Source organism: Rhodococcus sp. A14 (assembly GCF_011603105.1).
Taxonomy (GTDB): Bacteria; Actinomycetota; Actinomycetes; order Mycobacteriales; family Mycobacteriaceae; genus Rhodococcus_F; species Rhodococcus_F opacus.
The window spans coordinates 1-57,671 of sequence record NZ_JAAOQS010000031.1 but is presented as its reverse complement, the minus strand read 5'-3'; the positions used below and the strand labels follow the sequence as shown (position 1 = coordinate 57,671).

The following is a 57,671-nucleotide window of genomic DNA, read 5'->3' as shown; positions in this document are numbered from 1 at the left end:
GTCCGTGTCTTGGCACTCCACCAGGTCGATGTCGTCGACACCCATTCCGGCCTGTTCGAGGGCCGTGTCCGCGGCGCGTGCACTGATGCTGGTCATCTCGGACTGCAGCGACGGCGCTGGAACGAACCAGTCGTCGGTCGCCCGGGAGGCGAGGCCGATGCCGCCGATCCGGATGGAGTTGTCGAACCCGCGCTTGGCGGCCTCGTCCTTGTCCATCAGTGCCACGGCGGCCGCACCTTCGTTGGGTGTGCACAGCATGAGAAGCGTCAACGGGTCACAGACGGGGCGACTCGCGAGAACTTCGCCGCGGGTGAATTCCCTGCGATACATCGCGTGGGGGTTGTGGACCGAGTGGCCGTGGTTCTTCACCGCGACGTCGGCCAGGTCCTCGAGGGTGGCGTCGGTGGTGCGCATCAGGTCCTGCGCCTGGAAGGAGAAATACAGTGGGTTGACGCCCAATCCGGATTCGATCTGCCAGTTCTCGAAGCCTGCGCCGGCGATGAACCCGCGGGGCGCCTTCTCCACACCGAGGCAGAGCACCGTCTTTACCGCACCCGACTCGATGAGCGATGCGCCGAGCGACAATGCCGAACCGCCCGAGGCACATGCGGCCTCGACATTGATGATCGGCTTGCCGATGTAGCGCACACGATTGACGATGTTGTGACCTTTGGCCATTTCGGCGCCGACGTTGGCCACGAGGACCATGTCGACATCCTCGGGCTGGAGCTTCGCGTCGGCGAGGCAATCCCGCATGGCGACTTCACCGATCTGCCGGTAGCCGTAGTCGAACCGACCGAATGGGTGAATACCGACACCGACGATTGCGACGTTCTTCATTGAGCCCTCCTTTCCGTGTTCGCGGTTTGTGCATTTTGCGTGGTCACAGTGCGGCCAGGCGGGGGGCATCCGAGCGGCCGACCAGGATGTCGCCGATCTCCTCGATGAGCCGGTCAGAGTCGCCGAAGAGTGCCTCAACGACGGTGATCCGACGCACCAGCTCGTGCAGGCCGAACTCCCAGGTGAACCCCATGGCCCCGCAGAACTGTTGGGCTGCATCGACCGCTTCGCGGGCAGCTCGCCCCGCCCAAGCCTTTGCCGCCAGCGCTGCGAGCAGGTCATCCGAGCCGGGAGTGGATTCGAGGACGGCCTTCGCGGCCGCCAGGGCCGTGTTCGCGTCGACCAGCCGATGCTGGACCACCTGGAAGGTGCCGATCGCTTTGCCGAACTGCTTGCGTTCGGTGACGTGCTCGACTGCCCGGGTCAGGGCACGTTCGGCGAGTCCGATTAGCTCGTAGGCGACAGCGCGCAGGGCACGCACCTCGGCGTCGTCCCACCGCAACCCGTCCACTGGGGTGCAGGATCCCAACGCCACAGTGCCGATCACGGTGTGCAGGCCCAGGTCCGGATCGAGCCCGTTCGCCGGCGTGGTGATCACGCCGTCGGACGGTACGAGCACCGCCCCCTCCGGGGTATACACCAGGTATGGACCGGCCGTGTGTGGGTTGATCGCGAGGCCGTCGACCACGAGGTCGCCCTGCCGCTGTCCGGGCGCGGCGTGGGTACCCAGCAAGGGCAGCACGGCCGTCCAGGAGGGGTCGAACGCGGAACCACTGACGATCAGCGAGAGCAGGGTCGAGGTTGCGCCCACGCGTCCCTGAAGTGTCATCAGCGCCCCGGTGAGCTCGTCGTCGGAGTGCAATTCCTTCTCGAGACCCGCACCCACCAACTCGTCCACGAGCGCGTAGCTGTCGCCCTGCTCGAACAGGCGGTAGGCGGTGCCTGTGATCAGCTCGAGTTCGTCTGGATTCATGACCCTCCCTTGGGCAGGCACAGCACGTGCTGCGCAACGATGTCGCGTTGCACGTCGACGGCGCCACCGAAGATCGAGGTCGCGCGGCTGTAGAACCACTCGTCACGCAACGTCGTCGATTCGAGGTCATCGCTGACGACAAACTCCTCGAACTGTGCCTTTCGGGCCGCTTCGAACGTCGCGCGTTCCGCGGACGACAACAGCATCTTGTCCACGGACACCACCGGGCCCGGATTCCGTCCCTCGGCAAGCGCAGTCACGGTCGTGACGCTGCGGGCACGAAGCGCCGCCAACAGGACGAAGGCCTCCCCGACGGCCCGCGAGAGCCGGGTGTCGCCCGGGCGTACGCGGCCCGCGACCGCGGAGAGTCGGTGGTGCAGGATCGATTGGCGCAACCACGCATACATTCCACGCTCGTACTGCAGCAGGAACATAGCAACGCCCCAACCGCCGTCCTGCGGACCCACCAGGTACTCGGCGGGGACTTCGACGTCTTCGAAGAACACTTCCGCGAACTCTTCGCGGCCGTTCGCCGCGACGATGGGCCGCACCGTGACGCCCGCCGATGCCAGGTTCACCCAGAGCATCGTCAGGCCGCGGTGGCGACTCTCGGTGGTACCCGTCCGGGCGAGCACTAACGCGTAGTCCGCACTGGGGCCGAGGGTCATCCAGATCTTCTGCCCGTTGAGCAGGAAGCCGTCGTCGGTGGCGCGGGCGGAGGTGCGTACCGAGGCGAGGTCGCTGCCGGCCTCGGGTTCGGAGAATCCTTGTCCCCAGACCTCGTCGCCGCGCAGATAGGCCGGGAGGTGATCGGCCGCGAGCTCGGGCGCGTAGTGCGCCAGGACCGGCGCGACCGTCTCGATGATGACGAAGACCTCGGGTATTTCGATTCCGGCGGCGCCCAGCCCGTCGTAGAGTGCTGCCCGGTGTAGCTCGGAACCACCCAGGCCGCCGACTTCCTCGGGCCAACCCCACCGCGACCAACCGGCCTCGTACAGCAGGGTCATCAGTTCGCGATTGTGCTCAATTTCTGCGCGTACCCCACCCGCCACCGTACGACGAAAATTGTCCAAGGTGTCGCTGTTCTCTCCGATCCATTCTGCGAGATCAGCCGTGTGCTCGGCGATGGTCCGAGTTACTGTCGACGTCATTTCTGTGCCCGTTCGTGTACCTTGACCGCCGTCTGTAGTTCCTGCAGCGCACCGATCGCGCCGGGGAAGCCGATGTAGACGACGAGCATCCGCAGCGCGGATTGGAGCTTGTCAGCGGGGATCCCGTTCTGCAGCGCCCCGTGCAGGTAGTTGCGCAGTTGGTTGGTACGTCCCGTCGCGGCCAACGCGGTGATCGCGACGAGCATGCACTCCTCGAACGACATCTCGTCGCCGTCCCAGACGTCACCGAAGATGAACTCGTCGGACCACTGGCCGAGTTTGCCGTCGAGTTCGACGAGGGCCTGCTGCAGCTGCGGGGCCTTACGTCCTTGTGCGCGTTCACGCAGCGCGCGACCGGTTTCGGTGATCATCGTCATTTACCGTGCTTCACGAGAGTGGACGCGTACTTCGTGCGCGCCTGTTCGGTCAGGGTGGGAATGTGCTGGGACGGGAAGACTCCGTCGGTCGGCTTGTACTGCGTCAGGAGTTGCTTCGCGACGCCCAGGGTGTGGATCTCACTCGGGCCGTCGGCGAGACCCACGTGGAGGCCGTTGACGAGCATGCTGACAAATGGCATCTCTTCCGACAGGCCCAATGAGCCGTGGATCTGCAGTGCCTTGGTTGCTACTTCGGACAACACCTTCGAGGCGACGACCTTCACAGCCGAGATATCCATCCGGACCTTGTTGTAGTCGTTGTAGCGGTCGATCTTCCACGCGGTCTGGAGCACGAGCAGGCGGAACTGTTCGATTTCCATCCACGCTTCGGCGATCATCTGTTGCACGAGCTGTTTCTGCGCGAGCTGCTCGCCCTGCGTGGTGCGCGAGAGTGCCCGCTCGCACATCATGTCCAGGGCCAACTTCATGTGGCCGACGCTGCGCATCGCGTGATGGACGCGGCCGCCACCGAGTCGGGTCTGCGCAACACCGAAGCCCTGGCCACGGTCTCCGAGGAGAGCGTCCTTGGGAATCCGGACGTTGTTGTATCGGATGTAGCTGTGATCGCCGCCGCCGTCGCCCTCGACCCAGCCGGCCACCTGGACGTGGCGGATGAATTCGACACCGGGAGTGTGCACCGGTACGACGAACATCGACATCCGCTTTGAAATGTGCGCCTCCGGCTCGGTCACCGCCAGCACAAGGAGGACTTCCGCCCAGCGCGCGTTCGAGGAGAACCACTTCTCGCCGTTGATCACCCACGAGTCGCCGTCCTCGACGGCAGTGGTGGTGAATACCTTCGGGTCGGATCCCCCCTGAGGTTCGGTCATCGAGAAGGCCGAGAACGTCGAGCCGTCGATCAGGGGCCTGAGGTAGCGATCTTTCTGCTCTGGAGTGCCGTAATGCGCCAGGATCTCGGCGTTGCCCGTGTCGGGGGCGGCGGTACCGAAGACGATCGGGCCCACGGTCGGTCCCGGTCCGCTACGACCGAGAATCTCGTTGAGGAGGGCGAGCTTGAGCTGGCCATATCCCGGGCCGCCGAGTTCGGGACCCAGGTGGCACGCCCACAGACCCTGCCGGCGCACTTCTTCCTGGAGCGGAGGAATCAACTCCTGGCGCACGGGATCGCTCAGGTCGAGCGGGTGCTTGATGACGTACTGCAGCGGCTCGACCTCGTTCGTCATGAATTGGTCGGCCCAGTCGAGCTTTTCCTGGAATTCTGGGTCAGTTTCGAAATCCCACATGCGTTTCAAGACTCCTCGGAATAGGAGAGGCGCGGATTCTCATGAAAGTCGTTATCCCGCAAGAGCCGACCGAGCGGCTCGAAGGATGCGCGAGCAAACGCTGTAACAACAGAATAATGCGAATAGTTCGAATAATCAAGTCAGGAAGTGATCCAGATCTCGATTTGGCCAGTGCGCCTCGAAACACGACGGCCACCGCCCACCCTTCCCGCCTTCAGCGGTGGGTCGGTCAAGCGGTGGCCTTATCGCATACACCCGATAGTCGCACTACAGGCCGATCAGGCCCAGCAGACGTTTTTTCTCGGCAATCGCGGCCGCCGTATCGGCCCGCGTGTACCCCTCGGGCATCGGAATCGAGTCAGGGATATCGGGCAGCGGTGACGCCGCATATCCCCTGTTCAGCACCTCCTGCCCCGCACGCGTAAGCAGATAGTTCACGAACAGCTTGGCCGCGTTGGGGTGCGGACCGTCGGCCGATGCCCCGACGTACCCCTCGATACCCACTGTTGGTTCCGGGTAGACGGTCTCGATCGGCGCGCCCTCGTTCTGCAGAGCCAACGAACCCGACACGGCGGCCGGCGCCATCAGCACGGATTCATGGGCCGCAACCTGTTGCGCTGCCGGAACAGCGCTGTCGAGCTTCTTGGGCGACTGCGCCGCAATCGATTCCAGGAACTCGGGGCCGTACTGCTCCTCGAGCATCCGAAGCCAAGCCAGATAGTACGGATTGTTCGTCGGGTCGACCATCGCGAACCGGGTCGACGCGCGCTTGTCGAGCAGCGAATCCCATGACGTCACCTCGGCCGGATCGAACTCGTCGGTATTGACGGTGATCCCGATCGGCTGTGTATTGACCATGACGTAATGATCATCGGGAATGAATTGCTGTGGCCAGTTCGCCAGCGCCGGAACCTCCGATTCGTTGAGGTCGGCGAACCAGCCCTTGTCCTTCGAATCCTCGAAGAATGCCGTCTCCGGGATGTGCATGACGTCGGCGAGTACCTGGCCTGCTTCCCGCTCGGCGCTGTAGCGCTGGATGAGGGTGTTACCGGGGAACCGGACAACCTCGACCTTGATGCCATATGCCTTCTCGAAGCCGACCAGCACGTCGCTGATGCCGAACTCGGGAATAGGTGTGTACCACACCACTTTTCCTTCCTTCTGAGCGGCCTCCACAATGCTGGACGCGGGTAGGTCGGCATCGAGAGTCGGTATAGCGCCGCGTGTTTCCGGCTCGCCACCACTGCACGCCGCCAGCGCCAGTGCGCTCACAGCGCCTATTGCGCACGTTTTCAGGGACAAACGCATGAGGACTTCCTTTTTCGAGGGGATGTCGAGGGTGATCGGAGAAGGAACGACGACTACAGGACCAGCCGAAGTTTGTCTCGCAGCCACATGACGGTCAGAACCACGATGCTGGCAACGACGGTCATCAGCACACCCAGCGCGGCCAACCGCGGATAGGTTCCGCTGGTCCACAGGTCGAGAATGACGAACCCGACCACCGGCGTGTGGGTTCCGGCAAGCATCGACGACGCCGTGATGTCGCCGGTGATCAGCACGAACAACAACGACCACCCTGCAATGAGACCCGGGGCCATCAAAGGCAGGAGAACGCGCCGGAACGTGGTCCACGCCGCCGCGCCCGAAGTCGCGGACGCCTCCGTCAACTGCCGACCCACCTGGTGGTATGCCGCCGACGAGTAGAAGGTGGCCTGCGGGATGTACAGCACGACGTAGGCGAGCATCAAAATCGCGTACGTGCCGACCAGGTAGAACGGCGCACCCGCAAACGCCACCACGAACGCCACCGCGATGATGATGTGGGTGAGTGTGGCGGGGATCTTGACGATGCCGTCGAGCGTTTGCGTCACCTTCGAGCGGCGCGATTCGACTACCATCGTAATCAGCGCGCCGGCAACGATCGCCGCCGTTGCTCCGATCGCCGCCAGCACAACGCTGTTTTGCAAACCGCCCCAGACAAGTTCGTTGTCGAACAACGATTCATAGTTGGATAACGTGAGGGACGAGAACGAGAAGTTCGCCGTCCAGTAACTCTGCAGGGACACAGCAATGAGCCCGAGCAGTGGCAGCACCGCGGTCAGCGCCATGAAGCCCAGCATCGCTATGCGGACGGGCCACCGCCAGCGTCCGAGCTGCAGCGCCGCTGACCGTGCTCCCCGACCGGAAATCGTCGCGTGGCCGCCAGAGCGCACCAACCGTCGTTGGAGCATCCAGCACAGAATGACTACCGCTACCACGACGATGCTCAGGCCGAGCGCACCCGCCTTATTGCTCGGATACTCGTGGGCCACCATGTGGACGATCTCGACCGGAAGGACGTCGATCCCCGCGGGAGTGCCGATCACGAGAGGAATCGAGAACAGCGCGAAACCCATCGTCGCGATCAGCAGCACACTGGCGGCGAGGGACGGCCGCAGGCTTGGCAGGGTCACCCGACGGAAGGTGGTGAACGCGCTGGCACCGGACGAGCGGGACGCCTCCTCGAGAGCCGGGTCGAGCGACTGCAGTCCGCTACTGATGGTCAGATAGGCGTACGGCGTCAAGAACAGGAAGTACGCAAAGATCAGTCCGGGCCACGAGTGAATGTTCAACGGGCCCTCGGTCATCTCGATGCCTACTGTGCCCAGCACATTCCGGATCAGCACATTCAGCAGACCCGCATTGCTCGACGCCAGGAACACCCACCCCACCGCGGCGGCGATAGACGGAATGAACATCGGGATCAAAGGCAGTGACCTCGCGGCGAACCCGAGACGAGCATCCGTCCGCTCGTTGGCCCAGGCGAACAACGCGCCCGCCGCGAGAGCACCGATGCCGGCAATCCCGACCGCGAGCACGGTGTTGACTGTCATCGTCAGCGTGGACCGCTGCCAGAACGTGGCCCACATCTGGCCCAATTGGGCGGCATCCGTGCCTATCCCCAGCATTCCCAGTGCGGTGCGAACCAGCGGGTACAGGATCAGGAAGACGACGATCGCCATCACGATCCAGCACACACCCCGGAAGGTGAGCAGCGGCTTCTTGCGCGGCGTCGATTCCAGCTCGGGTTCGGGGGTGCGGTCGAGAAGCGTTGTGCTCATTTGACGAACACCCGCGCCTTCGATTGATCGAAGCCGACCCGGACCTTGGCTCCCACTTCAGCCCACGGCAGGTCGTCGGCCCACACGTGCACCGAGACACCGTCAACTTCGACGACGTAATCACTGTAGTGCCCGAGGAGTGTTGCGGACGTGATCTCACCGGCCAGCCCATTGGTCGCCGACGGCGAGTCCGGGGCGAGCCACCAGTCGTGCGCACGGACGGACACGATGACGTCATCGTCGAGGTTGCCCACCTCGGTAGGGATGTTGCCGATCGCGGTGGACGCAACCCGTCGCCCCATCGCTTCGTCGTGGTTCTCGACCTCGATGGTCCCGGAAATCAAATTGCTGGTACCGATGAACTCCGCGACGTGTCGTGTGGTCGGGCTGTAGTAGATGTCCCGGGCGTCGCCGACCTGGACGATCTTGCCGTGATCGAGGACGACGATCTTGTCGGCGAGGTCCATCGCTTCCGCCTGATCGTGGGTCACGTAAACTGCCGTGAAGCCGAATTCCTTTTGCATGGATTTCAATTCGGCACGAAGTTGTTCTCGCACCTTCGCGTCGATGTTGGACAACGGCTCGTCGAACAAGACCACCTTGTTTCCCGCCACCACAGCCCTTGCGAGTGCGACCCGCTGCTGCTGCCCACCCGACAGTTCGCCGATCTTCCGGTCACGAAGATGACCGATCTGCATCGCCTCCATGACGGTTACCACGCGGGTTTCCACGTAGGAGCGGTCCGGCCGGCGGGAGCGTGGGCCGACGGTCAACGGGTACGCGATGTTCTGGAACACCGTCATGTGCGGCCACAACGCGTAACTTTGGAAGACCATGCCAACAGGTCGTTCCTGCGCCTCGAGCAGAACGCCGCCATCCTGGACGGCGACCGCGGAATCGATCCTGACGGTCCCCTTGACAGGCTTTTCGAGCCCGGCCAGGCACCGCAGCAGCGTCGTCTTGCCGCAACCGCTGGGACCCAACAACACCCAAAACTCGCCGGACGGAATCCGGAGGTCGACCCCTGCCAGGGCCGTGAAGGTGCCTCCCTTGCTGTCCAGGTAATCCATCTGCAGTCCGGTTACCTCCACCGTCCCACCACTAGGTGTACCGAGTCCGGTTTCGGACGATCTCGAACGCGTGCTGAGAACACTCATCTGGCTCCTCCATGGATGCAATAGAATTCGCGAATCATTTGGCGGCGAGACCCGAGTGAGATCAAAGAAGCAAAGTCCCCCGCATGCCCGCAAATGCACACATTCCAGGGCAAATAAGGGTTCGCGCCGGAGTACCCACGTGCAGCTGGCGAGGAGGCGCTGGCCGACTCCGCATCGCCGATCACACGCCCGAGCATCCGAGCACCTCACTCACACTCGAGGCTCGCATGGACAGAGTCGGCGTCCGCATCAATGCCGACTCGGGTGCGGCGTAGCGCGAAGTCCCCGGTTCATACATTGCGTGCCTTCCTCGGACGGAACAGAAGTGCAATCCGTCAGCCAGCCGCGGGCCTGTTCTAACGTCGACTGCCTGCTGAGCTGCTGTGAACTGACTCACACTTTCGAGGAGAATAGTTCGAATAGTTCGATTGGTCAATGCCCGTCGCAGCGGCCCGGCCCCGGGCGTACCGTCACCAGATGCGTGTGATGTCGGCAGATGTGATGCCGGGAGAGGAGTAGTCGATGCCCCCCACCGCCCTACGGCAGCCGCCGGAAGCCCTTCACGTCGCCGACCGGCAACAATCTCGTTGCCCCGCGTTCTCGATTGCAGCCTCGAACAGCAGCTGTCTCGTACGGTGTGACAGTGACGCAACCCCGAATTGTTGAGACGGGGGCCAGTTCGAAAGTATTGTTCGTATTATTCGCATAGCAGGCTTAGAATCCATATGTGAAGAGCGTGGGGGTGCAATGAACGGCACGAGGCCAGGAACACGTAGGCGCGGCGAACTGCGCTCCGAGAAACTCTCGGAGCTGATAGCGCGGCAGGTCCTGCACGACATCGCCGACAAACAACTCGCCCCTGGAACCCAGCTGCCGGCCGAGACCGCCATGTGCGAGCGATTCAACGTCGGCAAAGCCTCCGTCCGCGAAGCAATGCGCATCCTGGAGATCAACGGTCTCATCTCCATCCGCACCGGCAGCGGCGGCGGACCCATCGTCGGATCCACCAACGGACGCGGCTACGGAAGCATGTCCACCCTGCACTTCCAGTCCATAGGCGCCACATTGAGAGACCTCATCAATGCCCGCGCCGCACTCGAACCGACCCTGGCCGCGCAAGCTGCGGCTCGGCCAGGCCCCGAAGCCGGCAAGGCTCTACGTGCCTCACTGGAGAGCTCGCTGCAGATCACGCGAACCGATCCGGACAAGTTTGCGAGCATGAATTCGGACTTCCACGCCGTCCTCTACTCGGTGAGCGGAAATCCCATACTGGCCTTGATCGCTCGCGCGCTCAGAGATATCTGGTCTGTTCGCGTCGAATCCGTCATGCTGCCGGAAGACGAACGACACGAAGTCGAGAACTCCCACAAACGCATCACCGAAGCGGTCGAACAGCACGACGCACCAGAAGCCGAAAGGCTGGTGCGAGAGCATGTCGAGTTCTACAGGGACTTCTGCGAGGACAATTACCCGCACATCCTCAGTGACATTGTCGAGTGGTGGTGACCGCAGCGTCAGCGGTCGGCGTGTGACGTCGGCGCGCAGTCGTGACCGAGGAAGTGACACAGTTCGGGAATCACGACGACCGCCTCCGCGTTCGCCACCGGCCAGGCGGCCGGCATCGCCGCCGCCCAACAAGCCCTCACCGGCAACACCAGCACCACAACCGTGCGAGCAGAACTCCAACGCCAAGGAGCCCGACTACCCGAACCCGTCCCCGCCTGAATACTCCACGACCACCTACGCGGCGGGCACAGACCGACAGGTCCGTGCCCGCCACCTCGACGCGGGCACCACAGCTGAGCCATGTCGGTTCCTTGCCCGGTGGCAGCGCGGGATTGACGGCCGTCTGGATCCTCTCACCGAAGCCGGCGCGGTATGGATCCGCGGCCAGGACCAGACGGTGGTCACCCGCGCCAAACTTGACACCATCGCCGTCGCGCTGACGTTCTCCGAGGGCGGGGAGTACATCTCCCGCCCGGGTCCACGACCGCGAGATCGGACAGGACCAGGCGTGTCCGCTGCTGTGCGGTGGTCGTGCCGAGGGCGTTGGTCTCCTCGAGGGCGTGGGGGTCGGGGACGTAGGTGAACCGCTCGGCATGTTGTGGGCGCCAGGCTGGTGTCGGTGTTGTCGATCTGAGCCAGTGCGGCCGCCGGGTCGTGCATCACGGCTCCGCCTTCGTCGCGACTCCGCTTCTCCATTGTCTTGCAACGCGACGTAGTTATGTTTCAGCCGAAGAGGGAACCGCCCACGTGTCGACTGCGCGTCCCGGACGTGGTTGCCAAGCGCGTGGCACACGGGCGAGCTCTTCCCCGCTATGCACCCAACCCGTATGCGGCAGGTCCCGACGGTGCATGATTCGCCGACGCCGATGAACACATCCGTCCTTACAAAACGCCTCCGACCAGGAAATGACGACACGTCCCTTCCGACGACAGTGCCCCGCAACGGCATCGATGCGGGGCACGCGCCCCACCGGAAGCAAGGGGAAGATTTGTCGCCTAGCCAACTGACAGACCGGACTGATCCGGATCCGTCCGGGGCCGTTGAATCCGCAGGCCTTGCCCGGCGACCATCACCGTCGCACGCACCTCACCAGGACACCATTGCGGTCACCGAACTTGCCGTAGGCCACCGTCTCCTTGCTCTGCGAGTCCATATTCACGAGCGGACACGGACCACCGATGGAGCCCTCCAGGGGCGTGCGCAACGGCGTTGCGCACCCGCTTCGCCCTGGGCGCTCGCGTCATATTCCTGGTGACGGTGTCGACCCGCCTCGACATCGGGGCCGCGTTCTGGACTCAGTCGCCGGCCCGCTCGTGTCCCGGCCCATGGAGCGGAACGACTTCCACCCTGACCCGACCGCGGCGCCCCACTTCACCGGGCACCTTGCCCTCACCCATGGCCGACCTAGTCGAAAGTCGGACCAATTGTCCAGTCTGGTCACACCTGGTTGAGATGCATTGAGCCATTGGTATGAAAAAACCGAGGGCATTGGTAATTGAGGCGTAAGAAACGCTACCGTTCGTGACCAGTGACCTGAGTCACTCCCCAAACTTCCGTGATCGGCACAGCCCCGCCGGCACGGCGCAGGAGGCGAACGTGAAAATCAAGGATGCTGTGCCCGGCACGGAGGCGACGGAGTCGACCCGAAATGGGTCGTCCCGCGCCCAGATCTTGTCCATGCCCTGGCCGTGGTACCTCGTACTCGTCGCGGTCGGCCTGGGTGCCGTCTACACCGGCACGCTCCCGGAGAACATCTTCGGCGGCCTGGCCATCGCGATGATCATCGGCTGCGGCCTGTTCTGGATCGGGGACCGCACCCCGGCGTTGTCCGCGATCGGCGGCGGGCCGCTGTTGTGTGTGTTCGTGCCGGCCCTGGCGGTGTACTTCGGAGTGGTTCCGGACAGCTTCTCGGACATCGTCAAGAACTGGTTCACCGGGTACGGATTCGTCGAGATCCTGGTGGCGTCGATCATCGCCGGCAGCATCCTCGGGATGGACCGCCGGTTCCTGATCAAGGCAGGCGGTCGCTTCTGCGCGGTCATCGTGGTGGCGTTCGCGGTGGTGGTCACCATCATCGGGACGATCGCCGCGGCAACCGGTTTCGGCTTCAAGACCGCAATCCTCGACGTCACGATCCCGATCATGGCCGGCGGCATCTCCGGGGGTGCGATCCCGCTGTCGCAGATGTACGCCGACACCATCGGCGGTGACGCCCAGCAGTACATGTCCAGCATCGTGCCGCCGATCATCTGCGCGAACCTGCTGTGCATCCTGCTGGCATCGGTGTACGCCAACCTGACCCGGCGGCGCACCAAACTGTTCGTCGGCTTCAACGGCCACGGTGAGATGCTGCGGATCAAGGCCACCCCGGAGCAGGTCGCCGCGCTGACCGACAAGCGTCCGCTGACGATCAGCGGCCTCGGCACCGGCCTGCTGATGACCGGCGCGATTTACCTCGTCGGCGCGATGCTGCAGGCCGCGGTTCCGCCGGTGCACCTCTACGCCTGGGTCATCCTGCTCACCGCGGCGATCAAGCTGTCGGGTGTGCTGCCGCAGGAGGTCGAGGAGTCGACGACCGAGTGGTACCAATTCGTGGTCAAGCTGTGGGTGCCGGCAGCGTTGGTCGGCATCGGGGTATCCCTGATCGACATCGAGCAGATCGCCGAACTCGCCTCCCGACCCGCGTATCTCGCATTCACCATCGCGACGGTGCTGATCACCGCGTTGACCGCCGGGTTCGTGGGGTGGTTGCTGAAGTTGTACTTCGTGGAGTCCTCGATCACGGCCGGCCTGTGCATGACCGACCTCGGCGGGTCCGGCGACATCGCCACCCTCGGCACCACCCGGCGGATGCACCTGTTGCCGTTCGCGCAGATCACCTCGCGGCTCGGCGGCGGACTGGTGCTGCTGTCGGCCTCGGGATTCCTGGCCTACTTTTACGGCTGATTTTCCAGCGCGTTCCCGCGGGCGACAACAATTTCGGGAACGCAGCGGTCGCCCAACGATTCGGCGCGATCGCATTCGATGAGGAGAAAGAAAACACATGGGTAAGACGCTGGCCGAGAAGGTGTGGGACACACACATAGTCCATCGAGCGGAGGGTGAACCCGACCTGCTCTACATCGACATGCACCTGCTCCACGAGGTGAACACCCCACAGGCGTTCGACGGTCTCCGGGCGAGCGGTCGCACGGTGCGGCGCCCGGACCTGACGCTGGGCACCGAGGACCACAACACCCCGACCGTCGCCGTGGACAAGGAGATCGTCGACCCCGCGGCCCGCGAACAGGTGTCGCTGATGCGCAAGAACTGCGCCGAGTTCGGGATCGAGTTGTTCCGCCTCGGCGACGAGCATCAGGGCATCGTGCACGTCATCGGCCCCGAACTCGGCCTGTCCCATCCGGGTTCGACGATCGTGTGCTGCGATTCGCACACCGCCACCCAGGGTGCGTTCGGGGCCTTGGCGTTCGGGATAGGCACCAGCCAGGTCGAGCACGTGCTGGCGACGCAGACCCTGCCGATGGGTCGACTGAAGAACATGGCCGTGACCGTGAACGGATCGCTGCCCGAAGGAGTGACGGCCAAGGATCTGATCCTGGCGATCATCGCTCGCGTCGGCACGGCCGGCGGGCAGGGCCACATCATCGAATACCGGGGTCAGGCCATCGAGGAGCTGTCGATGGAGGGCCGGATGACGGTGTGCAACATGTCCGTCGAGGCCGGATCGAGGGCAGGGATGATTGCCCCGGACGAGAAGACCTTCGAATATCTGCACGGTCGTCCGGGCGTCCCGACCGGGGACGCGTGGGATGCCGAGGTGGCCCACTGGCGCACCCTGTTCAGCGACGACGACGCCGTCTTCGACAAGGAAGTCGTCATCGACGCCTCCACCCTGAGCCCGCACGTGTCCTGGGGCACCACCCCCGCGCAGGCCGCCCCACTCGGTGACCCGGTCCCGCATCCCGACCAATTCCCCGACCCGGTGGAGCGGGCCGCCGTGCAGCGCGCCCAGACCTACATGGACATCACCCCCGGACGGCCGGTCCGCGGGCTTCCGGTCGATGTCGTGTTCATCGGATCGTGCACCAACAGCCGCATCGAGGACCTGCGGGAAGTCGCACGCGTTCTCGACGGAAGGAAGGTCGCGCCCGGCGTCGAGTTGATGATCGTGCCCGGGTCGATGAAAGTGCGCCAGCAAGCGATCGACGAAGGCCTGAACGAGGTGTTCGAGGCCGCCGGGGCGGGACTGCGATTCGCGGGGTGCTCGATGTGCGCGGCGCTGAACGAGGACCGCCTCACACCCGGTCAACGGGCCGCGTCGACGAACAACCGCAACTTCGAGGGCCGCCAGGGCAAGGGCTCTCGCACCCACATCGTCTCCCCCGCCGTGGCGGCCGCGACCGCGGTGGCCGGGCACTTGGCCGCACCCGCCGACCTGAACTGACTCCCCCACCGTTTCCGAATCGAGGACCATCGTGCAACCGTTCACCGTGCACACCGGAATCGCCGCACCACTGCGGCGCACCGACGTCGACACCGACCAGATCATCCCCGTCCGCTTCCTCACCCACAGCTCCCGAACCGGGTTCTCCGACAAACTCTTCCACGACTGGCGCGAAGAACCCGACTTCGTCCTCAACGACCCCGCCTACGCCGGATCGACCATCCTGATCGCCGGCCGGGACTTCGGCACCGGATCCTCCCGCGAGTACGCGGTATGGGCGTTGCAGAACTACGGATTCCGGGCCGTGATCGCACCCCGGTTCGGGGACATCTTCCGCGGCAACGCCCTCACCAACGGACTACTCACCGTGGCGTTACCGACCGAGATCATCGAACAACTCTGGGCGGTGCTCGAGGCCGACCCCGGTAGCGAGGTCACCATCGACCTCGTCGAACGGCGGGTCCGTGCGGGACAGATCATCGCCGCGTTCCAACTCGACGACAACACCCGCTGGCGGCTGCTCGAGGGACTCGACCACATCGACCTGACCCTCACCCACGCCGCCACCATCAGCGACTTCGAGCATCAGCGGCGCCCCGCACTGCCGGCGACCACCCTGCTTCGCTGATCACAGCGATTCGTTGACCACAGTGTTGGACGGGCCGAGACCCTCAGGGCGTCTCGGTCCGCTTCTTTTCCAGCAACGGCACGATCCGCGGGGCGATACGGCGGCTGAGCACCAGTTCCGACTGGGTACGCAACACCCCTTCGGTGGCGATCATCTCCTGCAGCACCCGCTCGAAGTCCTCGTGATCCTTGGCCACCACCCGGCACAGCAGATCGCCCCTTCCGGCAACGGAATTGACCTCGAGCACCTCGGGGATGGTGGCCAGATGCTGGCAGGTGGCGTCCATCATCGACTGCGCGATGTCTAGATGCACGAACGCCAGAATCGTGTACCCGAGCGCGGTCGGCTGCATCTGCGGGCGGTAGCTGGTGATCACCCCGTCGCGGGAGAACTTGTCGAGCCGCGACTGCACAGTGCCGCGCGCGACGTTGAGGCGGCGGGCGTACTCACGCACCCCGGCCTTCGGCTCCTCCACGATCAGCTTCAACAGATCGAGATCCAACTTGTCCAAGGGAGTGGTCAACTGCATCGCCCCATTGTGCCCGCTACAACGCTCAGGCAGAACCGGACCGGACCGATTGCTCAGAATTTGATTCCAGTCCACTACCACTAGCTCACCAGGGGCAGGTTCCTACACCGACCCCCTATTTTGACGAATGGAGAACTCGATGTCCCAGCAAGCCTCTCCGGTCTCGCCGGTCACGGCCGCCCAGCGCGACCGTGCCGCGCTGGTGACGTCCCTGTCACAGGTTTCCGATGTCTCCTGCGCGGTCGCCGACGCCCTCGACCAGTTGGGTGTCGGTGCCGCGATCGGTGCCGGCCTCCTCACACCGCTGCGCGGAGGACACCGGATCTGCGGACCCGCGGTGACGTTGCGGTACCGGCGGCTGACCGGGGAGGTCGCCGACAACAGGGCGGACGGACTCGGTGCCCGGCTCGGCGACCGGGACCTCTACAGCAGCGCCCGCCCCGGTGATGTGGCGGTGTTCGACTGCCCCGCCCCCGCCGATACCGCTGTGGTGGGTGCGCTGTCGGCGCAGTGGGCGCTGCTGGCCGGGCTCGCCGGGTGCGTTGTCGGTGGCGCGGTGCGTGATTCGGTATCCATCGGCGACAGCGGCCTGCCCGTCTGGTCGATGGCCCGGGCTCCGCAGGCCGCCCGGTTCCGCTACGCCACTGAATCGATCGGCGAACCGGTCCGGCTGGCCGGGCGCCTGGTACACCCAGGCGACATCATCGTCGCCGATGACGACGGCGTCGCCGTCATCCCGGCCGACCGCTTGTTCGACGTGGTGAAGATCTGCGTGGAAGCCGACCGGATCGAGCACGAACTGCTCGCCCAGTTGCGGTCGAGCGACTCGATCGCCGACCTGATGGGCAAGCTGCGACAACGACCGGTCAGCGTGTTCGACCGCTGACCCTTGATCTGGTGGCCGACGGGCACCAGGCATATCAATCTCGGTCCGCGACACGGCAGCGGTCGGCCGCGTGACTCATCGGCCGTAGACGCCATGAATGACACCACATAACGGAGGCAGAGCGAGGAAGGGTGGGGCACCCGGGTCATCGCCCGGCTCGCCTACGACCTCCGCACCGAGTTCCCCGGCACGGGAGGACTGTCCCAACGCAACCTCGTCTACATGCGCACCCTCGCCACCGAATACCCCGACCCCATTGCGCAGCACCCTGCTGCGCAATTGCCGTCGGGACAAACTGTGGGCGCTTCCACCAACCCGTGGTGCCGCCCGCGGCACCGAAACAGGCTTCCTGGCCGCATGAACACACAGCCCGCTGCGGACAATAAGCGGGCCGGAGGCTCGAAACCATAATTTCTCGCCAGCAAGGGTCACGCGATGCCGCGCTACTGCACCGTCGATCGCCGGGGTACCCCGCACCAGGGACAGACCCTCGGGCTCACCCGATTCGACGATGTCGCCCCCTCACACCTGCAACAGCACCTCGACGTGTTGTTTGCCGATGGTGTTGCAGACCACGGTGAAAACAACTTCGTCAACGCAGACGTCCGTTTTCAGGTCACCGATCACTCCATCGAGTTGATGTGGGAAGATGTGCGCCGCGCGCACTTCCCGACCGCACCCTCCCGGTTCCAATCCGTCTTCGCCGTCGACACCCTCAAACAGGCCACGCCTTCCGCACCGCCTTCGACCCGACCGGAACCGCGAAAATCTGGCAGGTCGAGACCGCTCACACCGGATTCCGAGCAAACGTGGAGCTGCTCCGCACGCACGGCACCGCCCTGGTGACCTCGTATCACGCCCACTGCCTTTGGTCGCAGCGCAGCCCGGAGCACGAGGTACCGGTGACGTGGGAGATCCTGCTCCCCCCATCGGTCCACGTCCTCGAGCCGGCCGAGCCCCCGGTCGCCGTCCCCTCGAACCGGAATACTCGTAGCCGAAGCAACCGCCTGGTGCCTGCTGGCTGTCGCCGCGAGGAGGCGCTTACATATGCTTGGTGGTGCGCACGCCGTTCTCCGCAACATGGGTGAATGACGTGCGTCTCATCCCGCCCGGCGTCCGACCCACGAGCACGCCAATGAGCCAGAAAGCCAGAGGAACGCAGTGAGCACAGCGGAACTGACGCAGTGGAACTCCGAGGAAGCTCTCGCGGAAGCGATGATCCCGATTATCGGCGGTCTGCACCGCAGGCATTCGGTGACCATTCTGCTGCACAGTCGCTCGCTGGTGAACAAATCGGTCATCAAGATCCTGCGGACCCATCGCTTCGCCCGACAGATCCGTGGCGACGAGCTCTCCGTCGAGGAGACGTTCCCCTTTCTCGAGGCGCTGACCGGACTCGATCTGCGGCCGTCGAAGATCGACCTCGGCCTGTTGGTGACCGCCTACCACGCCCACGGTGGCGGAGCGCCGATCCCCGAGTTCGTTGCGGAGAGCCTCGCCGACCTGGTCGGTGGTGCCCAGACGAGCCCCGCGCAGCCCCAGGATGTCGTCCTCTACGGATTCGGGCGTATCGGTCGACTCGTCGCGCGGCTGCTCATCGAGAAGGCCGGTTCGGGTAACGGCCTGAACCTGCGTGCCGTGGTCGTCAGGAAGGGCGGCAAGGACGACCTGGTCAAGCGTGCGTCACTGCTGCGCCGCGACTCCGTCCACGGTCAGTTCAACGGCACGATCAAGGTCGACGACGAGAACAACGCGCTCATCGCCAACGGCAACGTCATCAAGTTCATTCACAGCAACGACCCGACGAGTGTCGATTACACCGAGTACGGCATCGACAATGCGATCCTGATCGACAACACCGGCATCTGGCGTGACCGCCACGGGCTGTCGCAGCACCTCCGCCCTGGTGTGGCGAAGGTGGTGTTGACCGCGCCCGGCAAGGGTGACGTCCCCAACATCGTGCACGGCGTCAATCACCGCGACGTCGATCCGAACGAACGCATCGTGTCGTGCGCGTCCTGCACCACGAACGCCATCGTCCCGCCGCTGAAGACCATGGACGACGAGTTCGGCGTCGTGCGGGGCCACGTCGAGACTGTGCACTCGTTCACCAACGACCAGAACCTGCTGGACAACTACCACAAGGCCGACCGGCGCGGCCGATCGGCGCCGTTCAACCTCGTCCTCACCGAGACGGGTGCGGCCTCCGCGATTGCGAAGGCCCTTCCCGACCTGAAGGCCAAGATCACCGGCAATTCGATCCGCGTGCCAACGCCGGACGTGTCCGTCGCGATCCTCAACCTTCAGCTCAGTCGCGAGGCCACCAAAGATGAAGTATTGGAGCACCTTCGCCAGGAATCACTCACCGGATCGTTGAGCCGGAACCTCGACTACACCGCGGCAACCGACGCCGTGTCGAGTGACTTCATCGGCTCGCGTGCGGCATGCATCGTCGACGCGAACGCCGCGATCGTCGACGGCGACACCGCCATCCTGTACGTCTGGTACGACAACGAGTTCGGCTACTCCTGCCAGGTGGTTCGCACCGTCCAGTACCTCTCGGGCGTGGAGTACCCCATCTACCCGGCGGTCGACGCGGCCGCTGCCGCTGAAGCGATCGCCTAAAGGCGTGAGCGCGCTCGGCAGCTTCAGAAGCACAGGCGCTCGCCCGGTAAGCGTGGACGGAAATCAGCTCGGATCCCACGGCGATCGTTGAGACGGTTGAGCTCATCGAGAACCTGATCAACGGCAGTGGTCGGGATACGGAAATCGTCGCCCTCCGACCCAGGGGGTCACGTACGGAGGCCAGCATGGCGAGTTCACGCTCGAGGTCGGCTGCGCTTCGGTCACTCACTGCCTCATCCTGCCCGTCGCGGGTGGTGATCAGGGTGGTGTCGAGACGAGCGCCGCGGTGCTCGCGGTGACGAGGACCGCGTCCTCGACACAACGCCGGGTCCCGGGTCGCAGCCGACCGTCAGAGGGTCCCTTCGACGTACGACGCCAGGTTCGCCAGCGAGGAGGCGATCCCGGCCTCGTGTACCGCTTGGTCGATGCCGGCTGGCACGTCGGTAGCGGTGACGGTCACCTCGGTCCCGTCCTCGGCGGCCGCGAGGTGCCAGGTCATCGTCATGGTGCCCGCGTACAACGGGTCGTCAGATTCGAATACCGCCCGCTGCACCACGCGCTCCGGTGGCACCAGGTCGGCGAATCCGACATCGACGACATCCGTCGCATCCGATGTCTTTCCGGGGCTGCCGGCGGGGTTCAGGTAGGTCAGGACCATCCGGAACCCGCCACCAGGCCGGGGATCCCACCGCTCGACCCGCCCGCGCATGCCCTCCGGCGGCAACCAGGCCTCGAGGGACTCCCGGTCGAGGAGGGCGCCGTAGACAGTCGCCGGTGGTGCCGCGATCACCCTGCTGGCGCGGTCGGTCCTGTCCATCGCCCGATTGTAGAGCCGAGGAGATTCATGGGTGGGCCCACAATCTCAACGGTGTCACCTATCGAGGGACGGGTGATGCCCCGCCCCTCACCGCGAGGGTGCTCACCTGTTCTCGACCGGCCGCGCACCGTTCCTGCGCCCGGTTTGAGGGTCGTGTACCGCCGCTGCATCCTCGCGTTCCGCAAGGGGCTTCCTCGCCGTGGCCGGGCCGTCAGATAGCAGCGGTGAACCGGCAGTGCTCTCTTTTGGGGCAGCTTGGTACACCCAGAAAATGCACGGGCCGTGGGCCCTACGACAGATGGCCGTTCACCCGGCGTGGGATACCCCACGGGTTCGCGTCGACGAGTGCGGGAGGGAGATGCGCTTCGTGCACCGATTGGTATGCGACCGGCCGCAGGAACCTCCGAATCGCGGTAGCTCCGACTGACGGGTGAACGGAGTTGGTGGCCGGGTACGGACCACCGTGGTGCTGGGCCCAACTGACGGCGACACCGGTGGGCCATCCGTTCCAGATGACGCGCCCCGCGTAGCGCGCAAGTGCGTCGAGCAGTGCTGCGGCATCGTGGTCATCGTCGGTGCCGTGGACGGTCGCCGTCAGCGTGCCCGGCAGGACAGCCATCGTCGCGTAAAGTTCCGCGACCGATGTGTAAGTCACGATCAATCCGAATGGACCGAAGCACTCTTTGATCAGGGCCTGTGAGTTTCGATGCAACGCCCGAGCGTCGGTCACGCCGATCACCGGGCGGACCGACAGATCGTCCAGATCGCTCTGCTCGGGCGATGACACCGGCCGGACGTCCGGGTGCTCGAGGATCTCCCGGGACACATCGAGGAACGATTGGCGAATTCCTCTGTGCAGCAGACGGAAAGAATCGTCCGCGACCGCGGTTCGGACGAGCCACTCGATCGAACTCTGGTCGGGGACGAACAGAATCCCCGGTTTGGTACAGAACTGACCGGCGCCGAGGAGTAATGATTCGAGGAATTGGCCCGCAATCTTTCCCGACCGTTCCGCAGCCGCAGCAGGTGTCACGAACACCGGGTTGATACTGCCGAGCTCGCCGTAAAACGGGATAGGGTACGGCCGACCGGCTGCCAGATCTGCAAGAGCCCGGCCACCCGATGTCGAACCGGTGAATCCGACGGCCGTGATGCGCGGATCCTGAACGAGCAGACGTCCGACGTCCGCGCCCTGCACTACCCCGAACGTGCCGTCCGGGGCGCCGCCCGCACGAAGTCCCTCGTCGATCGCCCGCGCGTAGGCGTCGGTCAATCGCGGCTGAGCGGGATGCGCTTTCGCGACGACGGGACAGCCGGCGGCCAATGCGGACGCGGTATCCCCGCCCCCGAGCCCGAACGCAAACGGAAAGTTACTCGCACCGAACACCGCGGCGGGTCCGGTGGGTACAAGCATCCGCCGCAGATCGGGGCGCGGAGCGGGATGCGCGTCCGGATCGGCTGTGTCGATGATGGCCTCCAGCCAGGAGCCCTCTTCGACGACATCGGCGAACATTCGAAGCTGCATCGTGGTCCGCGAGACTTCGCCGCGAAGGCGCGCCTCGGGGAGCGAACTGTCGGCGGCCGCTAGCGGCACCAATTCCGCGCCGTTTGCGTCGAGTGTGTCGGCCATCGACCGCAGAATCTGTGCCCGCCGGCTCGGGTCCGTTCGGGCGAGTGACGTCGCGGCGGTCTCCGCGGCCGAGAGAATCCGCTCGTAATCCTCTGTGGTGGTGTCTGGAAGGGTCTCTATCGCAGTGGTTTCCATTGCTATTCCTGTCGAGTTCGGAGCGTCCGTGCTGAGGATGTGGGCCTCAGTGTGCGGGAGAACGGGTGTGACGCCATACCTCCACATGGAGATGGTGTGAGTGCAGTCACGACGCCAGGATTGGCATCACACGAGGTACCGAATGACTTTGGAGGACGACGATGACCGCAACGACGGGCCCACTTGCGGGGGTTCGGGTACTGGACATGACACGTCTGGCACCCGGACCGTACGCGAGCATGCTGCTCGCGGATCTCGGTGCAGACGTGATCGCGATCGGTGGTGGTCGTTCCGGGCTTCCGGTGCCGGCCCTGTCTCGAGGCAAGGAATTTATATCGCTGGATCTCAAGACCGAGGACGGCCGCCAGGCCCTGCGAACGCTCGTCTCGGAAGCTGACGTTTTCATGGAGGGATTCCGGCCCGGTGTTGCGGACAGGTTGGGCGCCGGCTACGCGGAACTGTCGGCCCTCAATCCGGGACTCGTCTACTGCAGCGTAACGGGCTACGGCCAGGGCGGACCGATGGCGCAACGCGCCGGTCACGACATCAACTACCTCGCGATCGGAGGCGCCCTCGGGGTCTTCGGCCCATCGGATCAGCCGCCGGTCCCGCCTTTGAACCTGGTCGCCGACTTCGCGGGGGGTGGGTTGCTGTCGGCTTTCGGCATTCTGGGCGCGTTGTACGACAGGACTCGAACAGGTAAGGGCCGGTATATCGATTCCGCCATGGTCGACGGCGTCCTGTCGATGATGGGAATGAACTTCGTCGATTGGCAGACGCCGACGCTGCCCGGCCGTGGACGTGGCGTACTGGTCGGGTCGATGCCGTTCTATCGGTGCTATCGCTGTTCCGACGGTCGATACGTCGCGGTGGGTGCCCTGGAGGTGGCATTTTTCGAGCGGTTGTGGACCACCCTCGACCTCGGAGCCGTACCGAATCATTTCGACGAGTCCACCTGGGACCTCATCGAGAAGTCGCTGACCGCCGAGTTCGAGAAGAAGACGATGGTGGAGTGGACCGCGGTGTTCGCCGACGTGGATGCGTGCGTAACACCGGTGCTCGAACCGCACGAGCTGTCCACGTTCGACCAGATCGTGGCCAGGGATCCGGGATTCGCACTGGATTCGGTCCCGGTGGTCCCCGTGTTCTCCGGCGGACCGAAACGGCGCATCACCGACACCCGCATCAAGACCGAAGAAGTCCTGCGCCGCGCCGGACTTCCCGAAGATGTCGCCGGCCGTGCCGCCGCGGACGGCGTCCCACCCTCCGTGACGGGTCTGAGCTGGCCACCGCTGTGACCGTCGACTCCCGAATCATCACACTCCCCGCAGACACCAGGAGCATTTCATGAGTATCGAACACCGCGAGTTCCGCGCGAGCGTCCGCAAACTCGCGCAGACCAAGATCGCACCGCATGCCGCCGACGTGGATGACAAGGAGCGATTCCCGTCGGAATCGTGGGCGGCCCTGTGCAGCAACGACCTGCCCGGCCTTGCACATCCCGAGAGCCTCGGTGGGAGCGGAGCCGATCTCCTCTCCCAGGTCATCGCAGTGGAGGAAGTCGCAGCATCCTGCGCAAGCTCGGCGCTGGTGATGCTGGTCAACTGGGCGGGCACGTCCACAGTGCTGAGTCAGGGCTCCGACGAGTTGAAGCAACTGGTGGTACCAGGTGTCGCGTCGGGCTCCGCCGGCGCTGCGTGGTGCATGACCGAGCCGCGCGTGGGTTCGGACCTGTCGGCCATCGCGACAACCGCAATACAGGATGGTTCCGACTGGATTCTGAATGGGCAGAAGCGATTTATCAGTAATGCGCCGTGGGCCGACTGGTACGCGGTCCTGGCGAAGACCGGCGACAAATCGCTCGGTGTCTTCATCGTGCACAAGGACGATGACGGCGTCAGCTTCGGTGCGCCCGAGAAGAAGATGGGAATGCGCGGCAGTCCGACGGCCGATGTCGTCCTCGACGGATGTCGGCTCCCCGCTGTTCGTGTCGTCAATGATCCCTATAGGGGGTTCCAGTACATCTCCGCGGAACTGAACGTCAGCCGCGCACTCATCGCGGCGCAGGCCCTCGGAATTGCGCAGGGCGCTTTCGATGCCGCCGTCTCGTACACGATGAACCGCGACCAGTTCGGCCAGCCCATTTCGCGCTTCCAGCTTCTGCGGGGCATGGTCGCCGATATGGCCGTCAAGATCGAGTCGGCTCGTTCGCTGCTTTACGACGCGGTCCATCTCATTCAGGACGGGGATCCGGCGGCGCGTGCGAAGGTGGCCATGGCGAAGCTGCTGTGCAGCGACAATGCCATGTCGGTGACCACCGATGCGCTACAACTGCACGGCGGTTACGGCTATGTGCGTGACTATCCGGTGGAGCGGATGATGCGCGACGCCAAGATCACTCAGATCTATGAGGGCACCAATCAGATTCAGCGACTTCTCATCGCCAAGTTGGTTTACGGAAAGTAGGGCGTCGTGCAACACATTCAACAGCAAGCGCTGAGCGGCATTCGAGTACTCGATCTCGGCGAGATCATGCAGGCCCCCGTTGCGGCGCAGGTTCTCGGCGACCTTGGTGCCGAAGTGATCAAGGTCGAGCGAGGTGTCAATGGAGACATGCTGCGGGGCCTGGATCGCGATTCACTCGAGGCAGGTCGCCCCGGCGCCTACTTCGCCGCAGTCAACCGTAACAAGCGCAGCATCGCTCTCAATCTGAAATCTGCTGAGGGGAAAGATATTCTGCATCGGCTGCTCGCGGAGACGGATGTTCTCATCCACAGCTACCGGACCGCGGCGGTCGAAAGGCTAGGGTTGACATACGACGACCTGCAGGAGCGTTACCCCAGGCTTGTCTACGGTACCGCGACCGGCTTCGGGGAAACCGGACCGTATGCCCACAAGGCCGGCCAGGACATGCTCGCGCAGGCGCTCAGCGGGATGGCGAGGTCGTGCGGCGACCCGTCGATCTCGGCGTACGTGCATCCGGTGCCGACGGTCGATTATGCATCGGGTATGGCTCTGGCGCAGGGGATTTTGGCCGCACTGTTCGAACGCGAGCGTTCCGGCCGTGGCCAGAAGGTCAGCGTCAACCTCTTCGATACGGCACTGTCGCTGCAGACCCTCGAAAGTGCCTCGCTGCTCATGGACCGGCGTGAGACCAACTGGGTGACGGATTGGTACAGCGGCATCTTCGAGACGACGGACGGTCTGCTGCTGGTGCTCGGCCTGTTCCGCGACAACCCCCTGCAGCTGGCGTGCAAAGCACTCGGCATCGACGATCTGTCCGTCCAGCCGTCCTTCGCGTCGCCGCAGCTCCAGGCCGAGAACAAGGAGGCCGCCAACGCGGTCCTGCGTCCACTGATCGCGCGGCTGAGCACCACCGGGGCGGCGGAACTGTTCGACGGGGTCGACCTGCTGTGCGCACCGCTGCTCACCCTGCAGGAGGCGCTCGATCATCCCCAGACGCGCCACAACGGCACGCTCGTCGACGTCGAGGTCGAGGGTGTGCGGACGACCCGCCTGATCGGCAGTCCCGTCACTTTGTCCCGTACGCCCGCACAGGTACGCCGAGGGGTGCCCGCGGTGGGTGAACATTCCGACGAAATCCTTCACGAGCTCGGGGTATCCGAGTCACGTGTCCAGACATTGCGCAGCAAGGAAGTGATCCGATGAGTAGTGCGACGCAGACGGACCCGGCGAGCCCGACCACCGGCTCGGCCACAGCGATGGTGCTCGAAGGGTTCGGGCAGGCCATGGCGCCGAGGACGTTCCCACGAGTGGATCCCGTCGCCGGCGCGGTCGTCGTCGACGTGACGCACGCGGGGATCTGTGGAACGGACATCCACCTGCAGCAGGGTCGCCTGCCCATTCCGGTGCCGGTCATCCTGGGGCACGAGGCGGTCGGTCGAGTGCACGCCCTCGGCGAGGGTGTCACGACGGACGCGCGTGGCGAGGAGCTTCGCGTCGGGGATGCGGTGTCGTGGGCATCCAACATCCCGTGCGGGCACTGCTACTACTGCGAGGATCAGCAGGAACCGTCACTGTGCGAGACCCGCAAGGTGTACGGCATCAATCAGTCTTCGGCTGACTGGCCCCACCTGTCGGGTGGGTGGTCCGAGCAGATCTACCTCCAGCCCGGCTCGACGATCGTCCGCATCCCGTCCTCGGTGACACCGCAGCAGGTGATCGCTCTCGGCTGTGCCGGACCGACTGCCGTCCACGCGGTGAACGGTATCGCCAACCCTGACGCAGGCGATATCGTCGTGGTACAGGGCAGCGGACCGGTCGGACTGGCGTGCGCCATGTACGCCACGCTCGCCGGGGCGGCGAAGGTGATCATCGTCGGCGGACCGGCCAACCGTCTGGAGGTCGCGCGGACGGCCGGCATCGGCGACATCCACATCGACATCTTCGCTGAGACGGATCGAGCGGCCCGCCTGGATCGAATTCTCGCGGAAACGACGGGCGGGCGCGGTGCCGACGTCGTCATCGAGGCCGCCGGTGTACCGACGGCGGTGTCCGAGGGAATCGACATCGCCCGGCGCGGCGGCAAGTACCTCGTCGTCGGCCAGTACACGGACCACGGCACCACTCCGATCAACCCCCACTACATCACGAAGAAGCAGCTGCAGGTGCTGGGAAGCTGGGCGTTCTCCCCGCACAACCACCTCGAATACGTCGAATCGCTACCCCGACTCGCAGCACGGTTCGACCTCGCCTCGATGGTCACCGAGTACCCGCTCGGGAAGGCGGAAGAGGCCATGGGTGACATGCGGGACGGGCGCTCGCTCAAGTCGGTTCTGGTGACCGGAGGTCAGTTGTGACCGGCTCCCGGTACACCGCCGCCATCGACTCGATGCTCGAGCGTATCGACTCGACCGCCAAGCAGACCAGCGGCAAGTTCCCGCACTACGGTGACCCTGAATCCGGCGAGTGGACCACCACTGCCGATGGAAACTGGACGGGCGGATTCTGGGGCGGACTGGCCGCACTCGGCTTCGTGGCGTCCGGTGAGGACCGCCTGTCGCGACTCGCCGACGAGATCACCGAGCAGGTCCTGCCCCGGGAGAGCTCCGATACCGCCTTCCGCGGCTTCCTCTTCTGGTATGGCGCAGCGGTCAACCACCTCGTCACCGGAAGCGCGAGCGCATCGGAGATCGCGCTGGCGGGTGCCCGCGGGCTGCTCGCCAGCTTCAACGATCGAGCGGGCGTGATCCCGCTCGGCGCGGAAGCGGAGGAAGCCGAAGCGGTCGGCGAGGGCGCCGCGAACATCGACGCCGTCCCGGGCACCGTCGCCCTGCTGTCGTGGGCGTCGGCGCAGACCAGCGACCCGCGGTTCCTCGACGCCGCGATCCGCCACGCGGAGCGGCACATCGAGCTCTGTATCCGGGCGGATGGTTCGGTCTGTCAGTCGGCACTGTTCGACACGACCAACGGTGCACTCTTGCGCCGCTACACCCACAAGGGCATGAACGACGACAGCACCTGGGGTCGGGCGCAGGCGTGGGCGATGGTGGCGTACGCCCAGGCCGCGCAGTGGGCGTCGCCGTCCTTCCTGCCGACCGCCGTCCGGCTGGCCGACTGGTGGCTGGACCGCACGCCGACTGCCGGAATCGTGTCATGGGACTTCGACGCCGGCACCGGACCGCACGTCCTGGTCGACACGTCCGCCACTGCCATCGCCGCTGCCGCGCTGCTCAAGCTCGCCCGACTGGTTCCCGACCGGACCGACTTCCGGGACAGGGCCGTCGCCCACGTGAATGCGCTCCTCGACCACCTCACCCCGGCCGGACCGCACGACAGCAGACCGGCAGGGATCCTCATGGACGGTTGCTTCGACAAACGCCGGGACTTCGCTACCCGGAACGAGCTGATCTGGGGCGACTACTTCCTGCTCGAGTGCCTGATCAGCCTGGACGGCCGGTCCGATACTCTGACACTGTGACCCAGCCGACATGAACGGGTTGCCCAACGCCGGGGGGAAGAAAGATCGAGGAAAGCCGGTGTCGGAAAGTACGCATACCGCAGCTCACGAGTTCAAGCACTCGGACGTCAGGACGTCCATCCTCGACGACCTCGCGCTCTCGCGTGCCGAACTGCTCGTCCTGACCGACGAAGCGGCGGCCATGACCACGGCAGGTCAGCGCATCCGGGAGATCGGCGACTTCGACATGTCGCTCGTCGGGCGCATCGAGGTCGACGGCGCGATGGTTCACCGCAGTTGGCAGGGGACAAAGAGCAACGCCCTGCACCGACTGGTGGTGCCGGAAGGCGTCGGACTGGGCGGAAAGAGCATCATGCTGCAGAAACCTGTCTGGGTCCGGGACTACCTGTCCGACGCCGGAATCACTCACGACTTCGACGCGCTCGTGGCGCAGGAGGCACTGCGAGGAATGCTCGCAGTGCCCATGGTGTACGAAGGTCGTGTCCTCGGTGCCGTGTACGTCGGCACCCGCGAATATTCGTCATTCGGTGATCGAGTCATCGCGGAGATCCAATCGACCGCCGCGACTGCCGCCGTCACTCTCGTCAGCGCACAGAGGGCCGCAGCCCAGACGGAGCTCGCGATCGAGGCCGAACGGAATCGGCTTGCCGAATCCCTGCACGATTCCGTGAGCCCGGTCCTCTTCCGGATCGGTGCCGAACTGCAGAGTCTGCGTGCACTGGGCGACGCTCAGGCGATCCACGATCGGCTGCAGGAGATCACTGATCAGGTACACGCCGTCAATGCGTCGATTCGCAGGTCGCTGACCGACCTCAGCGCGCGACCCCCCGAGCGGGAACTCCCAGTCGGCATCGAGGAGGACTGCCAGTCGTTCGCGCTTCGGACCGGTATCCCGGCCCGTTTCGTACCGCTGACCGAATCTCCGGATCTCGACGTGAGCCGCGTCGAGGCCCTCCAGCGACTGGTCCGGGAGGCGCTCGTCAACGTCGAAAAGCACGCCGACGCATCCACAGTGGTGGTCAGCTTGTCGGTTCGGTCGGGCAGAGTGACGGTCGTCATCAGCGACGACGGCCGGGGCGTGGACGGGGCCGACGACCCGGTGCGAGGAAGTCAATTGGGGCTCGGGCTGGCCGCAGGACGGCTCGAGCGGCTCGGTGGCGGCATGTCCGTAGTCAGCGACGACGAAAGCGGCACCACCGTGCGCGGCTGGGTAGACGCAATCGACGGGTCGGGTGCATGACCGAGCCGTCGAAGACGATCCGTATCCTCGTCGTCGACGATCATCCGATCGTGCGCGGGGGGGGGGGGGTGGAACTTCTCGCGCGGGAGGACGTGAACCTCGAAGTCGTAGGAGGTGCACTGACCGGGGCCGCGGCGGTCGAGCTGGCCCGCGCCCTCCCCGTCGACGTCATCCTCCTCGATCTTCGACTTCCCGATATCCCTGCACCCGAACTCATTCCGCGACTACGGCGGGTCGCGCCGCACGCGCGGATACTGCTGTTCACCGCGTTCGCCGATCACGGCGCCATCGATCTGTTGATGGAGGCGGGTGCGGACGGATGCCTCGTCAAGGACATCAGCGGGCAGGACTTCGCCACAGCCATTCACCGCGTGTCCGGCGGAATCCGGGTTGTCGACCCGCGACTGGCCGGATCGCGAAGAGTCGTGACATCCGAAGCTCTGTACCGAGCCGGCCTGACCCGGCGCGAATACGAGGTGCTGCGTTTCGCGGCAATGGGTAACAGCAACCCCGAAATCGCTCAGGAACTGTCCCTTGCGCGGAACACCGTAAAAACCTATTTGCAGAGCGCCATGCAGAAACTGAACGCGCGCAATCGCGTCGAAGCCATTGCGCGTGCCCACGAACTTCGCTTGCTCTGAACGCAATTCGTTCACCAGGCAACACATCCCCACCTCTCCACCTGGAGATGTTGTGTGTGCTGGATCACCCATACATTCGAGCCGCAGGAATCATTCCGCAATCGTGGCAACGGAGGCCATACATGTTCACAATGTCCCAAACCTCGAAAGTCGGATTTGCCAGCGGTGTCGGTACGACAGTCGAATGGTACGACTTCTTCATCTACGGCACCGCGGCCGGACTCGTGTTCAACAAGATCTTCTTCCCCGAGTTCGACTCCCTGATCGGCACTTTGCTCGCCTTCGCCACGTTCTCCGCCGCCTTCGTTGCGCGTCCGATCGGCGGAGTGGTGTTCGGCCACTTCGGTGATCGGATCGGACGGAAGTCGATGCTCGTCATCACCCTGACCATCATGGGCTTCACCACCCTCGGAGTCGGGCTGCTCCCGAGCTACCAGTCCATCGGCGTCGCCGCGCCGATCATTCTCGTGACCCTGCGCTTCGTGCAGGGCCTCGCGCTCGGGGGCGAGATCGGAGGGGCGATTCTCATGGCCGTCGAACACGCGCCTGCCGGCAAACGCGGCTACTACGGCAGCTGGGTACAGATGGGAGTGCCGGCGGGATTGATGTTGGGCAACACAGTCTTCCTGTTGATGGCCGGGCTTTCTCCCGAAGCGTTCGAATCCTGGGGTTGGCGAATTCCCTTCCTGATCGGGGGTGCGTTCGTCGCGATCGGCCTCTTCGTCCGACTGCACGTCGGCGAAAGCCCGAACTTCGATCGCGTCAAGAAGAACGCAAAGTTGGAGAAGCTGCCCATCGGGGTGGTCCTTCGCCACTACCCCAAGCAGGTCCTCCTGACCTGCGGTGCTTACTTCGCCATCGGGGTCACCTTCTACGGCACCACGGTATTCGGTCTCAGCTACGGCGTCGCGCAGGTCGGCTACACGCGCAACCAGATGCTGACACTCGTCCTCGTCGCCATGGCGGTCACGTTCGTCGCGCTGCCGTTCTTCGGCAAACTGTCGGACTCCTACGGCAGGAAGCCGGTGTTCCTGGCCGGAGTCGTCGCCATGCTGCTGTTCACCTTTCCGTGGTTCTGGCTGGTGAACAGCGGATCCTTCCTGCTGGCGATGGTCGGGTTCGTGGCGTTCTGTCTCGCCTTCTCGACCTCCTACGGCCCGCTCGCAGCCTTCTTCGCCGAAGCTTTCGACACCCGCATCCGCTACACCGGAATCTCCTTCGGGTACACGATCGGCACCCTTGCCTCGAGCGCTCCCGCGCCGATCGTCGCCACGTACCTGCTGGATCGCACCGGCTCCTACGTCGCCGTCGCGCTGTTCATGGTCGCAATGTGCGCCATCTCCGTCGTCTGTGTGATCGCCATGCGGGAGACCTACCGGCAAGATCTGTCCGACACCGACGAAGCCGCGGGACAGGAGCGATTGTCACCGACTTCCACGTAGGCGGCTTCGCCGCCCGTGCGCCCCTTTTGGTGACTTCTCCGTGGGTCGGGGCGAGTAACTGTGGTCACCCCCGAGGCTGGGTGTCGCGAGCGTGATAACCGGCCTCGGGGGCGTGGGGCCCGCAGTGTCAGCAGACCCACGAACCCGTACTGGTCTTCGACCTCGGCGGCGGCACCTTCGATGTGAGCCTGCTCGACGTCGGCGAGGGAGTGGTCGAGGTCCGTTCCACGGCCGGCGACTCCCACCTCGGCGGCGACGACTTCGACCGACGCCTGGTGGACTACCTCGCCGACGAATTCCAGCGTGCGGAGAATATCGATCTGCGCAAGGATGCGCAGGCATTGCAGCGCCTCTTCGAGGCCGCGGAGAAAGCCAAGGTCGAGTTGTCCTCGGTCACCCAGGCCCAGGTCAACTTGCCCTTCGTCACCGCAGACGCGAACGGTCCCAAGCACCTCACCACCACGATCATGCGATCGAAGTTCGAGGATCTGACGGCGGATCTGGTGGAACGCTGCCTCGACCCCGTGAAGCAGGCGATGAGTGACGCCAAAGTCACCGCCAACGACCCCGACGAGGTGATCCTGGTCGGTGGTTCGACGCCCCCGTGTTTAGACGCCGCACTCGTAAGGAATCAACACGCACGTGTCTCAAGTAGGTTGACAATTACCGTCGGTACCCACGATTGGCCTATACCGTCGCTGCGCGTGCAACCTCGTGTCGCCAGACTGCGCCGGTGTTGAAGTTGGCGCCCAGGTCGGGAAGATCCTCCCAATCGGCGTCGTCGATGTCGACGAGCGTGCCACCCGCGCTCACGACAGCCAAGGACATGCGCGCCAGCTCTTCCAGGCTGGCGGCCTGCAGAACCGACTGTTGCACCGACGACGCGACGGAGGTGATGCCATGTCCGCGGCAGATGACGACGGGCCGATCGCCCATCGCCGTCACCATTTCCTTGCCGAGTTGGGTGCGATGAATCAACACCGCGCGGCGGTACACCGGCACCCCACCCCGCGCAAGAACTGCACCGGGGATGTCGTACGCCCCGTAGATGGGCCGCAGCGAGATACCCGCTAGGTCGGCTGCAACAATCGACGGGGGGTGCAGGTGCGCTACAGCTCGGATGTCGGGCGAGGCCCGCATCGACTCGACGTGAACGGGCAACTCCTTAGGTACCTGATAGCCGTTGTCGAGTTCACCTGGAGCGCCAGCTGTTCCGTCGAATCGTACGAGTCGAATGTCGGCCGGGCGTGTATAGGCCACGCCGGTGTCGTCTGCACTGCGACACCTGATGAGCAGAAGGTCATGGGAGACTCTGAAGCTGATGTGGCCCAGGATGCCCTCCATCAAACCCCGGGCAGCGGCAACCCTGCACGCCTCGGCTACGACGACCCGTGCACCCTCGATACCCTTCTCGTTCATGTGGTTTCCTTGACCGTGGTGCGGGCTGACACCGTCATTGCCTCGAGACGTTCCGCAAACTCGACATATTCGACCCCGAGTGCGATCGCTTTGCGGGCGGTGACAAGCGCTTTCGGCCAATTGACGACGACGACCCCGGTCAGTCTGCCTTTCTCGTCGGGGTAGCAGACCGCGAACTTAGCCTTGTTCGTCACCTCGCCGATGACAGTGTGCGTCGACGAGCCCGCCAGTCCGACCGTCTGTATCTTCCAGTCGTACTGATCACTCCAGACGTATTCGACCGGTTCGTGGCGCATCTTCTCGTCCGGGCGAGCGATATTCCGGGCGACCACGACAGCTTGCTCCACCGCGTTCGTCCAGTGCTCGAACCGGGTCGAACCGCCGCGTCGGGTGTTGTCGAACCGGCACACGTCGCCGACTGCGTAGATGTTGTCGTGACCGATTGCACGGCAGTACACGTCACACACCACACCATTGCTCACCTCCAGACCGGAGGACTCGAGCCAGTCGTCGTTCGGTATCGCCCCGATTCCGACGACCACCGTGTCGGCGGCGAGCGTCGACCCGTCGGACAAGCCGATCGCGAAGGACCCGTGCTCACCGTGCACGGACTCGACACCGACCCCGAATCTGGTGTCGACGCCGCGACGCCGATGGAGGTCGATGAACAGCTCGCCGATCTCCGCACCCATCACGCGTGCCATGGGCACGGGTTCTGGATCCACCAGCGTCACGCGCATCCCGAGTTCGACCGCGGTTGCCGCGGTCTCCGCGCCGATGAAGCCGCCGCCGATAATGACGAGGTGGTCGGTGGTGCCGAAATGGCGTCGTAGTGCGCGGGCGTCCGCGGCTGTTCGTATCACGTGCAGGCCGTTCGGCGTTCCCCACGGTGACGGCCGGGCGCGAGCGCCGGTGGCGAGCACCAGGTTGTCGAACGCGACCCTCGTACCGTCTGCGAGTTCGACATACCGGTTTGCCGTGCTCAGCCCTACGGCTGGTTGGCCCAACCGAAGCTCGAGATCGAGTTCCCGAGCCTGTTCGGTGGTCAACAACGTAATCTCGGCCATCGTCGAGCCACCTGCCAGGATCGACTTCGACAACGGCGGCTTGTCATAGGGCAGTTCACCTTCGGCACCCAGGAGAACGATGGCGCCCGGATACCCTTCCGACCGCAGTGCCTGCGCAGTTCGGACACCACCGATCGATGCACCGACGATGACCGTGGTCGATTCCGGCATCAGTCTTCGATCCAGAGCGCGGAGACCGGGCAGGACCGGGCAGCACTGTCGACGCGTCCCCGTTCCGATTCGGGGACCTCCACACTCAACAGTTCGACGACACCATCGTCGTCGATGTCGAAGTAGTCGTCGGCAGCGACGACGCAATTGGCATATCCCTGACATGCACCAAGATTCGCTTTGACGACAGCCATCGCGGTTTCCTCTCTTTCCGAACTGGTCGAACTCGTATCAGCGGGTCGAAGGTTTGGGGGCTCCGATTCCGAAGCCGCCGTCGGGATGCGTCGCGCCTGCGGTGATTCCTCGGGATCTGTCGGAAGCGAAGAAGACGAAGCTCCACGCATGGTCCTCACCTGAGAGGGCCACGTTGAGCGGTGTCCGCGCCGCCAACTCGCGTGCACGATTCGGATTGTCGTCGAGTCGATCGGCGTCGCGTCCCAGGCTCGCCAACCCGCGCAGGTCGGTGTTCAACGTGCCGCCTGGGGCGACTCCGTTGACGCGAATATTTGGGGCGAGCTCGTAAGCCAGGGTGGTGACCAGCCCGCGTACGGCAAATTTGGAAGACACGTAGAGCACTCCGCCTCGTCCGGGATAGAACGACGAGGCAGACTCCGCCAGCACGATCGACGATCCGCGGTGCTTGCGCAGCTCCGGTACGGCGGCCTTGACCGAGTGCATGTGGCTGAGCACGTTGGTTCGGAAGATCTCGTCGAACGCCACGTCGAGTGTGTCCGCGGGGATGTCCTCTATGCCCTGGTAGAAGTCGAAGATCCCGACACAGTTGACCAGTGTGTCGAGCCCTCCGAACTCGGCGACCGCAGCCGCGACGGCAGCGTCGTTGTCCGCCGCGCGTGTGGCGTCACCTTCGATGACCGGTACCTGGGGTAGGTGTTCGCGCAGCACCCGACACTTGTTCGGGTCACGCTCGAGTACCGCGACGCACGCGCCTTCGGCGAGGAACGCATCGACGACTGCTCGCCCGATCCCCGAGCCCCCGCCAACGACAAGTGCCCGCTTGCCGTCGAGCCAGCCAGTCATTCGTTGTCTCCCTCTGCGATCAACGGAGCAAACATGTTTCCCACCATCGCGGCGAAGGTGGCCGGGTTCTGCCAGGTCAGCGCCTCGAGTTCCAGCGGGTCCACACAGACCCACTGCCCGGACTTCGGGGCGTGCACCAGCAGCCGTACGCCGTTGCGGGTCGCCACCTTGTGCACGCTGACCTCGGCGAATTCGTTGGCGATGGTCAGCGGATCACCGACGGCACCAGCCAAGAGCTGCGCGAACTCGTCTGTGGCACGGCGCGCGGCGCGTGCGTCCTGCTCCTCGCCTTCCCACTGCAAGCTCATAGGAACACCGCGAGATTCTGCATCCGCATCACGGACTCGTCGACAAAGATGGTGCGTCGTGCGAGCTTCCATTCGTCACCTACGCGCCTCAGCAGATCCTCCCGTCCACACGAGACGAGTGCCGACTCATTGACATCCCCTCTGCTGCGAAACAGCAATTCGGCGCTTTCGACGACGAGGTGGTCCTCGGCGTCGGTGAGGAAGGTCCGGATGTTGGTGATGTAGTGGCGCAGTCGTGACGGGGGATCCTCGGTCCACGCGTGCTCGGTGACGAACCGCGCGACCCGCCGGCTCAGCGAATACTTGTTCTCATCGAAATGTGCCATTCCTGGCGAGGTGTCGAATCCCGAGTTGAGCGCCGCGGTTACCCGAACCGGCATGATGTAGTGGATATCGTCGGTGATGTTGTCAAGCCAGGTTTCGTATTCCTGTGCGTCGAGCAGATATGCCTCGTCGATCAAGAATTGGTGCGCGTCCAGGTGCCGTCGATCGTCGAACCGCAGCGGAGTTCCAGTACGCGTGACGCGCGATGCATGGTCGCCCAGCACGGCTTGCTCCGAATAGGTCGAGCCTTCACCTACGCGGCTGTAACCGGTACTGGTAGCTCGCACAGACGTGGTCATGCCAGCACCGCCCCGTTGACAGTCGCGTCCTTGCTGTGGGTGCCGGCGGCGTGGTCGCAGCTGCCGTTCGTCGGAGTCATCGGCCTGATACCGTCTGGATTGTCGGTTCCCACCGATGTCGGCCCCACCTCCAGTGCCGGCTTTTCGAGGTAGTCCGCCCACATTTCGAGAAGTTTGCGCTGATTGGCCTCGTTGTATCCGACCTGCGCCGTCCCGGGGCCGTGGAACTCGTCGGCGGTGAGCTCCTCGGAGACGCGTGTCCCGTCCTCGAGCAGACCCATGCGACTGTTGAGTAGCAGGCGCCGCGCCATCGATCCTGCGGAGGTGTTCGTCAGCGATACCCAGTTCTCGACATCGTCCTGTTCGAACATGCCGGTGGATCCGAAGCACATCAGGTATGCCTTGTACGACTTCTTCTTGAATTCTTCCGGCGCGCTCCGGTCGACCGCGAAGAAGGACAACACCTCGGTCTCGTTCTCACTGATCGGTTGCCAGAGTCGAATGGAGATGAACGGCAGGACGTCGTCGCCGTCCTCGACCTTCGGCCAGTTGTGGACGAAGCTCAGGTTCGGAAACACCGATGCTGCCGAGATCATGAAGCCGTCCGCGCCGATTACTCGCTGCTGCTCGTCCGACCACACATCCTTGGCCCGGTCGGTCATCTCCGCGGTGTATCCCACGTACTGCATGCGCTCGTCGAAGGTGCCGTCGGGCAACTTGTACGTCGTTCCCCCACCTGGTCCTGCCCAGTAGGTTGCTCCATCCTTGCGCTTCTCCGCTTTGGGTTCGCGGAACAGGCCGATCTCGACGACCGAGGTGTGTGTCTGCGGCGTGTGGTACATGTCGCCCGCGAAATTCTCGGCTCCGATCTTCCAGTTCGCTTTGACCCTCCAACGCTGCGGGCCTCGTACCTCGAGCCCCGACTCGCTCTGCTTGGTGTAGTAGTCGAGGTAGAACTTGAAGTCGCCCAGATAGTCCGACAGCGATTCGGCGTTCGGATCCATATTGATGAAGATCATTCCGTTGTAGCTGTCGAGATTGGGTGCAGGGAGGAGTGTCTGGCCCTTCTTCTTGAAGCCCTCCTCGCCCCCGTACGCCTCCTCGTGGAACGGCAGTCCGATGATGCGGCCGTCGTTTCGGTACGACCAACCGTGATAGGGGCAGCGAAAGTTCGACGCGTTTCCCATTTCCGCGCGACACACCTGCATCCCGCGGTGCAGACACATGTTGAACATCGCCCGAATCCCACCCTTGGAGTCGCGGGAGATGATGAATGAATCCTCGAGCACCCGGCGGACAACGTAGTCCCCCGCCTGCGGTACCTCAGATTCGTGCGCGACGAACAACCACGATCGACTGAAGACGGTCGCCTTCTCACGCTCGAAAATCTCTTTGTCGTTGTAGATGTGCGCCGGGATCATGCCGCGGCGAATGTCTTCCATCGCTTGCACGTGGTGGGTCGTCCGGGGTTCCAAGGTTCATTCCTCTTCGATCGACGATGGCAGTCTCTCTGCTATGCAGAAGTGCCTTCTGTTAGATAGATGTTGCTCTCTTGAGCCCGACGAGTCAACCCCCTGCGCGTACGCGCATTCCACCTGCTGTCAGGTCGACCGCAAACCCGACCTGACACGTATGCTCTCTGCTATGCAGAACCACGGTCCACGGCAACAGGCGCCGGAGGCGATACCACCGCAGTACCCGATCGAATCCGTCGACAACGCACTTCGTCTGCTGTTGCTGCTCGGTGAACAGCCCGAAATTCGGCTGACCGAGGCGAGCCAGTACCTCGGAGTTGCGTCGTCGACGGCTCACCGACTTCTGGCGATGCTCCAGTACCGGGGCTTCATTCGGCAGGATCCGGCCAGCAAGGCCTATCGTCCGGGCCCAGCGCTCACGGGGGTCGCGTTTGCGATTTTTGCCAGGCTCGACATTCCTCAGACGGCGGCACCGATCCTGCGCACCCTCAGCGAGGAACTGCGTGAAACTGTCCATATCGGGGCACTCGACGGTCGAACCGTGCGCTTCATCGCCGCCCTGGAGAGCCCATCTGCAGTCCGGGTTGCGTCCCGGTTGGGCAAGGTCATGCCGGCGCACTGCACGTCCACCGGGAAGGCCATGCTGGCGGAACTTTCCCTCGACGAACTGCATCAGCTGTACCCGACCGAGGAACTGGAACAGGTGACTCCACAGTCCATCAACACGCGGACCGAGCTCGAAGCCCAACTGGAAGAGGTCAGAAGGAACGGGTACGCGGTCAACCGGGAGGAATCAGAGGAAGGTGTTGCTTCCGTGGCTGTCTCGGTTCCGACGAATGCCCCCGGCATGCGCCTGGCAATGAATGTTTCAGCGCCCAAGCACCGCCTGCGCCCGGCACAGGTACGCAGCATCGGCCGCGCCCTGACGGACGCGGCTGATCAGCTAGCGGCAGCGCTCGGGTGAGTGTCCGGTCCACCCGTCGAGGTTCGTTCTCGCGGGCACTGTGCGACCGTCAGTTCTACGACGGAACGCTCTCGAGGTAGGCGCTGGCCTCGTCGAGTCCGACGACGTCACCGTATTTGGCGTCGATATCGAAGAGGCTGGCAGTGTGCGGTAGTGCCGCCCGGTCTCCCACTGCGTCCTCGACCACTATAGTGTGGAACCCGTACGAGCAGGCGTCTACGGCGGTGGCACGAACACATCCGCTCGTGGTGCAGCCCACGATGATCACGGTGTCGATCCGGCGGCTGATCAACCGAGCGGCCAGGTCGGTGCCGAAGAAGCACGATGCGTACTTCTTCACCAATGTCGTCTCACCTGGCTGTTGTTCGAGCCGCTCGTCGATCTCGACCCATTGACTGCCCTCGACCAGATACTTGTTCGAGGGGATCTTGCCGATCCAGGCGCCGGCCTCTTGGAGTTCCGCGTCGTAGGCCACTGTGGAGAAGATGATCGGCACCTGCGCCTTTCGCGCGAGCGCGAGGAGAGTCTTCGTTGCGTCGATTTGGGTATCGAGGTCACCTGCGAGCGGCGAACGGCGATCGGTGAAGCCCGTGATCAAGTCGACCACCACCACTGCCGGCCGCACGCCGAAGCCGATGCGGCCGCCCAGACCTTTCTCCCGGAATTCGGTGCGCAACCGCTGGTATTCCTCTGCTGCGGCAGTCAAGGCGCTCATCAGTGTCCTCCGGAAAATGGGTGTGGGCATGGGCCGGAAAGGCCCACTGCCGATTCGGATAGTTGCGTGCGGCGATCAGTTGACCGCGTCGGTGATCTTCCGTTCGATGGCCCACAGGGCGATGTTGCCCACCAGCGCCATCGAGACCAGCAGCATGATCACTCCGTACATCGTCGGTAGATCCAACTTGCCGTACGCAAGCATCGCCATCTGCCCCAATCCTGCTCTGGTGGCGAAGAACTCGGCGATCAGTACATTGATGAAGGCAATGCTGAAGCCGATTCGGATACCGACCATGAGAGAGGGCGCCATCGCGGGCACCACGATTTTGCTCATTGTCTGAAGCGGACTTGCACCGGTGGCCCGGCCGAGTTTGAGCAGGATGGGGTTGATGGCGCGTACTCCCGCCGCCGTCGAGACGATGATGGGGAACACCGCGGCCAATGCGGCCATTGCCGACTGTGCTCCGAGTCCCAGGCCGAAGATCTGCAGCAGGATCGGAAAGAAGATTACGCGTGGTATGGCGAAGGCACCCGCGATGATCGGATCGAACACATCACCGAGAAACTTGCTTCGCCCGATGATGTATCCGGTCGGGAAGCCCACCGCTGTTGCGACGACGAATCCGAGTCCGACAGCACTCATCGTGGCGTTGAGATTCCTGTAGATGGAACCGTCTGCGAACAGTCCCCATACCGCCGACATCGACGCGCCCGGGGACGGCACAAGTTCGCTGGTCGCTGCAATAAGCGCCCAGACACCGATCAACCCAATGACGATGAGTATTCGCAGGAGGTTGTCGGCCCACCGCTGTGACAGGCGGAACCGCTGTTCCGTATTCTGTTTGCCTGCTTCGCCTTCGGTTCCGGCGCTGAGCGTGGTGGCGTTCACAACATGTCCCTTCGAATGACTCGTTCAGCTAGGCCGAGTGCACTGTTCACTGCGATGCTGAAGACCACGACAATGGCAATGTAGGCCCACATGTCCGCGACGTAGAGTTCGCGGTACATAAAGCCCGCACGAAACCCCAGGCCTTTCGACGCCAGAATGAACTCCATCGCGATGGTGCCGATGACTGCGTAGATGAATCCGAGCTTGATCCCGGGAAAGATGAGCGGCGTGGCGGCCGGGAACAGCACCTTGAAGTATTGCTGCCGGCGCGAGGCATCGACCGATCGCGCCAGTTTGTGCAGCACCGGTTTGACGTCTCCGAGCGCCACCATCGTGGTCAGCGCTATTGGAATGAGGGCCATCGTGCTCGCGATGACGATGATTGGTCCCGCGTTGAGTCCGAGCACCGCGACCAGAATCGGGTAGAACAGCAATGTCGGCATCGCGTACCCGGTGACGATGAATGGTTCGAGGACTCGACCGATGACCCGGACCCTCCAGAGCAATACCCCCAGGGGCACCCCGCCGAGCACGCCCAGTGCGAACGCCGCAAGTATGGTCACGCTCGTCCGCGTCAGATCGGTGACGAAGTGGGTGCTCGGGATGATTGCCGCGACGTGGGCGAGTATCTCGGACGGCGCGACCATCTGATTGCGGTCGATCCAGCCGGTTCGCGTTGCCGCCTCGAGCAACAACACAAGAGCAACCAGCATCGTCCAACGTACGACGCGTGCCCGATGTTTCGCTCGTCGGAATCCAGACCTTGGCGTTTCGTGGAGGGCCGCCTGCGGCGAGGTCACAGTCATGTGGCATCCGTCCCGTGCCCCAGTGTCTTAGCGGCCTCTTCCTTGATGATCGACCACAGGTGATCCTCGAGTTCCTTGAATCTGGCCATGGCGTGTGTGCCGCTCGGGCGTGGACGGGGTAGCCCGACGTCGATCACCTCTCGGACCACCGATGGACGTGCCGACATCACCCAGATCTGATCCGACAGATAGATCGCCTCTTGGATGTCGTGGGTAACGAAGAGTACCCGATTGTGGGTCTGCTCCCAGATCTTCAAGAGCTCGCGCCCGATGAACTGTCGCGTCTGCTGATCCAGAGCGCCGAACGGTTCGTCCATCAGCAGAATTCGAGGATCCGTGGCGAGTGCACGGGCGATCGCCACGCGTTGACGCATACCTCCGGAAAGCTGCCCGGGCCGGTGCTTCTCGAAACCCTTCAAGCCGACCAGTTCGATCATCGCACGCGCTTTTTCCAGGCGCTCGTCCTTGTCGACGTGCTTGATTTCCAACCCGAAAGCCACATTGTCGAGAACACTTCGCCAGTGCAGGGTCGAGTCTTCCTGAAACACCATGGCGGTGTCCTTACGGGGCCCTGTGACAATCTCCCCATCGATGGTCACCCGTCCATGCGAGGGAACAAGTAAGCCACAGGCCATGTCCAGCAAGGTGCTCTTTCCGCATCCACTCGGACCGATGACCGATACGAACTGGCCCTCCGCGATCGATGCCGTGACGTTACGCACGGCCTCGGTCCGCCCGGTGTCGGAATCGAAAGTCATACCGATACCGTCGAAAGAGACGTTCTTCGATTCGACTTGTGTAGTGGTCATGTTCTCTTCCCGCCTTATAGTTCGACTACAACTGCGTCAATATCGACCTTGCCGCCGAGTCGTCCGGCCTCGACGCCCGAGGCCACGACCGCTTCGAGTTGCGGGCGCGCGAAGTCGAGACTGAAGAAACCTCGCGAATTCTCCAACGCCGCCAGGGCGATCTCGGGCTTGTACTTGATTGCGCGGCCATAGATTTCGGCCGCCCGCTCGAGATCCGTATCGATCATCTCGATACCGCGACCCACGGCACGCATCCACCCCGCCAAGACGTCCCGATTCTTTTCGATGAACGGGGTGGTGGCACATAGGCAGGTGTCCGACCAGTCCTGGACGTAGTCCCGGGATCGCCAGATCACCTTCGCGCCGGTTTCGGCGATGATGCGCTCGGACAGCGGGGACGCAGTCCACGCGACATCGACAACGCCCTGGGAGGCGACGGTCCACGAATCGCTCGCGGATCCGACGCTGAGCAACTCGACGTCGACGCCGGGTGTCAAACCCGCCAATCGAAGCGTCTTCTCGGCGAAGTCGGTCGAGTTCGATCCCGGGCTGCTCACACCGATGGTGCGGCCCCGAACATCTTCGATCGTGTTGATCGGGGAGTCAGCGGGGGCGATGAAGTCCACAGATGCCGCGGTGTAGACGTTCCCGAACGCCTTGACGTCGAGTCCGCGCTCCACGGCGATGAACACCGGAATCGTCGCCGAAGTGCCGAATCCGATCCCGGAGCCGATTCCCCGCACGGTGTCCAGCCCACCCGGGAACTGAACGTTCTCCAGCGCCAGCATCTCTTCTTCGTAGTAGCCCTCGGACGCTGCGATCAGAAACGGGGCCGAATGGATCAGGCTCGCCAACCCCGTGATGGCGACGTCACCTCGGTAGACGCCGTCCCTACCTCGGGACTGGGTAGCACACCCTGCGCCGGCTCCCACAGCAAGGAGACCCCCCAGAGCCGCCGTCACTCTCATGAAATCCCGCCGACTCAGCGAACTACTGCCCATATCGACCCGATTCCTTCTGTAGTCCCGTCACACCTGGCCCCGAAAGTGAAGCACATCACGTGACTGTTGTACAGAAGCTAACTCTGGTCTGCAGAGAGACGGTGTGCGGGTGTCCCCAAATGCCACACTGCACCGTGGGTGCGCAGAACCTCGCGCTTTCACGATGATTGAGCGGAAGTCCACCCCTGCGACACAACCCCGTTCCCAGCCAGACCCAACGGGTCACGGCTCCATCCCCGAGGTCTGGTGGCGGAAAGGCTGACCTTGGTGTTCCTGATGGCGTCGGCCGACTCGATGTACCTGATCGGCAAGTCCCGCGAACATCCGAAGCACGTGGGGTCCTGGCGCTGCTCGGTCTCCCGGTTCCGATCACCGTCGATCATCGCACTCGGCTCCGTCGTGTCGCCTCCGTACCCGCACAGGTCCTGAAAGGCTCGGCCCTCCTGTGCGCGCTCATGGCCGCGTCGCTATTGCCCGCGTCGGTTTCGCCGCCCTCATGACCTCATCGGCCACGACAGACAATGACTCCAGCACAACCGGAAGTCACCTCCCGCAGGGGAGCCCCGCATGCGTCGACACAGACACGCTGGGAGCGTCGCACGCTTCTCCGTAACGCGGGGGGTGTGAGTTGCAGTCTGGGTGGGATCTCACAGAAGCCGGCCGAGTCTTGCTGCGTATTTGTTCAGTACGGGCACGGCTGCCTCACGGATGTCGTGCAGGGTGGTTCTGGCTGTGGACGTACTGACACTCATTGCCGCCACGGTTTCGCCCCGGGCAGTCCGGACCGGTACGGCTATCGACAGCATGCCGAGTTCGATTTCTTCGTCGGTGCAGGCCACGCCGCTCTCCCTCGCCGTCAGGATTCGCTCGCTGATGGCATCGACATCGGTCAGCGTCTTGGGTGTGCGGGGCTGCGGGTGGCATTCTCGGAGGTAGTCGTCGAGTTGCGTATCGGGGAGTCCGGCCAGCAGTACTCGACCGGTCGCGGAGCTGTGGGCGGGCAGTTTGGCGCCGACCCGGACTCCGGTCGCGACGATCCGTGCGGCCTCGGCGCGGGCGACGAACAGGGACCACCCGTCTTCGAGAACCGCGAGCGACACCGACTCGCCCAGCGCATCGCGGGCCTCGGCCAACTGCGGCTGGGCAAGTTGCGGCAGTGGCGCGGTGTCCAGATAGGCGCCGCCGAGCCGAAGCATCCTGGGTGTCGGTCGGAAGTTTCCGTTGTCGTGGGTCAGGTAACCGAGCTCGACGAGAGTGAGCAGGCAGCGGCGCGCCGCGGCGCGGGAGGTGTTCGTCCGCTGAGCGGCGTCGGTGACGGTCAGTTGCGGGTGGCGGATGCCGAAGGCCTCGATGACCGCCAGGCCCTTCGCCAGTCCGGCCATTCCCTCGGGAGCGCGGGCAGCACCCTTGACACTTCCCTTATCGTCCGGCTTAATTGTTCGAGAATTGCTCATTTGTTCGTTATACGAACAGCCACGGGGCTTGTCAAGTCCCGGCGAGCGAGTTCTCTGATGTCCCGACTGGTTGTCCAGACTGAGGAGAAATTATGGAAAGCAGCGTTGTCCACACGGTCCGCGAGACCACGGCGGATTGGACTGACGACCTCACCCGGGTGCCGTATCGGGTGTTCCAGGGCGAGGACATCTACGCAGCCGAGCAGACCAAGTTGTTCCATGGCCCGTATTGGAGCTACCTGTGCCTGGAGGCGGAGGTAGCCGGCCCGGGAGACTACTGCTCCACCTTCGTCGGCGAGACGCCGGTGATCGTGGCGCGTGATCGCGACGGTGAGCTCTACGGCTTCGAGAACCGGTGCGCCCATCGCGGCGCCCTGCTGGCGCTGGACGACCGCGGAAACACGAAGGACTTTACGTGCGTCTACCACGCGTGGAGCTACAACCTGCAGGGCGATCTGACCGGCGTTGCGTTCAAAGATGGGGTCAAGGGCGAAGGGGGAATGCCTGATTCGTTCTGTATGGAGGACCACGGACCGCGCAAGATGCGCATCGCCGTCCTCTACGGTCTGGTCTTCGGGAGTTTTTCCGATGACGTGCCCGACATCGAAGACTATCTCGGCGAAGAGATCACGAGTCGGATCGCCCGTGTCCTCGGTGGACGCACCCCCGAGATCATCGGACGCTTCACACAGATCCTTCCCAATAACTGGAAGCTGTACGTAGAGAACGTCAAGGACTCCTACCACGCCAGCATCCTGCACCTGTTCTTCACGACCTTCGAGCTCAACCGACTGTCGCAGCGCGGTGGGATCATCGTCGACGAGAGCGGCGGCCACCACGTCAGTTACTCGGCGATCGACCGAGACGCCGAGAAGGACGTCGCGTACTCGGATCAGAACATCCGGTCCGAAAGCGCCTACAAACTGGCCGATCCAACGTTGCTCGAGGGGTTCAGCGAGGTCGGTGACGATACGACGCTGCAGATCCTCTCCGTCTTCCCGGGCTTCGTGCTGCAGCAGATCCAGAACTCCGTGGCTGTGCGCCAGATCCTGCCGACCGGGGTCGAACGAACACGGCTGAACTGGACGTACCTCGGCTTCGAAGAAGACACTCCCGAGCAGCGGGAAGTACGACTCAAGCAGGCCAACCTCGTGGGCCCCGCAGGCTACATCTCGATGGAGGACGGCTGCGTCGGAGGCTTCGTGCAACGCGGAATCACAGGTGCGGCACGCCAGTCCGCCGTGCTCGAAATGGGAGGCTGTCTCGCCGAATCCAGCGAAAGCCGTGTCACCGAAGCATCGGTCCGCGGCTTCTGGAAGGCATACCGGGCCGCGATGAACCGACAGGAAGAGGCATGAGCGTGAACGACTTCCAGCGAATCGGCCGTGTGCAGGCCGACTACTCCCGCTGCATCGACGAGGGGCCGCTCGAGCAGTGGCCGGACTTCTTCGTCGAAAACTGCATGTACCGGATCACCACCGCACAGAACTACAGCGAAGGCCTGCCCGCCGGACTGGTGTGGGCCAACACTCGCCGGATGCTGGTCGACCGCGTATCGGCGCTGCGTGAAGCCAACATCTACGAGCAACACACCTACCGTCACATCCTGGGCCAGCCCTCAGTCCTGGAAGAGAACGGTGACGGTATCCATGCCGAGACCAGCTTCCTGGTGGTACGGGTGATGCGTGACGGCCAATCCGACATCTTCGCCAGCGGGCGGTATGTCGACCGCTACGTCGACGTGGACGATCAGTTGAAGATTGCCGAACGAGTCGTGGTGTGCGACAGCACCAACATCGATACCCTGTTGGCGCTCCCGCTATGAGTGGGTCCCCTCCGCGGGTCTTGCTCACGATCGGCGATCCGAATGGAATCGGCCCCGAGCTCGCGGTGAAGGCCGTCATGGCAGCGCAGGAGCATCCCGCATTCAATCCGGTCCTGGTGGGCGATCGATGTGTCGTCGAGCCGCTCGCCCGCTGGGCAGGCATGACGGTCCGCGAGACAGCCGACGGCTTGGCCACGCCCGTGACCGATGTCGTCGACCTGCTTCCGGTGCACTCGCTGCCCGCTGGGGCTTTCGCACCGGGCCGGGTGACAGCAGAGGCTGGGAAGGCGACGGTGGCGTATCTGGAACGGGCGGTGCGATGTCTGCAGGGCGGCGGAGCCTGCGGCATCGTCGCATGCCCGCACTCGGAAACCGCGGTCAACGCCGCCGGCATCTCCTTCGACGGATATCCGAGCTTGCTGGCCGAACTCGTCGGCGCGCGGCCCGATCAGGTGTTCTTGATGTTGATCGGTGCCGGTTTGCGCATCGTGCACGCAACGTTGCACGAATCGCTGCGGGATGCGCTTCGGCGCCTCACGCCCGAGCTGGTGCACGGGGCGGCACGTGCCGCGGTGGAGACGTTACAGGCGCAGGGCATCCCGTCCCCGCGCATCGGCGTCTTCGGCATCAATCCACACGCCGGCGAGGGCGGTTTGTTCGGTGACGAGGACCTGCGGGTGACAGCGCCAGCGGTGGAGCGGCTGCGCGCCGCAGGGATTGACGCCTCGGGACCGGTCGGGGCCGACCTCATGCTGGCAGACCCAGGCTTCGACGCGTTCGTCGCCATGTACCACGATCAGGGCCATATTCCCGTCAAACTCCTCGCTGGGCGCAGCGCAGCCGCGATGACGATCGGCGCCGGAGTGCGGTTCTCCAGTGTCGGCCACGGCGCGGGGTTCGACATTGCCGGCAAGGGCACAGCCGACCCGGATGCGGTAGTCGGGGCGCTGCGACTCGTCGGCGCCGCCGAAACCCACATGTCGGCACCCGGCACCTTTGGAGCTACCTCATGACCTACACAGTAACTGTCACCGGAACGGACATTAGCTTTCCGTGCGAGCCCGATGAGAGCGTGCTCGACGCGGCGGAACGTTCCGGATACGCGATCCCGTACTCGTGCCGCAAAGGCGTGTGCTCGAGTTGCGAAGGCGCACTCGATGCCGGCTGCCTCGATGTGCGCGGCTGGGGGATGTCGCAAGGCCCTCAGAGCGGAGTGCTGTTCTGCCAGGCCCGGCCGAGCACCGACACCTCGATCACGCCCAAGCGGATCACCAAGCAGGACAGGGTGATACGCAAGACCCTGACCGCTAAGGTCCATCGGATCACCCGTCCGTCGCCCGATGTCACGGTGGTGCAGCTGCGTCTCCCCACCGGGGTGCGTGCGAAGTTCGCTGCCGGGCAGTACCTGAAAGTCTTTCTCGACGACGGTGACAGCCGGAATTATTCGATGGCGAATCCGCCGCATGAGAACGACGGAGTGCAGCTTCACATTCGTCGGGTGCAGGGTGGACGCTTCTCCGATGAGGTGCTCGGCGGGCTCGAAAAGGGAACCAGACTGAGGATCGAGCTGCCCTACGGCGAGTTCTCACTGAACCCCGACTCGGACAGGCCGGTCATCTTCGTCGCCAGTGGCACCGGCTTCGCCCCGGTCAAATCGATCATCGAGGACCACCTCAAACGTGGTGGAGAACGGTCCGTGCACCTCTACTGGGGCGCACGAGGACAGGGCGACATCTACCTACCCGAGTTGCCCGAGAAGTGGGCCTCGGATCCGGGTCGTGTCTCATTCACTCCCGTCCTGTCACATCCCGCGGAGGACTGGACCGGACGCACCGGGCTCGTTCATCGAGCGGTGCTCGAGGACTACGCGAACCTCAGCGACCACGAGGTCTATGCATGCGGAAGCCCCGCAATGACCTCGGCGGCACGCGAGGATTTTGTCCACGAGGCCGGTTTGGCGCCAGACAATTTCTATTGCGACGCCTTCGTACCGTCGGGCGAGCCCGTTGTCACCGCGTGATCCGCTACCACGACCACATCATCCGGGAAACCGGGCATCAGATAATGTGAGGCAATCATGTCCTTAGCACCATCGCGCGTGAAAATGCCGGATTTCATCGATTCGCGGCCAGTGAGTCGATACCAGTACATCGTGATCGCTTTGTGTGGGGTGGTCATGTTCATCGACGGCTTCGACACTCAGAGCATCAGCTACATGGCGCCCCACATCGCCGAGGAGTGGGGCCTGTCGAAACAGGTGCTCGGGCCCATCTTCTCCGCCGCTCTCGCCGGTCTCATGGTCGGCTATCTGGCGCTCTCGCCGCTGTCCGAGCGGTTCGGCCACCGCCGGATGATCCTCACGAGCACGGTCATCTTCGCCCTCGGCACGTTGGCGGCGGCCTGGTCACAGAACGTCACCGAACTGATGGCGTTGCGCTTCATCACCGGAATGGGGCTCGGTGCCGCCGCGCCGAGTGCCATCGCACTGACGGGCGAATTCAGCCCCAAGCGTCTTCGGGCAACCTTCGTCCTGGTGATCTATTGCGGCTTCTCCCTCGGATTCGTCGCGGCAGGGCTGGTCTCCGGTTGGCTGATCCCGATCCTCGGCTGGCGGTCGGTACTCGTCGTCGGCGCAGTAGCACCGCTGCTCCTGCTCCCGGCGTTGCTGCGCTACCTGCCGGACTCACTCACCTCAATGATCAACAGAGGCGCGGAGCCCAACAGAATCCAGGCGATCTTCCGCAAAATTGATCCCGCCCTCGCCGTCGGCCCCGACATCACCTACGAGGCCGAGAAGCGGACCGACGGACAACGCACTGCACTGAGGAGCCTGTTCACCCGTGACCGGGTCTTGGGAACCCTGCTGCTGTGGCTGGTCTTCGTCATCAACCTCGGCGAGTTCTACGCGCTGCAGAGCTGGCTACCGTCGATCATGACGAGCCTGGACTACGACATGGGTACGGTGGTCACCGCCACCACCCTCACGACTGTCGGCGGCATCGCCGCTGCATTTGTCACCGGGCCCTGTATGGACCGACTCGGCGCGTACGTCACCCTCGGAACCGTTTATGTCGTCGGATTCGCATTCGTTGCGCTGACCGGTGTCGCCTTTACGGCGCCGTTGTGGGTCCTATTGACGGCCAATTTTTTTGCGGGGGTCTGCATCAGCGGTGGGCAGAAGAGCCTCATCGCGCTGTCCGCGGTGTTCTATCCGACATCGATGCGGTCCACCGGGGTTGGATGGGCGTTGGGTGTTGGCCGCCTCGGCGGCATCGTCGGGCCGATCGCTGTCGGAGCGGCACTCGGCATGGGCTGGTCTGCCAGTGCAGTCTTCTACGCAATGTCAGTCCCAATGCTCGTCGCCGGAGCTGCGGTCTTCCTCCTCGGCCGCTGGGTCCGAAGCGACAATCACCCCGATCGCAAGTCGGCAGAAAGTCATTCGCTCGCCCGCAAGTAGTGTGGATCGGCAACACCGGCCGGGTGATCTCAAGGCCTGCGATCTCCAGCTGGGTCGGCTACCACGACCGCGGTGCACAGGCAACGCGCTGCCACCCCGCCTGGGCGATGTCACCCCCTTCGTGATCTCGCGGCCGTCCAGTTCGAGACCGAGCTCGCCGAACCGTGGGACGGTGGTACCGTGGATACCGAGGTCATTCTGGGCCGAAAACCAAGGCCCGGCCTCGGCGTCGAACCTCGGATTTCGCGTTCCCCGCCACACCCCAAGGGCGAAGATCTGCAAACTGTTCGGCCGCCCGGCCTGGACGGCACCCGGCGCTGTTCCAGGCCCTCGACGGCCCGAGTTCTGGTGGGTCATCGGAAAAGTGCACGACGTCAACCTTTTAAGAACGTGGAGTCGGCGGACGAACTCCATGGAACCCGCAATTCGTCAAGTCAAATGAGCACCCAGTTCCGTTCCCGGGACGCCTCGCAGGCCTGAAAATGGGGTCGGGTCGCCTGCCGACGCCGACGTATTCTTGGGAGTGTAAGCCCGTAAATAAGCCTGGGGCCGGGGCCCGACCTTGGAAAGGTCATGCACTGTTGCTTCGAGCACGCCGGTCAGAATTTCGGATTCCCTCGACCGAGGCCCCAGGCGGCCCGCCCGTGGAGAGTGCCGACGCGACTGGAGGACAAACAAAGTGAAGCCGGAACCGGAAGAGATTCCCGACGACGATCACGAGTTGGTGATCGATCGGGTTGCTGCGATCGATGTGGCCAAGGCGGCGGGCACGGTGTGTGCCCGAGTGCCGCGGCCGGGCCGGGCAGGCCGGCGGGTCAGCCGGGTGTGGGACGTGACTGCCACCACCGCCGCGGTCACCGAACTGGCCGACAACCTGGTCGGCGACGAGATTCAGAGATAGAGCCCCGGGGAGTGGTGTAAATCCTTGAGCGCGTTGCTCTGCGAGTGCGGTGATCAAACTGTAAGGGCGGTCGCCCCGTCACTCGAACAATTCGGGTATGCGCGTCATTGTCTCGAAATACGGATCCGCACCGGTGAACGTGGCTATCTCGATAGCCGACAGGATCTCCTCCACGCTGGCACCTGCATCCAGCGCGGCCCGCGTATGGATCTGCACGCCTGGGACGTATAGGTGTGTGACCACGCAAGAATTGGCAATGTAGATCAATTCACGCAACTTCACTGGCAGCGAACCGAATTGGGCCCCGACGGTGGAGAAGTTCATGTAGGCCTCGAACATGTCCGGGTCGAGCGCCAAGACATCGTCCCATCTCTTGTGCCAGTACCCGCGCTTCTGTTCGAAATCCGCACGCAGGTTCCGCTGTCGGTCGCTCAGCCCGAATGGAGGACGAATCCCCCGTTCGGACAGAACTTCTGCAACGGCCGGCGCCCCGATCGACAGCGCATGGATACTCATGATGCTGACCAGCTGCAATACGTCACGGACTTCGGCTCGACTCGCGCCGAGGTCGAGAGCCGCCCGCACATATGCACGCAGTCGCGGCCAATTCGTGCTGGCAGCGTTGCCTACGACAGCGACCCCAATCAGCGCTTGTTCGATAGGGGTGAGCGCCCCACGTGATCGGGGGACGTCGACCATAGCGCCAAATCTGTCGAAGAACTCTGGGGAATCGTGGTACTCGGCGTCGAGCGTGTCGTTCCAATCATCGAGGTGACCGGATAGAGCCTGCACGGGGGCCAAATTCTCCTTGGAAATTGTCATCGGCAAGCCTGCTCAGAGCAGCTACGATCGTCCTCGGCCTTCTCGCGCAATCCCGTGCCGCGGTGTACCTCAGTGCCGTTTGGGGGCTGGCCTTCGGCGGGGCTGCCAGCCTGCTGCAGCCCGCTACGCCTTCCCGCCTTGCACACCCATGACGGATGCTGACCACAAGGCTCACTGGACGCCGGGTTGTACGCTTCGCGGGCCGCGATCATCGCGCCTCGTTCGACGGTTGTCACGTCTCCTCGATGCGTTGCCGCTGCCGGACCCCGTACGCCGCCTCCTTGACGGCGGCGTCGTCCTCGAGACCCGACCCGAGGGCCCCACCGATGGTTGCGATGGACGCCAGCAGCCAGGTGAGCGTGAGGTAGTCGGAGAAGTTCACCGCGCGCCCGAGAACGGGGGACAGCAGTTCCGGGGGAAGAGCGAGGCACGTGGTGAACAGGAGCAGGCAGAACAGGGCCACGTGGAGGATGACGACGCCGATGACCAGGGTGGCCACGGTCGCGGTGTTGTACAGCACCGATCGATCGCGTTCCGTCGGCGACTTCGGCCGCTCCCACAGTTCGTGATCGAGGATCAGCCAGAGAATCATCGCTACGATCGACAGGATCGTCGCCGCACTCATACGCCATGGACCCATCGTGTCGGCGAACAACCAGATCGTGTCGGTGGCCAGTGCGATCGCACCCGTGGCGAACGCGCCGACGAGGACCTTCGACAGTCCGGTGACCAGTCGCCACGGCCGGTTGGCCCGCACCATTCCCGACAGCAGCCGCAGCCGCCGCAGCCCCGAGGGCGCGAAGTACCGGATACCGTCCTTGATCTGCGCGGACCGGAACCGTCGCGCCGCGCCGGGGGGCATGAGTTCCGGTTCACCGAGGACGCAGGCGATCGCGAGTTCGGTGACGGTGCGGACGCGGCGCTCGATGTAGACGCCGCCCACCCCGGGGACGGAGATGAGCGCGAAGAGGTAGTCGGCGCTGACGTCGGCCACCACCGGCAGGGTGTCCTCGCGGCGTGGTAGATCGGTGAGGTATACGACGATGTCCTCCGCTTCGGAGGACGGATCGACTGTGTCGATGACATCTGCGAAGTCTGCTTGCTCGTCGGGGAGGTACGGTTTTCGGCGCACGCACGTCGTCCACCGACGCTCGGGGCGATCACGGCTCTGCAGGCGTTGCGGCAGGTACTCCGCGATACGTTCCGCGAGAGCCGCAGGCGTGCCCGGATCCGCGATGAACAGCACCGAGACCTGCTCACCGGCCGCACTGGATTGCACTCCCTGCAGGTGCTCGTTCACCGCCTTCGCGTACCCGCTCGGTCTGCCCCCAAACTCCAGCCAGTGCGTGCGAGTCCACTACAGCGCCGCCGCGGATCTCCGCCGCCTCTGTCCCGTAGACACCATGAGCGGCCGAGGATGCACCGTCGACACGACTACAATCGGCTAGCCAACGCAACGTGCCGGGCCGCAGCACCGATTCCGTCCACGCGCGTTTCGGTCGCTCTTGGAATCGTCGTTCAGCCGGCGGGGCGGTCTGTCACGGTAACCGAGATCTGCTGGGTCTCGCCGCCGCGGAGCACGGTCAGTTCGACTCGATCGCCTGGGTCGACGGCACGGATCGCCGCGATGAAGTCCTCCGCCGACTCGGTGTCGTGGCCGTTGACCGCGGTGATGACATCGCCCGGCCGGATACCCGCGGTCGCTGCCGGACCGAGCGGGACGACCTCGAGGACGACGACACCGCTGGTGCGGTCGACCGCCAGTTGTTCGGCGATCTGCGGGGTCAGTGTGCCGGGCTGAATGCCGACGTACGCATGCTGGGCGGTTCCCGAGGCTAGCAGCTGGTCCGCGATGTCGACGACATTCGCCGCGGGGATGGCGAAGCCCAGAGCCACCGCACCCGCCGACGGGGGAATGTAGGCCTGGCTCATCCCCACGACCCGCCCTTGTCCGTCGATCAGCGCACCCCCGGAGTTACCCGGCGAGATCGCGGCGTCGGTCTGAATCAGGTCGACCAGCGGCGCCTCGGTGGAGGCCGACCCAGGGATCTGACGGTGCAATCCTGAGATGATGCCCGAGGTGACCGTGGCCTCGAACCCCAGCGGACTACCCACGACTACGGCGAGCGCGCCAACCTCTGGCAGCGCTGTCTCGAACGTCGCCGCAGTCAGATCCGTGCGGTCCGCTTGAAGGACCGCGACGTCGGTCACGCGATCGACGGCCCGCACGTTCGCGGACACCTGTTGCCCGTCCGCGAAGGCCACACTCACCTGCCGGGCACCCTCGACCACGTGGGCGTTGGTGACGATGGTGCCGTCGGTCTTGTAGACGATGCCGCTGCCCACGCCGGACTCGGTGAGCACGGTGACGACCGAGGCCTCCACCTGCCGGACCAGTGCCGGCAGGTCTACGGCAGACCCCGCTGAGGGCGTCGAGGTGGTGGGAGCCGAGGCGCCGCATCCTGCGAGGAGGAGGACCACGATCGCGACCAGCGGCACCCAGATCGAGGAACGTACGGTCGACGGCGCGCGCATCAGCGACCGGTCCCGTACGACATCGGTCTCCTGCATGCACCTACTGCGAGTGGGCCCACCCGATCAACATACTCCTGCTTGCTCCCGTGGTCGGCGACTCCCGACCCGCGTCACATACCCATGGAGAATCTACATCGACGATCACAGTGCGCGTGTCTCAACTGCTACGGCGACGAGTCGTATACTGTTGTACTACTTTCACTTTCAAACCAGCTCCCCGGTTTCCGCCCGATTCGGTTGCCGTACAGTGAAATCAGCGTTTAGTGGACTCCACCGGATGGGCTGATCCAACAGCTGGAAAGTAGATTTCGTCACTGGTTCGATTCTGCACCAGGGGATTAGGGTCCACCACCGAGGGCCGGCCTGATCCTCTACATGAGGATGAAGTAGCTGTTATTCCCAGCGCTCCCGCGACTGTACTGTCAGGGTGGAATCGACTTCCTGCTTTCGACCTGCGGGGCCCTAGGCACCCACCTCCTTCGGCTGCGAAGATTTCCTATCGGGAGTTCAACTCATGGAATTCCCGGAGTAGTGGCTGATGCCCGGAGTGCGCGTACCGGCCGCCTCGAGCGGGTTCCGGCGGACATCTATGCCCTGGGCGAGGTGTGGACGCCACTGTTTCCCGTTGTGTGGACGCCCGTAGGGCGAATCTTGATGACGCCCAGTGGCGGATGAGGAACTAACTCTCAGGCGGTTGAGCTTCCGTGAGCTCAAACGGTTGACCGATCGACCGAACGCCGAACTGGTACGCGCGGGCTCGGCGAATCCAAGTCATCGACGCCTAGGGGGCGTGATGTCAGAGTCCAGTGGCGGAACCTCCGCCGTAAGTCCACACCCACCTGCACGCCAGGTGATTGCGACATTCAACACCTATGCCGACGCCGAGAGCGCCGTCGACTACCTCTCCGACCAACATTTCGCGGTAGACAAACTCGCCATCGTCGGTCGCGATATCGAGCTGGTCGAACAGGTCCTCGGCCGATTGAATTACGGCTGGGCCGCTCTGCGCGGCGCCGCCGCGGGCGCGCTGACGGGTGCGCTGTTCGGCTGGATCTTCGGGTTACTCGATTGGGTCCAGCCGCTGCTCACGGGCCTCGCGCTCGCCTTCTACGGGTTGGTGTTCGGTGCCGTTGTCGGCGCACTGCTCGGCCTGCTCATGTATGCGCTGCAGGGCGGCCGGCGCGACTTCACCTCAATCCAGTCATTACAACCACGTCACTACGAAGTCCTCGCCGATGTCGAGGTCGCGGACGAAGCCGTCCGCCTGCTCACCGGCCGGACCGATCGAAAGGAATGAGTCATGGCGACCGCTGTGGGTATAGACCTGGGCACCACCAACTCGGTCATCGCAAGCTGGCAGGGCGGCGAACCGGTGGTGATCTCCAATGTCGAGGGAGCGCGGACGACGCCGTCGGTGGTGGCGTTCACCGAGAGCGGCGAGCGCCTGGTGGGTCAGCTTGCCCGACGGCAGGCGATCTTGAATCCGAAGGGCACGATCTACTCGGCGAAACGCTTCATCGGACGTCATTACGACGAGATCTCCGAGGAGGCAAAAGCGGTCAGCTTCGACGTCGTGCCAGGTGACAACGGTGAGGCCCGATTCGACGTGCGGGGAAAGAAGTACGCGCCGGAGGAGATCAGTGCCCTCGTGCTGCGCAAGCTCGTCGACGACGCGAGCAAGTTCCTCGGTGAGAAGGTCAAGGAAGCGGTCATCACCGTTCCGGCCTACTTCAACGACGCGCAGCGCAACGCCACCAAGGACGCCGGCCGGATCGCAGGCCTCGAGGTTTTGCGGATCATCAACGAGCCGACCGCTGCGGCACTGGCGTACGGCATGGACAAGCAGACCCACGAAACCGTACTGGTCTTCGACCTCGGCGGCGGCACCTTCGATGTGAGCCTGCTCGACGTCGGCGAGGGAGTGGTCGAGGTTCGTTCCACGGCCGGCGACTCCCACCTCGGCGGCGACGACTTCGACCGACGCCTGGTGGACTACCTCGCCGACGAATTCCAGCGTGCGGAGAATATCGATCTGCGCAAGGATGCGCAGGCGTTGCAGCGCCTCTTCGAGGCCGCGGAGAAAGCCAAGGTCGAGTTGTCCTCGGTCACCCAGGCTCAGGTCAACTTGCCCTTCGTCACCGCAGACGCGAACGGTCCCAAGCACCTCACCACCACGATCATGCGATCGAAGTTCGAGGATCTGACGGCGGATCTGGTGGAACGCTGCCTCGACCCCGTGAAGCAGGCGATGAGTGACGCCAAGGTCACCGCCAACGACATCGACGAGGTGATCCTGGTCGGTGGTTCGACACGTATTCCGGCGGTGCAGGCGCTGGTTCGCCGGCTCACCGGCGGTAAGGACCCCCACATGGGCGTCAACCCGGACGAGGTCGTGGCGCTCGGTGCCGCAGTCCAGGCGGGCGTGCTCAAGGGCGAGGTCTCCGATGTGCTGTTACTCGATGTCACACCGCTGTCCCTCGGCGTCGAGACGCAGGGCGGGGTGATGACCAAGATCATCGAGCGCAACACGACGATCCCGGCCCGGCGCAGCGAAGTGTTCTCCACGGCGGAAGACAATCAGTCCGCCGTGGACGTCGTGGTGCTGCAGGGCGAACGCGAACGGGCCGCCGACAACCGGGTGCTCGGCCGGTTCAGGCTGGAAGACATCCGTCCCGCGCCACGCGGTGAGGCCCAAGTCGAAGTCACTTTCGATATCGACGCCAACGGCATCCTCAACGTCACCGCCCGCGACAAGGACACCGGCAAGGAGCAGAGCATCACGATCAGTGAGCAGGGCAACCTGGACCAGAGTGAGGTCGAACGCATGCTCGCCGAGGCCGAACAGAATCGGGGTGAGGACGAGGCGCTGCGCAAGGCGGTCGACGCACGCAACGCGCTCGATTCGGTTGCATATCAAGTGGAACGGCGACTCGCCGAACTCGGTGACAGTGCGCCACCGCACGACAAGGCGCGGGCCGAGATGCTGATCGCCGACGCCAGGAAGGCCGTGAAAGACGGTGCTTCACCCGCGGAGGTAGAGCCGCTCACCTCGGAGCTCCAGCAGTTGCTCTACGGGCTCGCGCCGGTCCAGGACGGCGGCGACGGACACCAGGCCGGCGACGCAGAGGCTGCGTCGTCGGATGACGACGACGTGATCGACGCCGAATTCGATCGAAGCTGAGGCACACGATGGAAAGGTCTGCAGATCATTCGACGACCGAGCCGGCTACCGACGGTACCGACGGGGATCAGACCGAGACGGCGCCCGATCGCACCGACACGGGGGCCGAGTTGGCTCAACTCGAGGACCGCTGGCGCAGGGCCCTCGCAGATCTGGACAACCTGCGCAAGCGGTATGCCAAGGATCTGGACCGTGAACGCGCCGCGGAGGTGGCGAAGGTTTCCGCGGCGTGGTTGCCGGTACTGGACAATTTGGAGCTTGCGCTGGCCCATGCGGGCAGCGATCCTCAGACCGTCGTCGAGGGTGTGAAGGCGATCCGGGATCAGGCGGTGCAGGTGCTGTCACGGTTCGGCTTCGAGCGCCACGACGAGGTCGGTGTGCCGTTCTCCCCGGAGCTCCACGAAGTGGTCAGTGTGGTGGCCCAACCCGACCTTCCCTCCGGGACCGTGATCGAGGTCTTGCGCCCGGGCTATGGAGAGAACGGGCGGCAGCTGCGACCCGCCGCGGTGGTCGTCAGCCGCCCCGAGGGGTGAGCACCGATGGCGCGTGACTACTACGAAGTGCTCGGGGTCCCGCGGGGCGCCGGCACCGACGAAATCCAGCAGGCCTACCGCAAGCTGGCCCGCAAGTACCACCCCGACGTGAACAAGGACCCCACTGCGGAGGACAAGTTCAAGGAGGCCAACGAGGCCTACCAGGTGTTGTCCGACCCGGACACCCGGAAACGCTACGACCGATTCGGTGACGACTTCCGGCGTGTGCCCGAGGACTACGACGAACGGGTCCGGGCAAGCGCCGGTGGGTACGGCGGCGGCGGGTTCGGCGGCGGGTACGGCGG

At 64.2% G+C, this 57,671-nt stretch carries 54 protein-coding genes and 2 pseudogenes (1 of these 56 running past the window's edge); 28 read left to right on the top strand and 28 right to left on the bottom strand.

Annotation, left to right across the window (positions count from 1 at the left end; genetic code table 11):
* The 8 genes from G9373_RS18330 to G9373_RS18295 all read right to left on the bottom strand — a co-directional run.
* Positions 1-840: the 5' portion of a thiolase family protein gene (locus G9373_RS18330; protein WP_167116086.1), read on the bottom strand. It extends 294 nt beyond the left edge of the window; the window shows 840 of its 1,134 coding nt (coding positions 1-840); it begins with the start codon at positions 838-840; its stop codon lies beyond the left edge, outside the window.
* Positions 841-883: 43 nt separating this feature from the next.
* A complete protein-coding gene (locus G9373_RS18325; RefSeq protein ID WP_167116082.1) occupies positions 884-1,813 on the bottom strand; it encodes an acyl-CoA dehydrogenase family protein in 930 nt (309 codons plus the stop codon).
* Positions 1,810-2,964, bottom strand: a complete 1,155-nt coding sequence (locus tag G9373_RS18320; RefSeq protein ID WP_167116079.1) for an acyl-CoA dehydrogenase family protein — start codon at positions 2,962-2,964, stop codon at positions 1,810-1,812. Before G9373_RS18320 ends, G9373_RS18325 begins: the two co-directional genes overlap by 4 nt.
* Positions 2,961-3,335 (bottom strand): carboxymuconolactone decarboxylase family protein, encoded by a 375-nt coding sequence (locus tag G9373_RS18315; protein WP_164062216.1) that lies wholly within the window; start codon positions 3,333-3,335, stop codon positions 2,961-2,963. The genes G9373_RS18320 and G9373_RS18315 overlap by 4 nt, the downstream gene beginning before the upstream one ends.
* Positions 3,336-3,337: 2 nt before the next feature.
* Positions 3,338-4,645 carry an acyl-CoA dehydrogenase family protein gene (locus G9373_RS18310; protein ID WP_133985541.1) on the bottom strand — a complete coding sequence of 436 codons (1,308 nt, stop codon included), beginning with the start codon at positions 4,643-4,645 and terminating at the stop codon, positions 3,338-3,340.
* 267 nt (positions 4,646-4,912) lie between these two features.
* Positions 4,913-5,752 carry an extracellular solute-binding protein gene (locus tag G9373_RS18305; protein WP_167116076.1) on the bottom strand — a complete coding sequence of 280 codons (840 nt, stop codon included), beginning with the start codon at positions 5,750-5,752 and terminating at the stop codon, positions 4,913-4,915.
* A gap of 254 nt (positions 5,753-6,006) precedes the next feature.
* Positions 6,007-7,749 (bottom strand): iron ABC transporter permease, encoded by a 1,743-nt coding sequence (locus G9373_RS18300; RefSeq protein WP_133985545.1) that lies wholly within the window; start codon positions 7,747-7,749, stop codon positions 6,007-6,009.
* Complete coding sequence (locus tag G9373_RS18295) at positions 7,746-8,840, bottom strand: ABC transporter ATP-binding protein (protein WP_167116073.1); 1,095 nt, start codon at positions 8,838-8,840, stop codon at positions 7,746-7,748. Before G9373_RS18295 ends, G9373_RS18300 begins: the two co-directional genes overlap by 4 nt.
* Positions 8,841-9,653: 813 nt before the next feature.
* On the opposite strand from G9373_RS18295, the gene G9373_RS18290 reads away from it, so the two are divergent.
* The 4 genes from G9373_RS18290 to leuD all read left to right on the top strand — a co-directional run bounded on the left by G9373_RS18290 (position 9,654) and on the right by leuD (position 15,485).
* Entirely contained in the window at positions 9,654-10,412 is a 759-nt protein-coding gene (locus G9373_RS18290; protein ID WP_120660242.1) for an FCD domain-containing protein, read from the top strand.
* 1,597 nt (positions 10,413-12,009) lie between these two features.
* Entirely contained in the window at positions 12,010-13,359 is a 1,350-nt protein-coding gene (locus tag G9373_RS18285; protein WP_259465661.1) for a 2-hydroxycarboxylate transporter family protein, read from the top strand.
* A 97-nt stretch (positions 13,360-13,456) separates the two neighbouring features.
* A complete protein-coding gene (leuC, locus tag G9373_RS18280; protein ID WP_120660241.1) occupies positions 13,457-14,857 on the top strand; it encodes a 3-isopropylmalate dehydratase large subunit in 1,401 nt (466 codons plus the stop codon).
* A gap of 31 nt (positions 14,858-14,888) precedes the next feature.
* A complete protein-coding gene (leuD, locus tag G9373_RS18275; protein WP_167116070.1) occupies positions 14,889-15,485 on the top strand; it encodes a 3-isopropylmalate dehydratase small subunit in 597 nt (198 codons plus the stop codon).
* A 43-nt stretch (positions 15,486-15,528) separates the two neighbouring features.
* Here the strand turns inward: leuD and G9373_RS18270 are convergent, their stop codons facing one another.
* Positions 15,529-16,014, bottom strand: coding sequence for an Lrp/AsnC family transcriptional regulator (locus G9373_RS18270; protein WP_120660239.1), 486 nt, complete (start codon positions 16,012-16,014; stop codon positions 15,529-15,531).
* A gap of 139 nt (positions 16,015-16,153) precedes the next feature.
* Between G9373_RS18270 and G9373_RS18265 the strand changes: the two genes are divergently transcribed.
* Positions 16,154-16,900: an RraA family protein gene (locus tag G9373_RS18265; protein WP_167116067.1), complete on the top strand. Its 747-nt coding sequence runs from the start codon at positions 16,154-16,156 to the stop codon at positions 16,898-16,900.
* Positions 16,901-17,026: 126 nt separating this feature from the next.
* Positions 17,027-17,311, top strand: a pseudogene (locus tag G9373_RS46505) (DUF1016 N-terminal domain-containing protein); the annotation flags it as partial.
* 111 nt (positions 17,312-17,422) lie between these two features.
* Here G9373_RS46505 and G9373_RS18255 read toward each other — a convergent pair.
* Positions 17,423-17,566 (bottom strand): hypothetical protein, encoded by a 144-nt coding sequence (locus tag G9373_RS18255; RefSeq protein ID WP_167116064.1) that lies wholly within the window; start codon positions 17,564-17,566, stop codon positions 17,423-17,425.
* Between the two features lie 495 nt (positions 17,567-18,061).
* Between G9373_RS18255 and G9373_RS18250 the strand changes: the two genes are divergently transcribed.
* Entirely contained in the window at positions 18,062-19,525 is a 1,464-nt protein-coding gene (locus G9373_RS18250) for a glyceraldehyde-3-phosphate dehydrogenase (RefSeq protein WP_167116061.1), read from the top strand.
* Between the two features lie 349 nt (positions 19,526-19,874).
* Here G9373_RS18250 and G9373_RS18245 read toward each other — a convergent pair whose 3' ends face one another.
* Positions 19,875-20,342, bottom strand: coding sequence for an SRPBCC family protein (locus G9373_RS18245; RefSeq protein ID WP_167116058.1), 468 nt, complete (start codon positions 20,340-20,342; stop codon positions 19,875-19,877).
* Between the two features lie 289 nt (positions 20,343-20,631).
* Positions 20,632-22,107 (bottom strand): aldehyde dehydrogenase (NADP(+)), encoded by a 1,476-nt coding sequence (locus G9373_RS18240; protein WP_167116055.1) that lies wholly within the window; start codon positions 22,105-22,107, stop codon positions 20,632-20,634.
* Between the two features lie 161 nt (positions 22,108-22,268).
* Between G9373_RS18240 and G9373_RS18235 the strand changes: the two genes are divergently transcribed.
* The 9 genes and pseudogenes from G9373_RS18235 to G9373_RS18195 all read left to right on the top strand — a co-directional run.
* Positions 22,269-23,405 (top strand): CaiB/BaiF CoA-transferase family protein, encoded by a 1,137-nt coding sequence (locus G9373_RS18235; RefSeq protein WP_167116052.1) that lies wholly within the window; start codon positions 22,269-22,271, stop codon positions 23,403-23,405.
* A gap of 49 nt (positions 23,406-23,454) precedes the next feature.
* Entirely contained in the window at positions 23,455-24,573 is a 1,119-nt protein-coding gene (locus tag G9373_RS18230) for an acyl-CoA dehydrogenase family protein (RefSeq protein ID WP_167116049.1), read from the top strand.
* A gap of 6 nt (positions 24,574-24,579) precedes the next feature.
* The gene (locus G9373_RS18225) at positions 24,580-25,776 is read left to right on the top strand and encodes a CaiB/BaiF CoA-transferase family protein (RefSeq protein ID WP_167116046.1); all 1,197 of its coding nucleotides are present in this window, start codon (positions 24,580-24,582) and stop codon (positions 25,774-25,776) included.
* Entirely contained in the window at positions 25,773-26,927 is a 1,155-nt protein-coding gene (locus G9373_RS18220; RefSeq protein WP_167116043.1) for a zinc-binding dehydrogenase, read from the top strand. Before G9373_RS18225 ends, G9373_RS18220 begins: the two co-directional genes overlap by 4 nt.
* Positions 26,924-28,048 carry a glycoside hydrolase family 88 protein gene (locus G9373_RS18215; RefSeq protein WP_133985561.1) on the top strand — a complete coding sequence of 375 codons (1,125 nt, stop codon included), beginning with the start codon at positions 26,924-26,926 and terminating at the stop codon, positions 28,046-28,048. The genes G9373_RS18220 and G9373_RS18215 overlap by 4 nt, the downstream gene beginning before the upstream one ends.
* A gap of 58 nt (positions 28,049-28,106) precedes the next feature.
* On the top strand, positions 28,107-29,288 hold the full coding sequence (locus tag G9373_RS18210) for a GAF domain-containing protein (protein ID WP_005560137.1): 1,182 nt from the start codon (positions 28,107-28,109) through the stop codon (positions 29,286-29,288).
* The gene (locus G9373_RS18205; RefSeq protein ID WP_167116040.1) at positions 29,285-29,929 is read left to right on the top strand and encodes a response regulator transcription factor; all 645 of its coding nucleotides are present in this window, start codon (positions 29,285-29,287) and stop codon (positions 29,927-29,929) included. Before G9373_RS18210 ends, G9373_RS18205 begins: the two co-directional genes overlap by 4 nt.
* Positions 29,930-30,051: 122 nt before the next feature.
* Complete coding sequence (locus G9373_RS18200; protein ID WP_182624298.1) at positions 30,052-31,371, top strand: MFS transporter; 1,320 nt, start codon at positions 30,052-30,054, stop codon at positions 31,369-31,371.
* Positions 31,372-31,499: 128 nt separating this feature from the next.
* Positions 31,500-31,970 (top strand): annotated as a pseudogene (locus G9373_RS18195) (Hsp70 family protein); the annotation flags it as partial.
* Positions 31,971-32,058: 88 nt separating this feature from the next.
* Here G9373_RS18195 and G9373_RS18190 read toward each other — a convergent pair.
* The 7 genes from G9373_RS18190 to G9373_RS18160 are packed head-to-tail and all read right to left on the bottom strand — an operon-like array spanning position 32,059 to position 37,439.
* Positions 32,059-32,790: a class II aldolase/adducin family protein gene (locus tag G9373_RS18190; protein WP_167116037.1), complete on the bottom strand. Its 732-nt coding sequence runs from the start codon at positions 32,788-32,790 to the stop codon at positions 32,059-32,061.
* Positions 32,787-34,028, bottom strand: coding sequence for an FAD-dependent oxidoreductase (locus tag G9373_RS18185; RefSeq protein WP_005255999.1), 1,242 nt, complete (start codon positions 34,026-34,028; stop codon positions 32,787-32,789). Before G9373_RS18185 ends, G9373_RS18190 begins: the two co-directional genes overlap by 4 nt.
* The gene (locus tag G9373_RS18180; protein WP_005256000.1) at positions 34,028-34,222 is read right to left on the bottom strand and encodes a ferredoxin; all 195 of its coding nucleotides are present in this window, start codon (positions 34,220-34,222) and stop codon (positions 34,028-34,030) included. Before G9373_RS18180 ends, G9373_RS18185 begins: the two co-directional genes overlap by 1 nt.
* A gap of 37 nt (positions 34,223-34,259) precedes the next feature.
* Positions 34,260-35,066, bottom strand: a complete 807-nt coding sequence (hcaB, locus tag G9373_RS18175) for a 3-(cis-5,6-dihydroxycyclohexa-1,3-dien-1-yl)propanoate dehydrogenase (RefSeq protein WP_005256001.1) — start codon at positions 35,064-35,066, stop codon at positions 34,260-34,262.
* Positions 35,063-35,374, bottom strand: a complete 312-nt coding sequence (locus G9373_RS18170) for a hypothetical protein (protein WP_005574176.1) — start codon at positions 35,372-35,374, stop codon at positions 35,063-35,065. The genes hcaB and G9373_RS18170 overlap by 4 nt, the downstream gene beginning before the upstream one ends.
* The gene (locus tag G9373_RS18165) at positions 35,371-35,997 is read right to left on the bottom strand and encodes a 3-phenylpropionate/cinnamic acid dioxygenase subunit beta (RefSeq protein WP_206032343.1); all 627 of its coding nucleotides are present in this window, start codon (positions 35,995-35,997) and stop codon (positions 35,371-35,373) included. The genes G9373_RS18170 and G9373_RS18165 overlap by 4 nt, the downstream gene beginning before the upstream one ends.
* Entirely contained in the window at positions 35,994-37,439 is a 1,446-nt protein-coding gene (locus tag G9373_RS18160) for an aromatic ring-hydroxylating dioxygenase subunit alpha (protein ID WP_005256004.1), read from the bottom strand. The genes G9373_RS18165 and G9373_RS18160 overlap by 4 nt, the downstream gene beginning before the upstream one ends.
* A 202-nt stretch (positions 37,440-37,641) precedes the next feature.
* On the opposite strand from G9373_RS18160, the gene G9373_RS18155 reads away from it, so the two are divergent.
* Positions 37,642-38,436, top strand: coding sequence for an IclR family transcriptional regulator (locus tag G9373_RS18155; protein WP_005256005.1), 795 nt, complete (start codon positions 37,642-37,644; stop codon positions 38,434-38,436).
* 55 nt (positions 38,437-38,491) lie between these two features.
* Here G9373_RS18155 and G9373_RS18150 read toward each other — a convergent pair whose 3' ends face one another.
* From G9373_RS18150 to G9373_RS18130, 5 genes are all read right to left on the bottom strand, one after another.
* Positions 38,492-39,151, bottom strand: a complete 660-nt coding sequence (locus G9373_RS18150) for an N-carbamoylsarcosine amidohydrolase (protein ID WP_005256006.1) — start codon at positions 39,149-39,151, stop codon at positions 38,492-38,494.
* Between the two features lie 75 nt (positions 39,152-39,226).
* Positions 39,227-40,042 carry an ABC transporter permease gene (locus G9373_RS18145; RefSeq protein WP_005256007.1) on the bottom strand — a complete coding sequence of 272 codons (816 nt, stop codon included), beginning with the start codon at positions 40,040-40,042 and terminating at the stop codon, positions 39,227-39,229.
* Positions 40,039-40,848 carry an ABC transporter permease subunit gene (locus G9373_RS18140; protein ID WP_240482956.1) on the bottom strand — a complete coding sequence of 270 codons (810 nt, stop codon included), beginning with the start codon at positions 40,846-40,848 and terminating at the stop codon, positions 40,039-40,041. The genes G9373_RS18145 and G9373_RS18140 overlap by 4 nt, the downstream gene beginning before the upstream one ends.
* Entirely contained in the window at positions 40,845-41,657 is an 813-nt protein-coding gene (locus G9373_RS18135) for an ABC transporter ATP-binding protein (RefSeq protein WP_005256009.1), read from the bottom strand. Before G9373_RS18135 ends, G9373_RS18140 begins: the two co-directional genes overlap by 4 nt.
* 14 nt (positions 41,658-41,671) lie before the next feature.
* Entirely contained in the window at positions 41,672-42,658 is a 987-nt protein-coding gene (locus tag G9373_RS18130) for an ABC transporter substrate-binding protein (protein WP_120660235.1), read from the bottom strand.
* 246 nt (positions 42,659-42,904) lie between these two features.
* Between G9373_RS18130 and G9373_RS18125 the strand changes: the two genes are divergently transcribed.
* Positions 42,905-43,087 carry a hypothetical protein gene (locus G9373_RS18125; protein WP_037203489.1) on the top strand — a complete coding sequence of 61 codons (183 nt, stop codon included), beginning with the start codon at positions 42,905-42,907 and terminating at the stop codon, positions 43,085-43,087.
* Positions 43,088-43,305: 218 nt separating this feature from the next.
* Here G9373_RS18125 and G9373_RS18120 read toward each other — a convergent pair whose 3' ends face one another.
* The gene (locus G9373_RS18120) at positions 43,306-44,040 is read right to left on the bottom strand and encodes an IclR family transcriptional regulator C-terminal domain-containing protein (protein ID WP_005256011.1); all 735 of its coding nucleotides are present in this window, start codon (positions 44,038-44,040) and stop codon (positions 43,306-43,308) included.
* 164 nt (positions 44,041-44,204) lie between these two features.
* Between G9373_RS18120 and G9373_RS18115 the strand changes: the two genes are divergently transcribed.
* From G9373_RS18115 to G9373_RS18090, 6 genes are all read left to right on the top strand, one after another.
* The gene (locus tag G9373_RS18115; RefSeq protein ID WP_167116034.1) at positions 44,205-45,470 is read left to right on the top strand and encodes an aromatic ring-hydroxylating dioxygenase subunit alpha; all 1,266 of its coding nucleotides are present in this window, start codon (positions 44,205-44,207) and stop codon (positions 45,468-45,470) included.
* A complete protein-coding gene (locus G9373_RS18110) occupies positions 45,467-45,937 on the top strand; it encodes an aromatic-ring-hydroxylating dioxygenase subunit beta (RefSeq protein WP_005256013.1) in 471 nt (156 codons plus the stop codon). The genes G9373_RS18115 and G9373_RS18110 overlap by 4 nt, the downstream gene beginning before the upstream one ends.
* Entirely contained in the window at positions 45,934-46,950 is a 1,017-nt protein-coding gene (locus tag G9373_RS18105) for a 4-hydroxythreonine-4-phosphate dehydrogenase PdxA (RefSeq protein WP_005256014.1), read from the top strand. Before G9373_RS18110 ends, G9373_RS18105 begins: the two co-directional genes overlap by 4 nt.
* On the top strand, positions 46,947-47,957 hold the full coding sequence (locus G9373_RS18100) for a 2Fe-2S iron-sulfur cluster-binding protein (protein WP_043789745.1): 1,011 nt from the start codon (positions 46,947-46,949) through the stop codon (positions 47,955-47,957). The genes G9373_RS18105 and G9373_RS18100 overlap by 4 nt, the downstream gene beginning before the upstream one ends.
* 57 nt (positions 47,958-48,014) lie before the next feature.
* Positions 48,015-49,394, top strand: a complete 1,380-nt coding sequence (locus G9373_RS18095) for an MFS transporter (protein ID WP_167116031.1) — start codon at positions 48,015-48,017, stop codon at positions 49,392-49,394.
* Positions 49,395-50,073: 679 nt separating this feature from the next.
* On the top strand, positions 50,074-50,295 hold the full coding sequence (locus G9373_RS18090) for a hypothetical protein (protein WP_005566448.1): 222 nt from the start codon (positions 50,074-50,076) through the stop codon (positions 50,293-50,295).
* A 78-nt stretch (positions 50,296-50,373) separates the two neighbouring features.
* Here G9373_RS18090 and G9373_RS18085 read toward each other — a convergent pair whose 3' ends face one another.
* From G9373_RS18085 to G9373_RS18075, 3 genes are all read right to left on the bottom strand, one after another.
* Positions 50,374-51,117 (bottom strand): carboxymuconolactone decarboxylase family protein, encoded by a 744-nt coding sequence (locus G9373_RS18085; RefSeq protein WP_054247903.1) that lies wholly within the window; start codon positions 51,115-51,117, stop codon positions 50,374-50,376.
* A gap of 232 nt (positions 51,118-51,349) precedes the next feature.
* Positions 51,350-52,417: a hypothetical protein gene (locus G9373_RS18080; protein ID WP_005562379.1), complete on the bottom strand. Its 1,068-nt coding sequence runs from the start codon at positions 52,415-52,417 to the stop codon at positions 51,350-51,352.
* A gap of 218 nt (positions 52,418-52,635) precedes the next feature.
* The gene (locus G9373_RS18075; protein ID WP_167116112.1) at positions 52,636-53,652 is read right to left on the bottom strand and encodes a trypsin-like peptidase domain-containing protein; all 1,017 of its coding nucleotides are present in this window, start codon (positions 53,650-53,652) and stop codon (positions 52,636-52,638) included.
* A gap of 793 nt (positions 53,653-54,445) precedes the next feature.
* Here G9373_RS18075 and G9373_RS18070 point away from each other — a divergent pair.
* The 4 genes from G9373_RS18070 to G9373_RS18055 all read left to right on the top strand — a co-directional run.
* Positions 54,446-54,949, top strand: coding sequence for a general stress protein (locus tag G9373_RS18070; RefSeq protein ID WP_120660233.1), 504 nt, complete (start codon positions 54,446-54,448; stop codon positions 54,947-54,949).
* Between the two features lie 3 nt (positions 54,950-54,952).
* The gene (gene dnaK / locus G9373_RS18065; protein WP_167116028.1) at positions 54,953-56,833 is read left to right on the top strand and encodes a molecular chaperone DnaK; all 1,881 of its coding nucleotides are present in this window, start codon (positions 54,953-54,955) and stop codon (positions 56,831-56,833) included.
* Positions 56,834-56,841: 8 nt separating this feature from the next.
* A complete protein-coding gene (locus tag G9373_RS18060) occupies positions 56,842-57,366 on the top strand; it encodes a nucleotide exchange factor GrpE (RefSeq protein ID WP_167116025.1) in 525 nt (174 codons plus the stop codon).
* Positions 57,367-57,372: 6 nt separating this feature from the next.
* Positions 57,373-57,671 (top strand): DnaJ domain-containing protein (locus G9373_RS18055; RefSeq protein WP_167116022.1); only part of this gene is annotated, 299 nt, incomplete at its 3' end.

Excerpts from the sequence above, each read along its gene's own strand:
- G9373_RS18325 (WP_167116082.1), bottom strand. The coding sequence starts at position 1,813 with ATGAATCCAGACGAACTCGAGCTGATCACAGGCACCGCCTACCGCCTG.
- G9373_RS18320 (WP_167116079.1), bottom strand. The coding sequence starts at position 2,964 with ATGACGTCGACAGTAACTCGGACCATCGCCGAGCACACGGCTGATCTC.
- G9373_RS18315 (WP_164062216.1), bottom strand. The coding sequence starts at position 3,335 with ATGATCACCGAAACCGGTCGCGCGCTGCGTGAACGCGCACAAGGACGT.
- G9373_RS18310 (WP_133985541.1), bottom strand. The coding sequence starts at position 4,645 with ATGTGGGATTTCGAAACTGACCCAGAATTCCAGGAAAAGCTCGACTGG.
- G9373_RS18300 (WP_133985545.1), bottom strand. The coding sequence starts at position 7,749 with ATGAGCACAACGCTTCTCGACCGCACCCCCGAACCCGAGCTGGAATCG.
- G9373_RS18290 (WP_120660242.1), top strand. The coding sequence starts at position 9,654 with ATGAACGGCACGAGGCCAGGAACACGTAGGCGCGGCGAACTGCGCTCC.
- leuC (WP_120660241.1), top strand. The coding sequence starts at position 13,457 with ATGGGTAAGACGCTGGCCGAGAAGGTGTGGGACACACACATAGTCCAT.
- G9373_RS18270 (WP_120660239.1), bottom strand. The coding sequence starts at position 16,014 with ATGCAGTTGACCACTCCCTTGGACAAGTTGGATCTCGATCTGTTGAAG.
- G9373_RS18265 (WP_167116067.1), top strand. The coding sequence starts at position 16,154 with ATGTCCCAGCAAGCCTCTCCGGTCTCGCCGGTCACGGCCGCCCAGCGC.
- G9373_RS18245 (WP_167116058.1), bottom strand. The coding sequence starts at position 20,342 with ATGGACAGGACCGACCGCGCCAGCAGGGTGATCGCGGCACCACCGGCG.
- G9373_RS18240 (WP_167116055.1), bottom strand. The coding sequence starts at position 22,107 with ATGGAAACCACTGCGATAGAGACCCTTCCAGACACCACCACAGAGGAT.
- G9373_RS18235 (WP_167116052.1), top strand. The coding sequence starts at position 22,269 with ATGACCGCAACGACGGGCCCACTTGCGGGGGTTCGGGTACTGGACATG.
- G9373_RS18230 (WP_167116049.1), top strand. The coding sequence starts at position 23,455 with ATGAGTATCGAACACCGCGAGTTCCGCGCGAGCGTCCGCAAACTCGCG.
- G9373_RS18220 (WP_167116043.1), top strand. The coding sequence starts at position 25,773 with ATGAGTAGTGCGACGCAGACGGACCCGGCGAGCCCGACCACCGGCTCG.
- G9373_RS18205 (WP_167116040.1), top strand. The coding sequence starts at position 29,285 with ATGACCGAGCCGTCGAAGACGATCCGTATCCTCGTCGTCGACGATCAT.
- G9373_RS18200 (WP_182624298.1), top strand. The coding sequence starts at position 30,052 with ATGTTCACAATGTCCCAAACCTCGAAAGTCGGATTTGCCAGCGGTGTC.
- G9373_RS18190 (WP_167116037.1), bottom strand. The coding sequence starts at position 32,790 with ATGAACGAGAAGGGTATCGAGGGTGCACGGGTCGTCGTAGCCGAGGCG.
- G9373_RS18185 (WP_005255999.1), bottom strand. The coding sequence starts at position 34,028 with ATGCCGGAATCGACCACGGTCATCGTCGGTGCATCGATCGGTGGTGTC.
- G9373_RS18180 (WP_005256000.1), bottom strand. The coding sequence starts at position 34,222 with ATGGCTGTCGTCAAAGCGAATCTTGGTGCATGTCAGGGATATGCCAAT.
- hcaB (WP_005256001.1), bottom strand. The coding sequence starts at position 35,066 with ATGACTGGCTGGCTCGACGGCAAGCGGGCACTTGTCGTTGGCGGGGGC.
- G9373_RS18170 (WP_005574176.1), bottom strand. The coding sequence starts at position 35,374 with ATGAGCTTGCAGTGGGAAGGCGAGGAGCAGGACGCACGCGCCGCGCGC.
- G9373_RS18165 (WP_206032343.1), bottom strand. The coding sequence starts at position 35,997 with ATGACCACGTCTGTGCGAGCTACCAGTACCGGTTACAGCCGCGTAGGT.
- G9373_RS18160 (WP_005256004.1), bottom strand. The coding sequence starts at position 37,439 with ATGGAAGACATTCGCCGCGGCATGATCCCGGCGCACATCTACAACGAC.
- G9373_RS18155 (WP_005256005.1), top strand. The coding sequence starts at position 37,642 with ATGCAGAACCACGGTCCACGGCAACAGGCGCCGGAGGCGATACCACCG.
- G9373_RS18150 (WP_005256006.1), bottom strand. The coding sequence starts at position 39,151 with ATGAGCGCCTTGACTGCCGCAGCAGAGGAATACCAGCGGTTGCGCACC.
- G9373_RS18140 (WP_240482956.1), bottom strand. The coding sequence starts at position 40,848 with ATGACTGTGACCTCGCCGCAGGCGGCCCTCCACGAAACGCCAAGGTCT.
- G9373_RS18135 (WP_005256009.1), bottom strand. The coding sequence starts at position 41,657 with ATGACCACTACACAAGTCGAATCGAAGAACGTCTCTTTCGACGGTATC.
- G9373_RS18130 (WP_120660235.1), bottom strand. The coding sequence starts at position 42,658 with ATGGGCAGTAGTTCGCTGAGTCGGCGGGATTTCATGAGAGTGACGGCG.
- G9373_RS18120 (WP_005256011.1), bottom strand. The coding sequence starts at position 44,040 with ATGGCCGGACTGGCGAAGGGCCTGGCGGTCATCGAGGCCTTCGGCATC.
- G9373_RS18115 (WP_167116034.1), top strand. The coding sequence starts at position 44,205 with ATGGAAAGCAGCGTTGTCCACACGGTCCGCGAGACCACGGCGGATTGG.
- G9373_RS18110 (WP_005256013.1), top strand. The coding sequence starts at position 45,467 with ATGAGCGTGAACGACTTCCAGCGAATCGGCCGTGTGCAGGCCGACTAC.
- G9373_RS18105 (WP_005256014.1), top strand. The coding sequence starts at position 45,934 with ATGAGTGGGTCCCCTCCGCGGGTCTTGCTCACGATCGGCGATCCGAAT.
- G9373_RS18100 (WP_043789745.1), top strand. The coding sequence starts at position 46,947 with ATGACCTACACAGTAACTGTCACCGGAACGGACATTAGCTTTCCGTGC.
- G9373_RS18095 (WP_167116031.1), top strand. The coding sequence starts at position 48,015 with ATGTCCTTAGCACCATCGCGCGTGAAAATGCCGGATTTCATCGATTCG.
- G9373_RS18085 (WP_054247903.1), bottom strand. The coding sequence starts at position 51,117 with ATGACAATTTCCAAGGAGAATTTGGCCCCCGTGCAGGCTCTATCCGGT.
- G9373_RS18075 (WP_167116112.1), bottom strand. The coding sequence starts at position 53,652 with ATGCGCGCGCCGTCGACCGTACGTTCCTCGATCTGGGTGCCGCTGGTC.
- G9373_RS18070 (WP_120660233.1), top strand. The coding sequence starts at position 54,446 with ATGTCAGAGTCCAGTGGCGGAACCTCCGCCGTAAGTCCACACCCACCT.
- dnaK (WP_167116028.1), top strand. The coding sequence starts at position 54,953 with ATGGCGACCGCTGTGGGTATAGACCTGGGCACCACCAACTCGGTCATC.
- G9373_RS18060 (WP_167116025.1), top strand. The coding sequence starts at position 56,842 with ATGGAAAGGTCTGCAGATCATTCGACGACCGAGCCGGCTACCGACGGT.